General features: G+C 72.5%; 43 protein-coding genes. 30 read left to right on the top strand and 13 right to left on the bottom strand.

The features are described from left to right. Positions 1 to 47: 47 nt before the first annotated feature. The gene (locus tag ACWGN5_RS31205; RefSeq protein ID WP_453521375.1) at positions 48 to 2,291 is read right to left on the bottom strand and encodes a transglycosylase domain-containing protein; all 2,244 of its coding nucleotides are present in this window, start codon (positions 2,289 to 2,291) and stop codon (positions 48 to 50) included. Between the two features lie 416 nt (positions 2,292 to 2,707). Here ACWGN5_RS31205 and ACWGN5_RS31200 point away from each other — a divergent pair, with 416 nt between their 5' ends. Continuing rightward, the gene (locus tag ACWGN5_RS31200) at positions 2,708 to 3,052 is read left to right on the top strand and encodes a WhiB family transcriptional regulator (protein ID WP_015034550.1); all 345 of its coding nucleotides are present in this window, start codon (positions 2,708 to 2,710) and stop codon (positions 3,050 to 3,052) included. A 120-nt stretch (positions 3,053 to 3,172) separates the two neighbouring features. Here the strand turns inward: ACWGN5_RS31200 and ACWGN5_RS31195 are convergent, their stop codons facing one another. After that, positions 3,173 to 4,456, bottom strand: coding sequence for an ArsA family ATPase (locus tag ACWGN5_RS31195; protein WP_453521381.1), 1,284 nt, complete (start codon positions 4,454 to 4,456; stop codon positions 3,173 to 3,175). A 122-nt stretch (positions 4,457 to 4,578) separates the two neighbouring features. Further along, positions 4,579 to 5,541 (bottom strand): ArsA family ATPase, encoded by a 963-nt coding sequence (locus ACWGN5_RS31190; RefSeq protein ID WP_453521373.1) that lies wholly within the window; start codon positions 5,539 to 5,541, stop codon positions 4,579 to 4,581. A gap of 122 nt (positions 5,542 to 5,663) precedes the next feature. Between ACWGN5_RS31190 and ACWGN5_RS31185 the strand changes: the two genes are divergently transcribed. The 5 genes from ACWGN5_RS31185 (at position 5,664) to ACWGN5_RS31165 (ending at position 9,092) form a co-directional block, all read left to right on the top strand. Next, positions 5,664 to 5,822 (top strand): DUF4177 domain-containing protein, encoded by a 159-nt coding sequence (locus ACWGN5_RS31185; protein ID WP_015034547.1) that lies wholly within the window; start codon positions 5,664 to 5,666, stop codon positions 5,820 to 5,822. Further along, complete coding sequence (locus ACWGN5_RS31180; RefSeq protein WP_453521371.1) at positions 5,819 to 6,289, top strand: RidA family protein; 471 nt, start codon at positions 5,819 to 5,821, stop codon at positions 6,287 to 6,289. The genes ACWGN5_RS31185 and ACWGN5_RS31180 overlap by 4 nt, the downstream gene beginning before the upstream one ends. Before the next feature lie 104 nt (positions 6,290 to 6,393). Beyond that, positions 6,394 to 7,290 carry an NUDIX hydrolase gene (locus ACWGN5_RS31175; protein WP_453521368.1) on the top strand — a complete coding sequence of 299 codons (897 nt, stop codon included), beginning with the start codon at positions 6,394 to 6,396 and terminating at the stop codon, positions 7,288 to 7,290. Beyond that, on the top strand, positions 7,287 to 8,117 hold the full coding sequence (locus ACWGN5_RS31170) for an MBL fold metallo-hydrolase (protein WP_453521365.1): 831 nt from the start codon (positions 7,287 to 7,289) through the stop codon (positions 8,115 to 8,117). The genes ACWGN5_RS31175 and ACWGN5_RS31170 overlap by 4 nt, the downstream gene beginning before the upstream one ends. A 90-nt stretch (positions 8,118 to 8,207) precedes the next feature. Further along, a complete protein-coding gene (locus ACWGN5_RS31165; protein WP_453521363.1) occupies positions 8,208 to 9,092 on the top strand; it encodes a prohibitin family protein in 885 nt (294 codons plus the stop codon). Between the two features lie 75 nt (positions 9,093 to 9,167). Here the strand turns inward: ACWGN5_RS31165 and ACWGN5_RS31160 are convergent, their stop codons facing one another. Beyond that, the gene (locus ACWGN5_RS31160; protein ID WP_015034542.1) at positions 9,168 to 9,842 is read right to left on the bottom strand and encodes a Crp/Fnr family transcriptional regulator; all 675 of its coding nucleotides are present in this window, start codon (positions 9,840 to 9,842) and stop codon (positions 9,168 to 9,170) included. Positions 9,843 to 10,096: 254 nt separating this feature from the next. Here ACWGN5_RS31160 and nth point away from each other — a divergent pair, with 254 nt between their 5' ends. From nth to ACWGN5_RS31145, 3 genes are all read left to right on the top strand, one after another. Next, positions 10,097 to 11,137 carry an endonuclease III gene (gene nth / locus ACWGN5_RS31155; RefSeq protein ID WP_453521359.1) on the top strand — a complete coding sequence of 347 codons (1,041 nt, stop codon included), beginning with the start codon at positions 10,097 to 10,099 and terminating at the stop codon, positions 11,135 to 11,137. Positions 11,138 to 11,269: 132 nt separating this feature from the next. Continuing rightward, complete coding sequence (locus ACWGN5_RS31150) at positions 11,270 to 11,974, top strand: NUDIX hydrolase (protein WP_453521356.1); 705 nt, start codon at positions 11,270 to 11,272, stop codon at positions 11,972 to 11,974. A gap of 79 nt (positions 11,975 to 12,053) precedes the next feature. Beyond that, positions 12,054 to 13,253 (top strand): MarP family serine protease, encoded by a 1,200-nt coding sequence (locus ACWGN5_RS31145; RefSeq protein ID WP_453521353.1) that lies wholly within the window; start codon positions 12,054 to 12,056, stop codon positions 13,251 to 13,253. 52 nt (positions 13,254 to 13,305) lie between these two features. Here ACWGN5_RS31145 and ACWGN5_RS31140 read toward each other — a convergent pair whose 3' ends face one another. The 6 genes from ACWGN5_RS31140 to ACWGN5_RS31115 all read right to left on the bottom strand — a co-directional run bounded on the left by ACWGN5_RS31140 (position 13,306) and on the right by ACWGN5_RS31115 (position 21,339). Next, positions 13,306 to 13,497 carry a hypothetical protein gene (locus ACWGN5_RS31140; RefSeq protein ID WP_453521351.1) on the bottom strand — a complete coding sequence of 64 codons (192 nt, stop codon included), beginning with the start codon at positions 13,495 to 13,497 and terminating at the stop codon, positions 13,306 to 13,308. Between the two features lie 120 nt (positions 13,498 to 13,617). Beyond that, positions 13,618 to 14,553, bottom strand: a complete 936-nt coding sequence (locus ACWGN5_RS31135) for an alpha/beta fold hydrolase (RefSeq protein WP_453521349.1) — start codon at positions 14,551 to 14,553, stop codon at positions 13,618 to 13,620. Further along, on the bottom strand, positions 14,550 to 15,035 hold the full coding sequence (locus ACWGN5_RS31130; protein WP_453521347.1) for a phage holin family protein: 486 nt from the start codon (positions 15,033 to 15,035) through the stop codon (positions 14,550 to 14,552). Before ACWGN5_RS31130 ends, ACWGN5_RS31135 begins: the two co-directional genes overlap by 4 nt. 75 nt (positions 15,036 to 15,110) lie before the next feature. Further along, positions 15,111 to 16,541, bottom strand: coding sequence for a Na+/H+ antiporter NhaA (nhaA, locus tag ACWGN5_RS31125; protein WP_453521344.1), 1,431 nt, complete (start codon positions 16,539 to 16,541; stop codon positions 15,111 to 15,113). Positions 16,542 to 16,736: 195 nt separating this feature from the next. Next, entirely contained in the window at positions 16,737 to 18,692 is a 1,956-nt protein-coding gene (gene acs / locus ACWGN5_RS31120) for an acetate--CoA ligase (RefSeq protein WP_453521342.1), read from the bottom strand. Positions 18,693 to 18,885: 193 nt separating this feature from the next. Continuing rightward, a complete protein-coding gene (locus ACWGN5_RS31115; protein WP_453521340.1) occupies positions 18,886 to 21,339 on the bottom strand; it encodes a SulP family inorganic anion transporter in 2,454 nt (817 codons plus the stop codon). A gap of 314 nt (positions 21,340 to 21,653) precedes the next feature. Here ACWGN5_RS31115 and ACWGN5_RS31110 point away from each other — a divergent pair, with 314 nt between their 5' ends. Continuing rightward, positions 21,654 to 22,961: a hypothetical protein gene (locus ACWGN5_RS31110; protein WP_453521338.1), complete on the top strand. Its 1,308-nt coding sequence runs from the start codon at positions 21,654 to 21,656 to the stop codon at positions 22,959 to 22,961. Between the two features lie 135 nt (positions 22,962 to 23,096). Here ACWGN5_RS31110 and ACWGN5_RS31105 read toward each other — a convergent pair whose 3' ends face one another. After that, the gene (locus tag ACWGN5_RS31105; protein ID WP_453521335.1) at positions 23,097 to 24,083 is read right to left on the bottom strand and encodes an ATP-binding protein; all 987 of its coding nucleotides are present in this window, start codon (positions 24,081 to 24,083) and stop codon (positions 23,097 to 23,099) included. A 102-nt stretch (positions 24,084 to 24,185) separates the two neighbouring features. On the opposite strand from ACWGN5_RS31105, the gene ACWGN5_RS31100 reads away from it, so the two are divergent. Further along, positions 24,186 to 25,028 (top strand): oxidoreductase, encoded by an 843-nt coding sequence (locus ACWGN5_RS31100; RefSeq protein WP_453521333.1) that lies wholly within the window; start codon positions 24,186 to 24,188, stop codon positions 25,026 to 25,028. A 465-nt stretch (positions 25,029 to 25,493) separates the two neighbouring features. Here ACWGN5_RS31100 and ACWGN5_RS31095 read toward each other — a convergent pair whose 3' ends face one another. Next, positions 25,494 to 26,360 carry an HAD family hydrolase gene (locus ACWGN5_RS31095; RefSeq protein WP_453521332.1) on the bottom strand — a complete coding sequence of 289 codons (867 nt, stop codon included), beginning with the start codon at positions 26,358 to 26,360 and terminating at the stop codon, positions 25,494 to 25,496. A gap of 603 nt (positions 26,361 to 26,963) precedes the next feature. On the opposite strand from ACWGN5_RS31095, the gene ssd reads away from it, so the two are divergent. The 7 genes from ssd (at position 26,964) to ACWGN5_RS31060 (ending at position 32,029) form a co-directional block, all read left to right on the top strand. After that, positions 26,964 to 28,007, top strand: coding sequence for a septum site-determining protein Ssd (ssd, locus tag ACWGN5_RS31090; RefSeq protein ID WP_453521379.1), 1,044 nt, complete (start codon positions 26,964 to 26,966; stop codon positions 28,005 to 28,007). Further along, positions 28,004 to 29,191, top strand: a complete 1,188-nt coding sequence (locus ACWGN5_RS31085; protein ID WP_453521331.1) for a TadA family conjugal transfer-associated ATPase — start codon at positions 28,004 to 28,006, stop codon at positions 29,189 to 29,191. The genes ssd and ACWGN5_RS31085 overlap by 4 nt, the downstream gene beginning before the upstream one ends. Then, positions 29,188 to 30,066 (top strand): type II secretion system F family protein, encoded by an 879-nt coding sequence (locus ACWGN5_RS31080; RefSeq protein ID WP_453521327.1) that lies wholly within the window; start codon positions 29,188 to 29,190, stop codon positions 30,064 to 30,066. The genes ACWGN5_RS31085 and ACWGN5_RS31080 overlap by 4 nt, the downstream gene beginning before the upstream one ends. Further along, positions 30,063 to 30,830 carry a type II secretion system F family protein gene (locus ACWGN5_RS31075; protein WP_453521324.1) on the top strand — a complete coding sequence of 256 codons (768 nt, stop codon included), beginning with the start codon at positions 30,063 to 30,065 and terminating at the stop codon, positions 30,828 to 30,830. Before ACWGN5_RS31080 ends, ACWGN5_RS31075 begins: the two co-directional genes overlap by 4 nt. A 257-nt stretch (positions 30,831 to 31,087) precedes the next feature. Further along, positions 31,088 to 31,276, top strand: a complete 189-nt coding sequence (locus ACWGN5_RS31070) for a DUF4244 domain-containing protein (protein WP_453521378.1) — start codon at positions 31,088 to 31,090, stop codon at positions 31,274 to 31,276. Positions 31,277 to 31,286: 10 nt separating this feature from the next. Then, entirely contained in the window at positions 31,287 to 31,619 is a 333-nt protein-coding gene (locus ACWGN5_RS31065) for a TadE family type IV pilus minor pilin (RefSeq protein WP_453521321.1), read from the top strand. Next, positions 31,616 to 32,029, top strand: coding sequence for an Rv3654c family TadE-like protein (locus tag ACWGN5_RS31060; RefSeq protein WP_453521320.1), 414 nt, complete (start codon positions 31,616 to 31,618; stop codon positions 32,027 to 32,029). Before ACWGN5_RS31065 ends, ACWGN5_RS31060 begins: the two co-directional genes overlap by 4 nt. Here the strand turns inward: ACWGN5_RS31060 and ACWGN5_RS31055 are convergent. Further along, positions 32,005 to 34,554, bottom strand: a complete 2,550-nt coding sequence (locus tag ACWGN5_RS31055) for a DEAD/DEAH box helicase (protein ID WP_453521317.1) — start codon at positions 34,552 to 34,554, stop codon at positions 32,005 to 32,007. The two genes, ACWGN5_RS31060 and ACWGN5_RS31055, sit on opposite strands and share 25 nt — an antisense overlap. Before the next feature lie 80 nt (positions 34,555 to 34,634). On the opposite strand from ACWGN5_RS31055, the gene ACWGN5_RS31050 reads away from it, so the two are divergent. From ACWGN5_RS31050 to tmk, 12 genes are all read left to right on the top strand, one after another. Continuing rightward, positions 34,635 to 34,988 carry an STAS domain-containing protein gene (locus ACWGN5_RS31050; RefSeq protein ID WP_015034520.1) on the top strand — a complete coding sequence of 118 codons (354 nt, stop codon included), beginning with the start codon at positions 34,635 to 34,637 and terminating at the stop codon, positions 34,986 to 34,988. 15 nt (positions 34,989 to 35,003) lie between these two features. Continuing rightward, the gene (locus ACWGN5_RS31045) at positions 35,004 to 35,462 is read left to right on the top strand and encodes an ATP-binding protein (RefSeq protein WP_453521314.1); all 459 of its coding nucleotides are present in this window, start codon (positions 35,004 to 35,006) and stop codon (positions 35,460 to 35,462) included. Between the two features lie 150 nt (positions 35,463 to 35,612). Beyond that, a complete protein-coding gene (locus ACWGN5_RS31040; RefSeq protein WP_453521311.1) occupies positions 35,613 to 37,937 on the top strand; it encodes a sodium-translocating pyrophosphatase in 2,325 nt (774 codons plus the stop codon). Between the two features lie 161 nt (positions 37,938 to 38,098). Beyond that, positions 38,099 to 38,767 carry a small secreted protein gene (locus ACWGN5_RS31035; RefSeq protein WP_453521309.1) on the top strand — a complete coding sequence of 223 codons (669 nt, stop codon included), beginning with the start codon at positions 38,099 to 38,101 and terminating at the stop codon, positions 38,765 to 38,767. 169 nt (positions 38,768 to 38,936) lie between these two features. After that, positions 38,937 to 40,499: a DUF7059 domain-containing protein gene (locus ACWGN5_RS31030; RefSeq protein ID WP_453521306.1), complete on the top strand. Its 1,563-nt coding sequence runs from the start codon at positions 38,937 to 38,939 to the stop codon at positions 40,497 to 40,499. Beyond that, positions 40,496 to 41,500, top strand: a complete 1,005-nt coding sequence (locus tag ACWGN5_RS31025; protein WP_453521304.1) for an ArsR/SmtB family transcription factor — start codon at positions 40,496 to 40,498, stop codon at positions 41,498 to 41,500. The genes ACWGN5_RS31030 and ACWGN5_RS31025 overlap by 4 nt, the downstream gene beginning before the upstream one ends. Positions 41,501 to 41,560: 60 nt before the next feature. Further along, complete coding sequence (locus ACWGN5_RS31020; protein ID WP_453521303.1) at positions 41,561 to 42,580, top strand: ATP-binding cassette domain-containing protein; 1,020 nt, start codon at positions 41,561 to 41,563, stop codon at positions 42,578 to 42,580. Next, on the top strand, positions 42,577 to 43,434 hold the full coding sequence (locus ACWGN5_RS31015) for an ABC transporter permease (RefSeq protein WP_453521300.1): 858 nt from the start codon (positions 42,577 to 42,579) through the stop codon (positions 43,432 to 43,434). Before ACWGN5_RS31020 ends, ACWGN5_RS31015 begins: the two co-directional genes overlap by 4 nt. 14 nt (positions 43,435 to 43,448) lie before the next feature. After that, entirely contained in the window at positions 43,449 to 44,267 is an 819-nt protein-coding gene (locus ACWGN5_RS31010; RefSeq protein WP_453521297.1) for an ABC transporter permease, read from the top strand. 141 nt (positions 44,268 to 44,408) lie between these two features. Continuing rightward, complete coding sequence (locus ACWGN5_RS31005) at positions 44,409 to 44,606, top strand: hypothetical protein (RefSeq protein ID WP_453521296.1); 198 nt, start codon at positions 44,409 to 44,411, stop codon at positions 44,604 to 44,606. Between the two features lie 316 nt (positions 44,607 to 44,922). After that, on the top strand, positions 44,923 to 47,766 hold the full coding sequence (gene topA, locus ACWGN5_RS31000; protein ID WP_453521293.1) for a type I DNA topoisomerase: 2,844 nt from the start codon (positions 44,923 to 44,925) through the stop codon (positions 47,764 to 47,766). Between the two features lie 103 nt (positions 47,767 to 47,869). Beyond that, a partial coding sequence (gene tmk / locus ACWGN5_RS30995) for a dTMP kinase (RefSeq protein ID WP_453521291.1) occupies positions 47,870 to 50,535 on the top strand: 2,666 nt, incomplete at its 3' end.

Below are 50,535 nucleotides of genomic sequence, written 5' to 3'. Positions count from 1 at the left end.
GCGCCCCACCGGTCAGGTGGGGCGCCCTCTCTCGTGTCACTCGTGCGTCAGCGGGTGGGCTTGCGGCCGCCGCGCCCGTCCCCGCCGCCGAGCAGGTCCGTCGGGAAGGTGATCCCGGGGATCGGGCTCGTCGTGTCGGTGCCGCCGGGCTTGCCGTCGCCGGGCTTACGGGGCTTGTTCGGGCCCTCGTCGCCCTCCTTCTCCGGGTCCTTGGGCTTCTCGGCCCGCGGCACGGAGACCGGGACGAAGCTCGGGGTCTGGCCGGCGTCCAGGGCGCCCGTCATCGCGATCTTCCAGATCGGGCCGGGGAGGCAGCCACCACAGACCTTGTCGTAGTACTCGCCGCCGATGGTGATGTCGTACATCGACTTCTTCTCGCCGACGTCGTCACCGACCCAGACGGCGGTGGACAGGTTCGGGGTGTAGCCGACGAACCAGGCGTCCTTGCGGTCGTTGGTCGTACCCGTCTTGCCCGCGTTGTCACGGTCGCTGAGACCGGCCCGCGTACCGGTGCCGTCCTCGACGACGCCCTTCAGCATCTGGTTGATGGTGTCGGCGGTCCGGTCGGTCATGGCGCGCGTGCACTTGGTCTGCGGCACGTTCAGCTTGTCGCCGTTGGCGGCCTTGATCGACTCGATGGCGATCGGGGTGCAGTAGATGCCGCGGTTGGCGAAGGTCGCGTAGACGGACGCCATGTCGAGCGGGGTGCTCTCGATACTGCCGAGGGTGACGGAGGGGCTCTGCTTGATGGGCTTGCCCAGCTCGCGCTCGTAGCCGACGTTCTTCGCCATCGTCAGCGTCTCGCAGAGGCCGGCCATCTGCTCCAGCTTGGCGAAGTAGGTGTTGATGGACTTGCCGAGGGCGCTGGTCATGTCGAAGACGCCCTTCTCCGACTTCATCTCATTGTTCACCTCCCAGTTCGCGTAGCCCGCGGGCTTGCCGTCGCAGCGGGTGTAGTCGCTCTCGGAGATGTTGATCTGCGCCGGGTCGTTGAAGCTCGTCGCCGGGCTGATGCCCTTCTCGAGCGCCGCGGCGGCCGTGATCGGCTTGAAGGTCGAGCCGACCTGGAAGCCGTACGTCGTGCCGCCCATCTTGCTGCCGACGGCGAGGTTGAGCGTCGTCTGGTGCTGCTTCTGGTCCAGGCCGTACGGGCGGGACTGGCCCATCGACAGGATGCGGCCGGTCTTGGGCTGGACCTGCACCACGGAGGCGGCGACCGGGTCGTCCTTGTTGACCTTCGCGATCGCGGCCTCGTTGGCGGCGGCCTGCGCGCGCGGGTCGAGCGTGGTCCTGATGGTGAGGCCACCCAGGTTCCACAGCTTCGTCCGCTCCTCGGCCGTCTTGCCGAAGGTCGGGTCGTTGAGGATCGTCTTGCGGACGTAGTCGCAGAAGAAGCCGGCGCCGCTGACGGCGGTGATGCAGCCGTTCTTCGGCGTCTTCACCTTCAGCTTGATCGGCTTGGCCTTGGCGGCGTCCGCCTCGGCCTGGCTGATGTCCTTCACGTCGGCCATCCGCTGGAGGACCGTGTTGCGGCGCTTGGTCGCTTCCTGGATGTCGTTGATCGGGTCGTAGCGGCTCGGCGACTGGACGAGACCGGCCATCATCGCCGCCTCGCCCAGGTCCAGGTCGGCGGCGTGCTTGGAGAAGTACCGCTGGGAGGCGGCCTCGATGCCGTACGCCTGCTGCCCGAAGAACGTGATGTTGAGGTAGTTCTCCAGGATCTTCTTCTTGCCCAGCTCCTCCTCGACCTGGATCGCGAACTTCAGCTCGCGGACCTTGCGGCCGATGGTCTGCTGGGTGGCCTGCGCGACCTTCTCGGGGTCGTCACCGGCCTCCTCGACGAAGACGTTCTTCACGTACTGCTGGGTCAGCGTGGACGCGCCCTGCGCGACCCCGCCCGACTGCGCGTTCCGGTTGATGGCACGCAGCACGCCCTTGAGGTCGATCGCCCCGTGCTCGTAGAACCGGCCGTCCTCGATCGCGACGATCGCCTTCTGCATGTACGGGGAGATCTTGTCGATCGGCACGACCTTCCGGTCCCGCGAGTACACCGTGGCGATGAGACCGCCCTCGGCGTCCAGGATCGTGGTGCGCTGACTCAGCGGTGGGGTCTTCAGGTTGGACGGGATCTCGTCGAACCCCTCCACCGTCCCCTTCGCGGCCAGCCCGAGTGCACCGGCCGCGGGCAGGGCGATGCCCGCCAGCACGGCTCCGGCGAGCACACTGACACCGAGGAACTTGGCGGCCTGCTGGGTCCCGGTCAGACCACCGCCCGAGCGCTTCTTTGCCATGGGGGCAGCCTACGTTCTCATTCGCCGGACACACGTATATGCCTTGGCCTAAGCTGCTCCCAACTGTCACAGCAGTGTGGTCTCGCATCAAGACCCGTGCGTGACATCGGTATGAATTCCCGTGACCCCGAAACACGGGAAGCTCGTGTCCGATTCCGGCTCATGCGTCACACGGTGCCCCAAGTGGCCCCGCCGAAGAAGGGCATATCCGCGGGGTATGTCCGCTATGACACGCATGTCCTTCGATCACTCCCCTGGGTGATCTGACGCGCACGCATAGTCCGTTCGGACCATTCAAGATTGGGCCCGAAGGGGGTGTTGCGCTGTGCCTGCCTTCCGTAACGTCCCAACTGGCAGCGGTGAATATGCCGCTGCCGCCGTGGGGGAGCCTCGATTCGGGAGAGGACGGCGCCGGTATGGGCTGGGTAGCTGACTGGAGTGCGCAGGCGGCCTGCCGCACTACCGATCCGGATGAACTTTTCGTGCAGGGAGCGGCGCAGAACAGGGCAAAGGCGGTGTGCACCGGATGCCCGGTGCGGACCGAGTGCCTCGCCGACGCCCTCGACAACCGCGTGGAGTTCGGTGTGTGGGGCGGCATGACGGAGCGCGAGCGCCGTGCACTGCTGCGCCGGAGGCCGACCGTCACCTCGTGGCGCCGGCTCCTGGAGACCGCGCGCACCGAGTACGAGCGGGGAGCGGGCCTGCTGCCCGTGGCGATCGAGGACGACGCGACGTACGAGGCGTACGCAGCGGTCGGCTAGCCCCGACCCGTACGGCGATCCGTACGACGACTCGTACGACACGGGTGACGCGACACGGGTACGAGTACGGATACGGGTACTCGTACGCGAGGACGTGAGTCCGTGAGTACGCGAGACGGCTCAGGCCGAGGGCGTCCGCCCCGCCGTGAGCCGGTCACCGATGGCCCGCAGCCCGGCGAGGTCGTGCACATCGCCGGGCAGGGCGGCCACTTCGGCCACCGCCACCTCTGGGTGGAGCGCGGTGAAGCGGTCGCGCGTGCGCTGCTCACGCGCGAGCACCCGCATGCGCTCGGCATGCAGGCGCAGAAGTCCCGCGGTGAGATGACGTACGTCTGATTCCTGTGCCGGATCGGCTGTGGGGGCAGCCTCGGGTACGGGATGTGCGGCGGCGGTGGCGAGATCGTTCGGCTCGTGCTCGGGTTCGGGCTCGGTGGCCGGGGAGCCACGCAGTCCAGCCTTCCCGCCCCCCTGATCCACAATGCGCCCCTCGTCAAGATTTTCCGCGGCCGCCCGCGCCCGCTCGGCCGACAGCCGGGCGGCGCCGCTGCCGTGGACACGGTTGAGGACGAGGCCCGCGAGCGGCATCTCCTCGGCCGCCAGCCGCTCCACGAAGTACGCGGCCTCGCGCAGCGCGTCCCGCTCCGGCGTCGCGACCACGAGGAAGGCCGTCCCCGGGGCCTGGAGCAGCTTGTACGTGGCGTCCGCGCGGGTCCGAAAACCGCCGAACATCGTGTCCATCGCCGCCACGAACGTCTGCACGTCCTTGAGGAACTGACCCCCGAGCAGCTTGCCCAGGGTCCCCGTCATCATCGACATGCCGACGTTGAGGAACTTCATCCCGGCCCGGCCGCCCACCTTCGCCGGGGCCATGAGCAGCTTGATGAACTTCCCGTCGAGGAACGACCCGAGCCGCTTCGGCGCGTCCAGGAAGTCCAGCGCGGACCGGGACGGCGGGGTGTCGACGACGATCAGGTCCCACTCGTCGCGGGCCCGGAGCTGCCCCAGCTTCTCCATCGCCATGTACTCCTGCGTACCGGCGAACCCGGCCGACAGGGACTGGTAGAAGGGGTTCTCCAGGATCGCCCGCGCCCGCTCGGGATCCGCGTGCGCCTCGACGATCTCGTCGAAGGTCCGCTTCATGTCCAGCATCATCGCGTGTAGTTCGCCGCCGTCGGAGCCCTTGATCCCGTCGACCTTCCGGGGCGTGTTGTCGAGGGAGTCGATGCCCATGGACTGGGCGAGCCGGCGCGCCGGGTCGATCGTGAGCACGACCACCCGCCGGCCGCGCTCCGCCGCCCGCACACCGAGCGCCGCCGCCGTGGTCGTCTTGCCGACCCCGCCCGCGCCACAGCAGACGATGATCCGGGTCCCCCGGTCGTCGATCAGCGGGTCGAGCTCCAGCACGGGGACCCGGTCGAGCCCGGGCTCGGAGTCGGCCTCGGCGACACCGGTCGCGCCGGATCCAGCGGCACCGGCCGCTCCCGCCTCCGTCTCCCCGGCCTCCGGCTCGGCGCCTGCTTTCTCCGTCACGCGCCCACCCCTTGCCTCCGCAGTTCCTTCGCCAGCCGGTAGAGCCCGGCGATGTCCGCCCCGTCCCCGAGGAAGGGCAGTTCGTACGAGGGGACGCCGACGCCGTCCAGGACCGCGCGCTGCGCCCGCTCCAGCTCCACCCGCCGCGCGTGCTCGGCCGCCTGGTCGAGGAGCGGCTCGACCAGGCGCGTGCCGCCCGTGACGCCCACGGACGCCAGGGTCCGCGCGATCGCGTCCCGGTGGTCGCCGGAGGCGGCCCGTACCGCCGCCTCGTCCAGGACGTGCGGGCGGACCATGTTCACCACGACCCTGCCCACCGGCAGTTCGGCGGCTCTGAGCTCGGCGATGCCGTCGGCGGTCTCCTGGACCGGCATCTCCTCCAGGAGGGTCACCAGATGCACCGCCGTCTCGGGGGACTTGAGGACCCGCATGACGGCCTGCGCCTGGTTGTGTATCGGGCCGATCCTGGCCAAGCCCGCCACCTCGTCGTTCACGTTGAGGAAGCGGGTGATGCGGCCGGTGGGCGGCGCGTCCATGACCACGTGGTCGTAGACGGGACGCCCGTCCTTCTCCCGCCGCCGCACCGCCTCGCACGCCTTGCCGGTCAGCAGCACGTCCCGCACGCCCGGCGCTATCGTCGTCGCGAAGTCGATCGCGCCGAGCTTCTTCAGGGCCCGCCCCGCACTGCCCAGCTTGTAGAACATCTGGAGGTAGTCGAGGAGCGCGCGCTCGGCGTCGATCGCCAGCGCGTACACCTCGCCGCCGCCCGGCGCGACGGCGATCTTGCGCTCCTCGTACGGAAGGGCTTCCGCCTCGAAGAGCTGTGCGATGCCCTGTCTGCCTTCGACCTCGACGAGGAGGGTCCGCTTCCCCTCCGTCGCGAGGGCGAGGGCGAGGGCGGCGGCGACCGTCGTCTTACCGGTACCGCCCTTGCCGCTGACGACCTGGAGCCTGCTCACGCAGTCGAGCCTAACCACTGGCGGCCGCGCGCAATCAGGAGGCCGCCCCGGAGAAGTCCCCTAGGGGGCCTCTGGGGGCCGCCTCGGAGAGGAGCCCCGCGGCAGCGGATACAGTCGGGCCCATGACCAAGTGGGAGTACGTCACGGTGCCGCTTCTGGTGCACGCGACCAAGCAGATTCTGGACACCTGGGGCGAGGACGGCTGGGAGCTCGTCCAGGTCGTGCCCGGGCCGAACAACCCCGAGCAGCTCGTGGCCTACCTGAAGCGGGCCAAGTCGTGAGCGGGGCCGTCGAGGCGCGGATCGCCGAACTCGGCCTGACCCTGCCCGAGGTCGTGCCGCCGATCGCGTCCTACCAGCCGGCCGTGCAGTCCGGCGTGTACGTCTACACCTCGGGCCAGCTCCCGATGGTGGCCGGCAAGCTTCCGGTGACCGGCAAGGTCGGCGCCGAGGTCACGCCCGAGGAGGCCAAGCAGCTCGCCGCCACCTGCGCGCTCAACGCCCTCGCGGCCGTGAAGTCGGTCGCCGGTGACCTCGACCGCATCAAGCGCGTCGTGAAGGTCGTCGGCTTCGTCGCCTCCGCCGCCGACTTCACCGGTCAGCCCGCCGTCATCAACGGCGCCAGCGAGCTGCTCGGCGAGATCCTCGGCGAGAAGGGCGTGCACGCCCGCAGCGCCGTCGGCGTCACCGTGCTGCCGCTCGACGCGCCGGTCGAGGTCGAGGTCCAGGTCGAGCTCGTCGAGGCCTGACACCGAAGGCATCCGTAACACCGAAGGCATCCGCAGAGCCGGTTTTCCACAGCCAGGGGAAACCGGCTCTCGTGCATTCCGATGCTTGCGCATAGCATCCGGCCATGTCGAATGGTCAGCCGAAGCAGACGAAGCAGTCGAACGGCCAGTGGTACCCGCCGGAGTGGCCCGAGCGCATCCGCGCCCTCGCCGCCGGTGAGCTCACCCCGGTGACGCCCCGGCGCGCCGCCACCGTCCTGCTGCTGCGGGACGGGGCGACCGGGCCCGACGTCCACATGCTGCGCCGCCGCACCTCGATGGCCTTCGCGGGCGGCGCGTACGCCTACCCGGGCGGCGGTGTCGACCCGCGCGACGAGCAGCCGGTGCGCTGGGCGGGCCCCTCCCTGGAGACGTGGGCGGCCCGGCTCGGCCTCGACGACCCGGCCCAGGCCCAGGCCGTGGTCTGCGCCGCCGTGCGCGAGACGTTCGAGGAGGCGGGCGTCCTGCTCGCCGGGGAGACCGAGGACGGCGTCGTCGGCGACACGACCGGCGAGGACTGGGAGCGGGACCGGGAGGCGCTCGTCGCCCGGGAGCTGTCCTTCGCCGACTTCCTGGACCGGCGCGGCCTCGTCCTGCGCTCGGACCTGCTCGGCGCGTGGGCCCGCTGGATCACCCCGGAGTTCGAGCAGCGGCGGTACGACACCTGGTTCTTCGTGGCGGCCCTCCCGGCCGGCCAGCGCACCCGGGACGTCTCCGGGGAGGCGGACCGCACGGTGTGGATCCGCCCGGCGGACGCCGCGGCCGGCTACGACCGGGGCGAGCTGACGATGATGCCGCCGACGATCTCGACCCTGCGCACCCTGGAGCCGTACGGGACGGCCGCCGAGGCGCTGGTCGCGGCGGCGGAGCAGAACATGGCCCCGGTGCTCGCGCAGGCGCGCCTGGAGGGCGACGAGCTGGTCCTCAGCTGGCCGGGGCACGAGGAGTTCACCAAGATCATCTCTGTCGGGGGTGAGCGATGAGCGACGCCGCCGCCCTGCCCGGCCAGCCGCGCGGCCTCGTGGTCTCCGGTCCCGCGACCGACCGCGCGGTGAACGTCCTGGCGCCCAACCCGTCCGCGATGACGCTCGACGGCACCAACACCTGGCTGCTCTCCGAGCCGGGCTCCGGCCTCGCCGTCGTCGTCGACCCGGGGCCGCTCGACGAGGCCCATCTGCGCCATGTGATCGACACCGCGGAGAAGCTCGGCAAGCGGGTCGCGCTGACCCTGCTGACCCACGGCCACCCGGACCACGCGGAGGGTGCGGGCCGCTTCGCGGAGCTGACCGGGACGGCCGTGCGGGCCCTTGATCCGGCGCTGCGTCTGGGCGACGAGGGGCTGGGCGCGGGGGACGTGGTGACGGTCGGCGGCCTGGAGCTGCGGGTCGTCCCGACGCCCGGGCACACCTCGGACTCGCTCTCCTTCCACCTGCCGGCGGACCGGGCGGTGCTGACGGGCGACACGATCCTGGGGCGCGGGACGACGATGGTCGCGCACCCGGACGGGCGGCTCGGGGACTACCTGGACTCGCTGCGGCGGCTGCGCTCGCTGACCGTCGACGACGGGGTGCACACGGTTCTGCCGGGGCACGGGCCGGTCCTGGAGGACGCGCAGGGGGCCGTGGAGTTCTACCTGGCGCACCGGGCGAACCGGCTCGCCCAGGTCGAGACGGCGGTCGAGGCCGGGCACCGGACGGCGGCGGAGGTCGTCGCCCATGTGTACGCGGACGTGGACCGCTCCCTGTGGCCGGCGGCCGAGCTCTCGGTGCGGGCGCAGCTGGAGTACCTGAGGGAGCGCGGCCTGGTCTGAGCGTCCGCTGAAGGGACCCGGAACCGACGGGCCCTCCCCCCGTGTCTTACGCTCCGCTTACATCTGGCCGTAGCTCTCGGGGGGAAGCCCGTGTTCGTCATCGCCATCCTGCTGGTCATAGCCGCAGTGGTGCTCTTTCTCGTCGGCCGCTCCAACGACTCCAAGGGCCTGAAGTTCGGCGCCCTCGGCGCGCTCCTGGCCGGCCTCTTCTCGCTGGTCGCGAGCATGACGTACGTGATCAGCGCGTACGAGGTCGGTGTACCGGTCGCCTTCGGCAAGGTCGGCTCGCCGATGACCTCGGGCATGCACGTGAAGTCGCCGTTCACCGACGTCACGACCTTCTCCACCCGCCCGGTCGACCTCAACCTCTCCGACAAGGACGTGGTCGAGGTCCGCTCCTCGCAGGGCGGCGTCATGTACGCCGAGGTCACGGTGAAGTGGTCCGTCGACCAGGCCAAGGCCGTCGAGCTGTACAAGCTCGCGGGCAGCGAGGACGCCATCCAGCAGCGGCTGGTCTACCCGGACAGCCGTGAGATCGTCCGCAACGTCTTCGCCCGCCACACCAGCGAGCAGGGGTACGCCTCCGACCGCGAGGGGATCAGCGCCGAGATCAACGCCCTGATCAAGGAGCGCCTGGCCCCGCGCGGCATCAACGTGACCACGGTCAACCTGCGGAACGTGAAGCCCTCGGACGCCCTCCAGGGCCAGATCGACCGCAAGATCCAGCAGCAGCAGGCCACGGAGCGGGCCACCGAGGCCTCCCGTACCGCCAAGGCCGAGGCCGACCGGCGCCGCATCGAGGCGGAGGGCATCGCCCGCGCCAACAAGATCCTCAACGACTCGCTGACGGACAAGGTCCTGATGAACCAGTGCATCGACGCGTACAAGGAGGCCGCGGCGAAGAACCCGGTCTACGCGGTGCCCTGCGGGAGCGGCGGCTCCGCCCCGGTGATCGTGGACGGCTCGAAGCGCTGACCGTCCCGTAGGACGCGGAAGGCCGCCCCGGTCGTCGGACCGGGGCGGCCTTTCCGTGTACGCGTGCGGTGGTGCTCAGCGCGAGCGCTTCGCGAGGCGCTCCACGTCCAGCAGGATCACGGCGCGGGCCTCCAGGCGCAGCCAGCCGCGCTGGGCGAAGTCGGCGAGCGCCTTGTTGACCGTCTCGCGGGAGGCGCCGACCAGCTGGGCCAGCTCCTCCTGGGTGAGGTCGTGGACGACGTGGATGCCCTCCTCCGACTGCACGCCGAAGCGGCGGGACAGGTCGAGGAGCGCGCGGGCGACACGGCCCGGGACGTCGGAGAAGACCAGGTCGGACATCTGGTCGTTGGTCTTGCGCAGCCGGCGGGCGACGGCGCGGAGCAGCGCGGTGGCCACCTCGGGGCGGGCGTTCAGCCAGGGCTGGAGGTCGCCGTGGCCCAGGCCGAGCAGCTTGACCTCGGTCAGCGCGGTCGCGGTGGCGGTGCGCGGGCCCGGGTCGAAGAGGGACAGCTCGCCGATGAGCTCGCCGGGGCCGAGGACGGCCAGCATGTTCTCGCGGCCGTCGGGGGAGGTGCGGTGCAGCTTCACCTTGCCCTCGGTCACCACGTACAGGCGGTCGCCGGGGTCGCCCTCGTGGAAGAGCGCGTCGCCACGGGCGAGCGTCGCCTCACTCATCGAGGCGCGCAGCTCGGCAGCCTGCTCGTCATCGAGCGCCGCGAAGAGCGGGGCGCGCCGCAGAACGTCGTCCACGAGTTCTCTCCTACTGTCGACCTGCTCAAAGGACCTGGGTCCCATGATGCCGGACGCACAAAACAGTGCGATCAATCACAACAAGTTTGACGTACCGAGCCGCCCGTCCGTACGTCAGGGGCCCGATTGGGCTCCGATCGGCCACGCCCGGGGCGGATGTCGGCGGCGGCGCCTAGGCTGGCCGGGTGTCCAACTCGCCGGTGAGAGCGCAGGCCAAGGGGGCTGAAAGAGTGTCGGCCGAAGGTAATTCCGCTGTGGGCGAACGCGGCGTGTCGAAACGGGCAAAAGGTGCAAAAGGGAAGCCCGTGAAGCCCGCCGAGGCCACCGAGGCTGCTGCGACCGTGAAGTCCGTGAAGTCCGCTAAGTCGGCCGCCGCCGTGACGTCCGTGAAGCCCGCGAAGTCGGCCACCGCCGCGAAGCCCGCCAAGCCGGCCGCCGTGAAGCCCGCCGCCGTGAAGCCCGCCAAGCCGGCCGCCGCGAAGCCCGCCGCCGCCGTGAAGTCCGCGAAGCCCGCCGCCGGCGCCAAGCCCGAGTCGCGGCTCGCGATGGTGCGCCGGGCGCGCCGGATCAATCGCGAGCTCGCCGAGGTCTACCCGTACGCCCATCCGGAGCTCGACTTCCGCAACCCCTTCGAGCTGCTCGTCGCCACGGTCCTCTCGGCCCAGACCACCGACCTGCGGGTCAACCAGACCACCCCCGCCCTCTTCGCGAAGTACCCGACGCCCGAGGACCTCGCCGCGGCCGTGCCCGAGGAGGTCGAGGAGCTGATCCGGCCGACCGGCTTCTTCCGCGCCAAGACCAAGTCGATCATGGGCCTCGCCACCGCCCTCAGGGACGACTTCGGCGGCGAGGTCCCCGGCCGCCTGGAGGATCTCGTCAAGCTCCCCGGCGTCGGCCGCAAGACCGCCTTCGTCGTCCTCGGCAACGCCTTCGGGGTCCCCGGCATCACCGTCGACACCCACTTCATGCGCCTCGCCCGCCGCTGGCGGTGGACCGAGTCCGACGACCCGGTGAAGATCGAGGCCGAGGTCGCGACGATCTTCCCGAAGAGCGAGTGGACGATGCTCTCGCACCGGGTGATCTTCCACGGCCGCCGGATCTGCCATGCCCGCAAGCCCGCCTGCGGCGCCTGCCCGATCACCCACCTCTGCCCCTCGTACGGAGAGGGCGAGACCGACCCCGAGAAGGCCCGGAAGCTGCTCAAGTACGAGATGGGCGGCCTCCCCGGCCAGCGGCTCAACCCGCCGGCCGGCTACCCGGGCCGCCCGGCGCCCCCGCTGGGCGGCGACGCTTGAGCCCGGCCGCGCGGCGCGTGAACCCGCCCGCGGGAGCCCGCGGCGCCGCGGCCTGCCCGGCGGAGCCCGCGGCGGCGGGACCGCCGGGAACGAACCCGTCCACCGATCGCGTTGTGAATCACGGGGGTGCCAATGACGCGCACTGACGAAGAGATCCACGGACCCGGCACGGCCGGCCTGCTCAGCCGGGACGGACTGCCCGACTGGCTCGGGCCCGTCGACCGGGTCGCCCGCACGGTCCGGCCCGAGCAGCTGAGCCGCTTCCTGCCGCCCGAGAGCGGCGCCGGCCGCCAGTCCGCGGTCCTCGTCCTCTTCGGCGAGGGCGAGCGCGGACCCGAGCTGCTGCTCATGGAGCGCTCCGGCAGCCTCCGCTCGCACGCCGGACAGCTCTCCTTCCCCGGCGGCGCCCTCGACCCCGAGGACGGCGACCCCGAGGACGGCGGGCTGCTGCGCGCCGCCCTGCGCGAGGCCCGCGAGGAGACCGGCCTCGACCCGCGGGGCGTCCAGCTCTTCGGTGTCCTGCCCCGGCTCTACATCCCGGTCAGCGGCTTCGTCGTCACCCCCGTCCTCGGCTGGTGGCGCGAGCCGAGCCCGGTCGGCGTCGTCGACCCCGGCGAGACCGCCCGCGTCTTCACCGTCCCCGTGGCGGATCTCACGGACCCCGCCAACCGCGCGACCGCCGTCCACCCGAGCGGCCACCAGGGCCCCGGGTTCCTCGTCGCGTCCGCCCTGGTCTGGGGTTTTACGGCCGGCGTCATCGACCGGCTGCTCCACTACGCCGACTGGGAGCGCCCCTGGGACCGGTCCAAGCAGGTCCCGCTCGACTGGCGCTCATGACAGGCTGACCTCCGGGCGGGCCGGCCTTCGGGCCGACCGGCCCCGCGCGACCGGAAACGAATCTGCGAGGCTATTGACGGTGAACGTGCTGGACATCTTGTTGCTGCTCGCCGCCGTGTGGTTCGCGATCATCGGTTACCGCCAGGGATTCGTGGTCGGCATCCTCTCGGTGATCGGCTTCCTCGGCGGCGGTCTCGTCGCCGTTCTGCTGCTCCCGATCCTCTGGGACCAGCTGACCGACAACAGCGAGGTATCGACCACCGCCACCGTCGTCTTCGTGATGGTGGTCATCGTCTGCGCCTCCGTCGGACAGGCCTTCACCACCCACCTGGGCAACAAGCTGCGCCGCCACATCACCTGGTCGCCGGCCCGCGCGCTCGACGCCACCGGCGGCGCCCTCGTCAACGTCGTCGCGATGCTGCTCGTGGCGTGGCTGATCGGCTCCGCCCTCGCCCGTACCTCGCTGCCCACCCTGGGCAAGGAGGTGCGGAACTCCAAGGTGCTGCTCGGCGTCGAGCAGGTGATGCCGGATCAGGCCTCCGGCTGGTTCGACGACTTCAGCTCCACCCTGGCCCGCAGCGGCTTCCCGCAGGTCTTCAGCCCCTTCGCGAACGAGCCGATCACCCGGGTCGCCCCGCCCGACCCGGCGCTCGCCGGCAGCCCGGTCGCCGCCCGCGCGCAGCGCTCCATCGTGAAGGTCGTCGGCACCGCGCAGAGCTGCGGCAAGGTCCTCGAAGGCACCGGATTCGTCTTCGCCGACCGCCGGATCATGACCAACGCCCATGTCGTCGGCGGCGTCGACGAGCCGACCGTCCAGATAGGCGGCGAGGGCAAGCTCTACGACGCCAAGGTCGTCCTCTACGACTGGCAGCGTGACATCGCCGTCCTGGACGTCCCGGACCTGAAGGCGACCCCGCTGGCCTTCACCGACGAGGACGCCCGCAGCGGCGACGACGCGATCGTCGCCGGATTCCCGGAGAACGGCTCGTACGACGTGCGCTCCGCCCGCGTGCGGGGCCGCATCAGCGCCAAGGGCCCCGACATCTACCACCGCGACGAGGTGCGCAGGGACGTGTACTCGCTGTACGCGACGGTCCGCCAGGGCAACTCCGGCGGTCCGCTCCTCACCGAGGACGGCGAGGTGTACGGCGTGATCTTCGCCCGCTCCCTCGACGACGCGAACACCGGATACGCCCTGACGGTCGACGAGATCCGTGAGGACATCGAGCACGGCCGGACCGCCGACCAGCAGGTCGACACCCAGGCCTGCGCCCTCTGATTCCGGGCCCGGGGCCCGCCCGGCGGATCACCGCCGGACAGGCCCGCGCGGCCTAGGCGGTGTCTCTGGGATGCCGGAGCCGGGCCGAGACCCAGCGGGCCCGGCGGCGCAGGATGCGCGAGATCCCCACCCCTTGCGCCGCGGGGCCCTGGTCCGGCGGGCCACCCCTCTCGCGGGAGGCCGGCCCCGTGGCCGTGCGGCGGTCGCGTGCTGTCGTGTCACCGTAGTCGTGCGTCCAGCCCATACCTCGACGTCTGCCCGGGGGCCAAGGTCGGTAACCGCCCCGGGGCCCGCCAATTGGAGTATGCGCGGGGCACATGGCCGTTCGAAGGACGCCTGTACGCAGAACGGAGCTGACGGCGGCTCAGCGGTCGGGCTCGGGGTCCTTCAGCCAGTTGACGAGCTCCGTGGTGAAGGCCACCGGGTCCTCCTCGTGCGGGAAGTGCCCGAGGCCGTCGAAGAGCCGCCAGCGGTACGGCGCCTCCACGTACTCGCCGGACCCCGCGGCGCTGCGGGTCCGCATCACCGGGTCCAGGGAGCCGTGCAGATGGAGCGTCGGCACCCGCACCGGCCGCTTCATGCGCCGGTTGAACTGGATGCCGTCCGGGCGGGCCAGGGACCGCACCATCCAGCGGTACGGCTCGATGGAGCAGTGCGCCGTCGACGGGACGCACATCGCCCGCCGGTAGACCTCGACGGCCTCCTCGTCGAGCGGCTTCGGGCCCGACCAGTCCCGGATCAGCTCGCCCACGAGCGCCCCGTCGTCCGCGACGAGCTGACGCTCCGGCAGCCACGGCCGCTGGAAGCCCCAGATGCGCGAGCCGGCCCGCGACTGGGCGAAGTCGGAGAGCATCGCCGAGCGCCAGCGGCGCGGGTGCGGCATCGAGGAGACCACGAGCCGGCGCACCAGCTTCGGCCGCATCACGGCGGCCGTCCAGGCGAGGTAGCCGCCCAGGTCGTGCCCGACGAGCGCCGCGTCCGGCTCGCCGAGCGAGCGGACGACGCCGGTGATGTCGAGGGCCAGGTTGGCGGGGTCGTAACCCCGTGGCGTGCGGTCGCTGCCGCCCACCCCGCGCAGGTCCATCGCGACCGCCCGGAACCCGGCATCGGCCAGGGCGGGCAGCTGGTGGCGCCAGGTCCACCAGAACTGCGGGAAGCCGTGCAGGAGCAGCACCAGCGGGCCGTCGCCCATCTCGGCGATGTGGAAGCGGGCGCCGTTGGCGGCCACGTCGCGGTGGGTCCACGGCCCGTCGAGCCGTACGGGCCCGCCGTTGCCGCTGCTGCTGTCGGGGAGGGTCATACGGACGAGCGTCCCACAGCGGAGGCCTTCTCCAGGGCCGGACGCTGCTCCGGACGGGGGTGCGGCTTCGCGTTCTGCATGATGGCCGCCGTCTGCTTGGCGGAGGCGATGGACTTCTCCGGCGGCTTGACCTTCTTGAACTTGGCGACGGCGATCAGCCCGAGGAGGACCGCGAGCAGCACGTTGAAGGCGAAGGACAGCAGGAAGCACCAGACGAGGTTCCAGCCCCCGTTCCCGTTGTGCCCGCCGGTCCAGGTGTTGATGGCGTACGCGAGCGCGAAGCTCAGCATCGGCAGCGAGAACAGCAGCACCACGAGGGCGCCGATTCCCATGATGCTGCCGAGCGCACCGCGCTTCACGTCCTGCCGCAGTTCGGCCTTGGCCAGGGCGATCTCGTCGTGCACCAGCGCGGACATCTCGGCGGTCGCCGAGGCGACCAGCTGGCCGAGGCTGCGCTCGGTTCCGTCGAACGGGTCGCTCATCGCTGCTCCCTCTTCTCTTCTGCGGTCCGAGGTCCTCTTCTACGGTGCGAGTCCTCTTCTACGGTCCGCATCAGATCATGCCGGACGGTCGGCCCCGTCGCGCGATGCCCCCGCCAGTCGGGCGCGCTCCCGGTGTTCCGCGGCCTTCCTCTCGTAGATCTCGGCCATCCGCAGGTGGTACTCCGGGTTGTCCTGCTCGTAGATGTCGGGGATGCCGTCCTCGTCGTCGTCGCGCTCCTCGTCGGAGACCAGGATCTGGTACTTCCGGACCCGCAGCTTCAGCAGGACGGAGGCGAGGACGGCCGCGATCAGCGAGCCGATCAGGACGGCGGCCTTCACCTCGTCGGTGAGGACGGCGTCCCCGGCGAAGGCGAGTTCGCCGATGAGGAGCGACACGGTGAAGCCGATCCCGGCGAGGGTGGCGACGGCGAACACGTCGGGCCAGGCCAGGTCCGGGTTGAGCTCCGCACGGGTGAAGCGGGCGGCGAGCCAGGTGCCGCCGAAGATGCCGATCGCCTTGCCGACGACGAGGCCGAGGACCACGCCGAGGGTGACCGGCTGGGTGAAGACGTCGTGGATCGCGCCGCCGGAGACGCTGACACCGGCGGAGAACAGCGCGAAGAGGGGCACGGCGAGCCCGGCCGAGACCGGCCGGACCAGGTGCTCGATGTGCTCGCCGGGGGAGTGCTGCTCGCCGTCCCGGGTGGTGCAGCGGAGCATCAGGCCCATGGCGACGCCGGCGATGGTGGCGTGGACGCCGCTGTTGTACATCAGGCCCCAGATGACCAGGGCCAGCGGCACGTACACGTACCAGCCGCGGACGCCCTTGCGGAGCAGTACCCAGAAGACGGCGAGGCCGGCGACGGCGCCGCCGAGCGCGGCGAAGTTCAGGTCGCTGGTGAAGAAGATCGCGATGATCAGGATCGCGAACAGGTCGTCGACGACGGCCAGGGTGAGCAGGAAGGCGCGCAGCGCGGAGGGCAGCGAGGTGCCGATGACGGCGAGGACGGCGAGCGCGAAGGCGATGTCGGTCGCGGTGGGCACGGCCCAGCCGGCCATCGAGCCGTCGCCGACGGCGTTGACCAGGGTGTAGACGAGGGCGGGGGCCGCCATGCCGCAGAGCGCGGCGACGACGGGGAGGACGGCGGCCTTGGGGTCGCGCAGCTCGCCCGCGACGAGCTCGCGCTTGAGCTCGATGCCGGCGACGAAGAAGAAGATGGCGAGGAGGCCGTCGGCGGCCCAGTGCTGGATCGAGAGGTCGAGGCCGAGGGCGGCGGGGCCTATGTGGAAGTCGCTGACGGTCTCGTAGCTCGCGCTCAGCGGGGAGTTCGCCCAGACGAGGGCGGCGACGGCGGCGAGGAGCAGCAGGACGCCACCGACGGTCTCGGTGCGCAGGGCGTCGGCGATGTACCGCCGCTCGGGCAGCGAGAGCCGGCCGAGGAACTTGCGGTCGGTGGGCACGGACACGGGGGGAGACCTCCGTCGGGTAGGCAGGGCGAAGCACATGCCGACCAGACTTCCCGGCTCACCTAGGTCTTTCTGTCGCGTTCCTGACGCGATCCTTACTTTACCTAACGAGCCCGAGTTGTGTCCGGCGAGATTCACTTTAGGGAGATTTGTACGGTTCGTCCCGTCGGGGTGGGGCACGGGAAACGCCCGCCCCGAGGTCTCCGGGGCGGGCGTTCGGGCCGTACGGGTCGGTCAGTCCTCGCTGGACGTGGCCGGCAGCTGGGTCTGGATGAGCGACATGACCGAGGAGTCGGTCAGGGTGGTGACGTCACCCAGCTCACGGTTCTCCGCGACGTCGCGCAGCAGACGGCGCATGATCTTGCCCGAGCGGGTCTTCGGCAGCTCCGCGACCGGCAGGATCCGCTTCGGCTTGGCGATCGGGCCGAGGGTGGCGCCGACGTGGTTGCGCAGGTCGGCGACGAGGCCTTCGTCCTCGCTCGCCGTGCCGCGCAGGATGACGAAGGCGACGATCGCCTGGCCGGTCGTCTCGTCGGCGGCGCCGACGACGGCCGCCTCGGCGACGGACGGGTGCGAGACGAGGGCCGACTCGACCTCGGTCGTCGAGATGTTGTGGCCCGAGACGAGCATGACGTCGTCGACCCGGCCGAGCAGCCAGATGTCGCCGTCCTCGTCCTTCTTGGCGCCGTCACCGGCGAAGTACTTGCCCTCGAAGCGGGACCAGTACGTGTCGATGTAGCGCTGGTCGTCGCCCCAGATGGTGCGGAGCATCGACGGCCACGGCTCGGTGAGGACCAGGTAGCCACCGCCGCCGTTCGGGACCTCGTTCGCCTCGTCGTCGACGACGGTGGCGGAGATGCCCGGCAGCGGGCGCTGGGCGGAGCCCGGCTTGGTCTCGGTGACGCCCGGCAGCGGCGAGATCATCATCGCGCCGGTCTCGGTCTGCCACCAGGTGTCCACGATCGGGGTCTTGTTCGCGCCGATGTGCTCGCGGTACCAGACCCAGGCCTCGGGGTTGATCGGCTCGCCGACCGAGCCGAGGACGCGGAGGCTGGACAGGTCGAACTTCGCGGGGATGTCGTCTCCCCACTTCATGAACGTGCGGATCGCGGTCGGCGCCGTGTAGAGGATCGTGACGCCGTACTTCTGCACGATCTCCCAGAACCGGCCCTGGTGCGGGGTGTCCGGGGTGCCCTCGTACATGACCTGCGTCGCGCCGTTGGCCAGCGGGCCGTAGACGATGTACGAGTGCCCGGTGACCCAGCCGATGTCGGCGGTGCACCAGTAGACGTCGCTCTCCGGCTTGAGGTCGAAGACGGCGTGGTGGGTGTACGCGGCCTGGGTGAGGTAGCCGCCGGAGGTGTGCAGGATGCCCTTCGGCTTCCCCGTCGTCCCCGAGGTGTAGAGGATGAAGAGCGGGTGCTCCGCCGGGAAGGCCTCCGGGGTGTGCTCGGTGGACTGGCGGGTGACGATGTCGTCCCACCAGACGTCCCGGCCCTCGGTGAAGGCGGTGTCCTGGCCCGTACGGCGGACCACGAGGACGTGCTCGACCTGCGGGCACTTGGCGACGGCCTCGTCGATGGCCGGCTTGAGGGCGCTCGGCTTGCCGCGGCGGTAGCCGCCGTCGGCGGTGACGACCACCTTGGCGTCGGCGTCCTGGATGCGGGAGGCGACGGCGTCGGCCGAGAAGCCGCCGAAGACCACCGAGTGGGCGGCGCCGACACGGGCGCAGGCCAGCATCGTGATGGCCGCCTCGGGGATCATCGGCAGGTAGACCGCGACCCGGTCGCCCTTGCGGACACCCAGCTCCGTCAGGGCGTTGGCGGCCTTGGAGACCTCGTCCTTGAGCTCGGCGTAGGTGATCGCGCGGCTGTCGCCGGGCTCGCCCTCGAAGTGGATGGCGACCCGGTTCCCGAGACCGGCCTCGACGTGCCGGTCGACGCAGTTGTACGCCACGTTCAGCTCGCCGTCGGCGAACCACTTGGCGAACGGCGGGTTCGACCAGTCGAGGGTCTCGGTCGGCTCGGTGGCCCAGCTGAGGCGCTTGGCCTGCTCGGCCCAGAAGCCCAGCCTGTCCGCCTTGGCCTGCTCGTACGCCTCCGCCGTCACATTGGCGTCCGCGGCCAGCTCGGTGGGCGGCGCGAACCGCCGCTCTTCCTTGAGCAGGTTGGCCAAGGATTCGTTGCTCACGACATCTCCCTTTCCCAGGGCGTCCTCTGTGCGTATGTGTCCCGCGTCATAGCTCACCAGCCGGAAGCCCGGGTGACAAGAGCCTCCAGGGAATTGGTTTAGACCTGTGAGTGGCTTGACGTGCGGTGGCCCCTTCGTCCCGAGCGGTGGGAGAAGGGGCCACACAGTCTCACGGCCGGGGCGGCCGGAAGGTTCAGGACGCGCGCGCCACCCCGGCGAGGCGGCCGGTCGGCATGACCTGGTGGTTCGCCGGTGCGACCGGGTGCTCCGCCGGCATGACCCGGGTGAAGACGTCGTCGTAGCTGTGCACCTCGTCCGTCCCCGAGAGGAGGTACGCCTGCGCCTCGCCCACGTGGAAGTACACGCCGTGCAGCGAGAGCGTGCCCTCGGCCAGCCGGCGCGCCACCGGCTCGTACGCCCGCAGGTGCTCCAGCTGCTGGACCACGTTCGTCAGACAGAGCTGCTCGACCGCGTCCGCCGGAAGCCGCCCGGAGATCCGGGCCCAGGCGTGCCGCCGGCTCGCCATCCGCTCCAGGCTGGGTCTGCCGTGCCGCAGCCAGCGGCGCAGCGGGGTCGGCGGGTCGTCCGGGCTGCCGTTGAGCAGGGCCTGCATCGCCCCGCAGCCCGAGTGCCCGCAGACGGTGATCGACGAGACCCGCAGCACCTCCACCGCGTACTCGATCGCCGCCGCCACCGAGTCGTCCCCGCTCTCCTCGCCGGGGAGCGGGACGAGGTTGCCGACGTTCCGCACGGTGAAGAGGTCACCGGGGCCGCTGGAAGTGATCATGCTGGTGACGAGACGGGAGTCGGCGCAGGTCAGGAAGAGCTGGGAGGGACGCTGCCCCTCCCGGGCGAGCCGTGCGAGCTCGTCCCGTACGAGCGGGGCGGTGTTCCGCTGGAACTTGCCGATGCCGCTCGCCAGGTGCAGTCCCGTGGCCCGTACGGGTTCGGTGCTGGTGGTGCCGCTGTCGCCGGTGGTCCCGGTGGTGTCTGTTGTCTCGGGGGTCCCTGGGGTCCCTGGGGGCTGTTCACCGCACTGGTGGTTGTGCCAGGGAGTCCACGGGCGGCAGCAGGGGTGCGCGGCGGAGGCGGTGACCGGGGCGGGCTCGGCGATCCGGATCCCTGAGGGCCCGGTCGTCTCGACCGTCCCGCCGTGGGCGAGGTGCCCGGCGGTCCAGTCGCTCAGCGTCTCGTACGCGGCGTGGTCCATGAAGGAGCCGTCGAGCTCGACCACCACGTCGGAACCCTGCGGCAGCTGGTGCAGGGCCCGGCTGAGCCGGGGCACGGCCAGGAAGGTCAGCTGGCCCCGGACGCGGAGCAGCTGCCGACCGTCCCGCTCCTCGCGGGTGATCCTGGTGCGGGCGAGCCGGTGCAGGGCGACCGCGATGGCCACGGCGATCCCGAGGGCGACGCCCTCCAGGATGCCGACGAGGACGACGCCGGTCAGGGTCACCACGTAGACGACGACCTCGCGGTGGCGCGTGACCGTACGGATGTGGGTGATGCTCACCATCTGGATGCCGACCACCATGACGAGGGCGGCGAGCGCGGCCAGCGGGATCAGGTCGAGCGCGGGCACGAGCAGTAGGGCCGCGAGCACGATCCACAGGCCGTGCAGCATGGTCGAGGCGCGACTCACCGCGCCCGCCGAGACGTTGGCGACGCTGCGGACCGCGACCCCCGCGACCGGGAGGCCGCCGAGCGCCCCGGAGATCACGTTGGCCGCGCCCTGTCCGGCGAGCTCGCGGTCGAGGTCGGAGCGGGGGACGCCCCGGCCGTGGTCCGCGCGGGAGGCGACCAGCTTGTCGACCGCGACGGCCGAGAGCAGCGACTGCACGCTGGTGACGAGGGTGATCGTGAGGACACCGGCCGCGATCCCGAGGACCGGGCCCTCGGGCAGGCCGGGCAGCGCGTGGCTGCTCCAGGACGGCAGGTCCACGCGGGGCACGGCCAGTCCGGCGAGGGCGGCCAGGGCCGTCGCCCCGGCCACCGCGGCGAGCGCGGCCGGGACCTTCCGCGCGAGCCGCCCGGCCCGGCCCGGCAGCCGGGACCAGCAGAGCAGTACGGCCACGGTGAGGGCGCTGATGGTGAGCGCGGCCGGATGGGCGTGCGCCAACTGGGCCGGAAGGCCGAGGACGTTGTCGACGGCGGAGCTCTGCGGGGTGCCGCCGAGCACGATGTGGAGCTGGGCGAGGGCGATGGTGACGCCGATGCCGGCCAGCATGCCGTGCACGATCGCGGGTGAGACGGCGAGCGCCGAACGGGCCACGCGCAGGGCCGACAGGGCGAGTTGGGCGAGACCGGCGAGGACGGTGATGGCGCAGGTGGTGCGCCAGCCGTATTGCTGGATGAGCTCGGCGGTCACGACGGTGAGTCCGGCGGCGGGGCCGCTCACCTGGAGCGGGGAGCCGCCGAAGCGGCCGGCGACGAGGCCGCCGACGGCGGCGGCCACCAGGCCGGCCTGGAGCGGGGCTCCGGTGGCGAGCGCGATGCCGAGCGAGAGCGGCAGCGCGATCAGGAAGACGGCGACGGACGCGGAGAGGTCCGCGCCGGCGAGGCGGAAGCGGCGTCGGGGCCCGTCCGGCGGGCTGTGAGGCCGCTGGATCCGGGGCCGGTTGGTCGTGCGGGCAGGGGTGCAGAGGGTCATGGTCCCGTCTCCTCCGGGGCAGCGCGGTCGCGGCTCGTGCGGGGTGCAGCGGCGGGATGGCGGCGCGAGCCTCCGGAGTGTCCGCAAGTCGCGTTCGCATGGAGGATCAACGCTCAGTAAATGGATCGTAATGGAAAGTAAAGACTGCGGCATTATTTTCGGGGCAAACGGGGCAAGGGTTCACCGGTTCCGGTGACAGAACGTGCGCACGCCGCTTGTCGTTGACGCTCCCCGGTCCCCGTGGTGCGACCTTGACGCCGCTTGTACGGAAATCCCTTGTACGGAAATCCGAGGATCTGAGGAGAGGTGCGCGGATGTCAGCCGCCCGCAGAACGACCACTGTCCGGAGGAAGGCGCTCACCGTCGGCGCCCTCACCCTCGCTCTCGCCACCGGCCTCGCCGGCTGCTCGGGCTCCGACGGCACCAGCACGAAGGGCGCTCCGGGCGGCACGGGCGCCGGCGCCAAGAAGGGCCCGGCCGCGGCCCCGCAGGCCCCCCGGCTGATCGGCGACGGCTCGACCGCCTTCACCGGCGCCCAGCCCCACCAGCCGGTCTGGCACAAGCTCAAGCCGGGCGAGACGCCGCCGCAGTTCGTGGTCTTCTCGTGGGACGGCGCGGGCGAGGACAGCCAGAAGCTGTTCTCCCACTTCCGCGCGGTGGGCAAGAAGTACGACGCCACCATGACGTACTTCCTCAGCGGCGTGTACCTGCTGCCGGAGGAGAAGAGGGAGCTCTACGACCCGCCGCAGCACAGCGCGGGCCGCTCCGACATCGGCTTCAACGACGTCGAGGGCATCCGCGCCACCGTCCGCGAACTGCGCGGCGCCTGGCAGGAGGGCAACGAGATCGGCACCCACTTCAACGGCCACTTCTGCGGCGCCGACGGCGGCGTCGGGAACTGGTCCGTCGAGGAGTGGAAGAGCGAGATCAACCAGGCCAAGTCCTTCGTCAAGAACTGGAAGACCAACGCCGGCCTGCGTGCCGAGCAGCCGCTGCCCTTCGACTACGACAAGGAGCTCGTCGGCGCCCGCACCCCCTGCCTGGAGGGCCGGAAGAACTTCGTCAGGGCGGCGGCGCAGATGGGCTTCCGCTACGACACCAGCGGCGTCAACGACCAGATCTGGCCCAAGAAGGACCTGGGCCTGTGGGACCTGTCGATGCAGCTCGTGCCCGTCCCGGGCCGCGCCTTCCAGACGCTCTCCATGGACTACAACTTCCTGGTGAACCAGTCCCCCGGCACGACCCAGGGCGACCCGTCCCGGCGCGAGTACTGGGGCAACCAGATGCGCGACGGCCTGGTGCAGGCCTTCGAGCGCTCCTACCGGGGCAACCGGGCGCCGCTGATCATCGGCAACCACTTCGAGTCCTGGAACGGCGGCACGTACATGCGCGCCATCGAGGACACCATCGCCACGGTCTGCGTGCAGAAGGACGTCGAGTGCGTCTCCTTCCGCCAGCTCGCCGACTGGCTCGACGCCCAGGACCCCGACGTCATCGCCAAGATGCGCACCCTGAAGGTGGGCGAGGCGCCGCAGGGCGGCTGGCAGACCTTCCTCTCGGCCCAGCCGCCCGCCGCCCCGGCAGGCGCCCCCGCCACCAAGCCGGCTGCTGCAGGGCACTGAAGCAGCCGGCAGCCACTGAGCCGGCTGCTGTACGGCACTGAAGCAGCCGTCAGTCACTGAGCCGGCTGTACGGCACTGAAGCAGCCGGCAGTCACCAAACCGGCTGCTGCTCGGCACTGAAGCAGCCTTCAGCCACTAAGCCGGCTGTACGGCACTGAGCCCTTCGTCCAGTACGAACCCGGGGTCGACCTGCGCCGCCAGGTCGGCCCCGGTCTTGGCGTTGCCCCAGCTCTCCGCGTTGCGCAGGTGGAAGTGGACCATCTGGCGCGTGTAGCGCTCCCAGTCGCGGTGGGCGTACGAGTCGTCCGCCGCGTCCTGGAGGGCCTGCAGCGACATGCGGTTCTCCGCCTCCAGGAGCTCGAAGCGTGGCGGGCGGCCCTTCTCCATCGCGCGCACCCAGTCCGAGTGCCCCACCGTCACCAGCAGGTCCTCGCCGACCTCCTCGCGCAGGAAGTCGAGGTCGTCCTGGCCCTGCACCTTGTTGCCGACGACCTTGAGCGCCACGCCGAAGTCCCGCGCGTACTCCTTGTACTGGCGGTAGACCGAGACGCCCTTGCGGGTCGGCTCGGCGACCAGGAACGTCATGTCGAAGCGCGTGAAGAGACCGGAGGCGAACGAGTCCGAACCCGCCGTCATGTCGACGACCACGTACTCGTCGGCCCCGTCGACCAGGTGGTTGAGGCAGAGCTCCACCGCCCCGACCTTCGAGTGGTAGCAGGAGACCCCGAGGTCCGACTCTGTGAACGGCCCGGTCGCCATCAGCCGGATCTCCCCGTCGTCGAGCCGCACCGCCCGCGCGCACGCCTCGTACACCGGGTTGTCCTCGCGGACCCGCAGCAGCCGCGAACCCTCCCCGGGCGGCGTGGTCTTGATCATCGTGTCGGCGGAGGCGATCCGCGGGTTGCTGCCCCGCAGGTACTCCTTGATGAGCGGCAGGTGCGCGCCCATCGCGGGCAGCGCGGCGGCCTCCGCCTCGGGCAGGCCGAGCGCGGCGCCCAGGTGCTGGTTGATGTCGGCGTCGACGGCGACGACCGGCGCTTCGTTGGCGGCGAGGTGGCGGATGAAGAGCGAGGACAGCGTGGTCTTGCCGCTGCCGCCCTTCCCCACGAAAGCGATCTTCATGTTCACCTAGGGTAGCGGCACGATCGCGGCCCGTGGTCAAGCTCCGTGAAGAAGACCACTCCATCGTGGGGAGGGCCGCCGAGGCGCGTAGCCTCCCTACTTATGAGTACGCACGCCTCTGACCCCTTGGCCGCCCTCGGCTCCCTGCCGGGCGTCGCCGAAGCGGTGGACTCCGTACGCAAGGCCGTCGACCGGGTCTACGGCCACCGCGTGATGCGCCGCCGCAGCAACGAGATCTCCTCCGAGGCGGCCCTGCGCGGCGCGCGCGGCTCGGCCGCCCTGTCCGGGGCCGACTGGGCCCTGGAGGAGGTCCGCAGGCGCACCGACTTCAGCGCCGACGCCGAGGCCCGCACGGTCGGCGCCGCCCTGCGCCTGGGTGCCGAGGCCGGGCAGCTGCTCTCCATCTGGCGCCAGTCGCCGCTGCGCGTGCTCGCCCGGCTGCACCTGGTCGCCTCCGGCGACGCGGGCGTCGCGGACGCTGCCGGCGTCGCCGACTCCGTGGGCCGGCCCCGGCTTGACGGCGAGACGGTCGACGAACCGCTGATCAACGCCCCGCTCCCGACGCCCGCCGAGGTCGCCGGGCGGCTCGACGGCCTCGCCGAACTGATCGTCGCGGGCAGTGAGGCCCCGGCGCTCGTGACGGCCGCCGTGGTCCACGGCGAACTGCTCGCGCTGCGCCCCTTCACCTCGTACAACGGCCTCGTCGCCCGGGCGGCGGAGCGGATCGCGCTGGTCGGCAGCGGCCTCGACCCCAAGGCGATCTGCCCGGCCGAGGTCGGCCACGCGGAACAGGGCCGAGCCGCCTACCTCGTTGCCTTCGAGGGCTACCTCTCGGGCACCCCGGAGGGCGTGGGTGCCTGGATCGCCCACTGCGGCCGCTCGGTAGAGCTGGGAGTCCGCGAATCCACGGCGGTCTGCGAGGCCCTCCAGCGCGGCGCGGCGTGACGGACTGCTCTCCGGCGGATGAGCCCGGGGCCCGGCTCTCGACGAGGCCTGACCCCTGGTAGCTGCCGGGGCCCAGTGCGGGGCCTGGCTCTTCGGGGGGTGCGGCCGGGGCCGACCGGTGGCCGGGGCCCAGTGCGAGGCCTGACTCTTCGGGGGGTGCGGCCCGGGGCCGGAAATGGGTTGCGGCGGCACCAGTCCTGGTACCGCCGCTGGCACGTCCACCCAGTTACCAAGCGTCCTCGATATGTGCCCATCAGGCCGGGAACTTTGCCCGAGGCCTGGTGCGGCTGGCCCGTAATCGACGGGTCGACGTCGCGTGGGTGCCCGGTTTCGGTGCTAGGTCCGTGGGGCCTTCATGCTCAACAGGTGATCCTCTCGGATGTCCTCGGTCTCGCGGGCCTGATTCCTTTCTACTCCTGTCCGGGGGGAAGCGAAAGTGCTGGCTCCCCTTCGCGGGCCGATTGCTCAAATCCGGGCAAAGTCACCGGCGAGCCGTTGGGCGAGGGCGGCCTGCCGGCGCCGCGCCGCGTACCAGACGAGCCCGGCCCCGACGGCTGCCGCTCCCACCGCCGCCGCGGCGACGAGGGTGGGGCGGGGCGGCATCCGGAATTCGGGCAGCCGCTGCTTGAGCCGCACCGGCTTGTCGAAGGCGAGCACCGGCCATTCCCGAGCGACCGCCTCGCGGCGCAGCGTCCGGTCCGGATTGACCGCGTACGGGTGGCCGACGGCCTCCAGCATGGGGATGTCGGTCGCCGAGTCGCTGTACGCGTAGCAGCGCGAGAGGTCGTAGCCCTCCGACTCCGCGAGCTCCCGTACGGCCTCGGCCTTCGTCGGCCCATAGGCGTAGTACTCCACCTCCCCCGTGAAGCAGCCGTCCTCCCCGACCACCATCCGGGTGGCGACGACCCGGTCGGCGCCGAGCATCTCGCCGATCGGCTCGACCACCTCGGCGCCGGAGGTCGAGACGATCACGACGTCGCGGCCGGCGGCGTGGTGCTCCTCGATGAGAGAAGCCGCTTCGTCGTAGATGATCGGGTCGATCAGATCGTGAAGAGTCTCGGCGACGAGCTCCTTCACCTGGGCGACGTTCCAGCCTTTGCAGAGCGCGGAAAGATATTCACGCATCCGCTCCATCTGGTCGTGATCTGCTCCGCCGACCAGGAAGACGAACTGGATGTAGGCCGTCCGCAGGGCGGCGCGGCGGCTGATCAGTCCGCCCCGGTAGAAGGACTTGCTGAAGGTCAGCGTCGATGACTTCGCAATGACCGTCTTGTCCAGGTCAAAGAAGGCGGCTGTGCGCGGCAAGGAGTGGTTTTCCACAAGCCCGAGCATAGGTGCCCGCCATTCGGCGTACGCTCGGGCGCGTGGGTTTGCCTGAGAAGGCTCTCGGGTACACCATGGAAGTCACGGATCGTTCGCGACCGTGCTAACCCGGTCCGGCTCCTCCCCCCCCGAGTCGGCCGGAGAGACGACCCCCGCTCTCCCCCCCGGCGGGGGTCGTCGCATGTCCGGAGCCATTTCGGCCCTGAGTGCCATCGCTCGCTCCCTTCCTTCCGTTCTTCGATCGTGAGCGGACCGGGGCCCCGCCCGACCCTCGATCCATCACTCACAGTAATCGTGGGGCTGCGTTCCGGACAGTCCCCGGAGGGGTGGCGAAGTTATTCACAGCCCCTCGCTTATCCACAGTTTTTCGGCAAGATCGGCACGATTTCCTGGACGGCCCCACGGTGATTCCTGTCGCGAAGTTCGCGGACGGCAGGAATCACGAGAGGGGTGTGTGTCGTGGAGGCATCCAGGACTTCCGGGGCCAGGGGTGGGGCACGCGGTTCGGTGCCGTGGGGGCGGGATCCGTGGGGTCCGGACTCGCGGGGAGCGGGAGCGGGAGCGCCGGCAGCGGTCGGGCCGGCGGGGGAAGGGGCGCGCCGGGCCGGGCCGCTGATCGTCACCGAGGACCTCGGGCTGCTCGACGACCTCCTGCGGCTGTGCGCCGCCGCCGGGGTCGAGCCCGAGGTGCATCACCGGGTGCCGGAGCGGCGGGCGAGCTGGACCGACCCGCCGCTCGTCCTGGTCGGCGACGACGCCGCGGCCCGCTGTCGGGGAGCGGTGCGCCGGCCGGGGACCCTCCTCGTCGGCCGTGACCAGGACGATCCGGGGCTGTGGCGGCTGGCGGTGGAGATCGGCGCGGAGAGCGTGCTGAGCCTGCCGGGCGCCGAGAGCCTCCTCGTCGACCGTCTCGCCGACGCGGCCGAGGGAGTGGGCAGGGCGGCGCTGACCGTGGGCGTCGTCGGCGGCCGGGGCGGTGCGGGGGCCTCCACGCTGGCCTGCGGCCTCGCGCTGGCCGCCGCGAGGGCCGGGCGGCGGACGCTGCTCGTCGACGGCGACCCGCTGGGCGGAGGACTCGACGTGTTGCTCGGCGGCGAGCGCGAGGAGGGCAGACGATGGCCCGACTTCGCCGCCTCCAAGGGCCGTCTCGCCGGCGGCGCCCTGGAGGAGTCCCTGCCGTCGGTGCGTGGGGTCCGGGTGCTCAGCTGGGGCCGGGACGCGACGGCGCCGGTGCCGCCCGAGGCCGTGCGGTCCGTGCTGGCCGCCGCGCGGCGCCGGGGCGGGGCCGTCGTGGTCGACCTGCCGCGCGGGACCGACCCGTCGGTCACGGAGGCGCTGGCCCAGCTGGACCTCGGGCTGCTCGTCGTCCCCGCGGAGCTGAGGGCGGTCGCGGCCGCCCACCGGATGGTCGCGGCGATCGGCCCGGCCGTGCGCGACCTGCGGGCCGTGGTCCGCGGACCGTACGCGGTGGGGCTCGACGAGCGGTGGGTCGCGGACGCGCTCCGGCTGCCGCTCGCCGGTGAACTCCCTTACGACCCGGGGATCGTGGCCGACCAGGACGCGGGAGTGCCGCCCGGTGCGGAGCCCCGCGGGCCCCTCGGCCGGTTCTGCACCGCCTTCTGGGAGCGCGCTCTGCTGCCCGGAGGTGCGGCATGACCGGGGCGAGGCTGACGGTACGGGGGGCCGGAGACGGCACGGGGCTCCTCGACGCCGTGCGGCAGCGGCTCGCCGCGAGCGGGGCCGAACCCACCCCGGCGCGCGTGGCGGCGGCGCTGCGAGCCCAGGGGAGACTGCTCGGCGACGCGGAAGTACTCGGCGCGGCCGAGGCGTTGAGGTGCGAACTGATCGGCACCGGCCCGCTGGAGCCGCTCCTCTCCGACCCGGCGGTCACCGACGTCCTGGTCGCCGCTCCCGACCGGGTGTGGGTGGACCGGGGCACCGGGCTCGAGCGGGCCCCGGTGTCCTTCCCCGACGCCGCCGCCGTCCGCCGCCTCGCGCAACGGCTCGCGGCGGTGGCCGGGCGCCGGCTCGACGACGCCCGGCCCTGGGTCGACGCGCGGCTTCCCGACGGCACCCGGATGCACGCGGTGCTGCCGCCGGTCGCGGTCGGCTCGACCTGCCTGTCGCTGCGGGTGGTCCGTCCCCGCGCCTTCTCCCTGGAGGAGCTGGTCGCGGCGGGCACCGTGCCGCCGGGCGGCGCCCCGATCCTGCGGGCCCTGATCGACGCCCGCGTGTCCTACCTCGTCAGCGGCGGCACGGGCACGGGCAAGACCACGCTCCTCGCCTCGCTCCTGGGTCTTGTGGGGGAGCGGGAGCGGATCGTGATCGCCGAGGACTCGGCGGAGCTGCGGCCCGACCACCCGCACGTGGTGCGTCTGGAGGCGCGGCCCGCGAACCAGGAGGGCGCCGGGCTCGTCACGCTGCGGGACCTGGTCCGCCAGGCGCTGCGGATGCGCCCCGACCGGCTGGTGGTCGGCGAGGTCAGAGGCGGCGAGGCGGTCGACCTCCTCGCCGCCCTCAACACGGGCCATGAAGGCGGCTGCGGGACGGTCCATGCCAACACGGCGGCGGACGTCCCGGCACGGCTCGAAGCCCTGGGGACGGCGGCCGGGCTCGACCGGGCCGCCCTGCACAGCCAGTTGGGGGCGGGCCTGTCGGTCGTGCTGCACGTCGTACGGGACCGGGACGGGCGGCGGCGGATCGCCGAGGCGCACGTCCTGGAGCGGGACCGGGACGGTCTGGTCCGGACGGTGCCGGCGCTGCGGTGGGGCGCGGGCGGGTTCGAGCGGGAGCGGGGCTGGGAGCGGCTCAGCGCGCTGATCGGAGGGGGATCGCGGTGACGGTGGAACTGGTGCCGGTGCGGGGCGCGGCACAGGGCGCGGCGGCGCTCTGCGCGCTGCTCGCGCTGTGGTGGGCGGTCGAGCGGAGGCGCGGTGCGGGCCGGGCACGGGCGGTGCTCGCGGGCGGTATCCCCGACGGGCGCGGCGGCTGGGAGTGGCCTGAGGTGGCCGCGCGGTGGTGGGCCGTGCTGCGGGGCCGGCGCGCGTGGCTGTGCCTGCCTGTGGCGGGAGCCGTCGCCCTCCTCGGCGAGTCACCGCTGCCGCTGGTCGCCGGGGCGCTCGCGGTGCCCCTGGTGGGGCGGCGGTTGCGGGCCGCCGGGCGCCGGAAGGAACGGGAGGCGCGGGCCGAGCGGGTGGTGGCCCTGTGTGCCGCGGTCGTCGGCGAGTTGAGGGCCGGATGGCAGCCCGCGCAGGCCCTGTCCTTCGCGGCCCGGGAGACGGGAGCCCTTGGGGAGGCGGAGGCGCCGGTGCTCGCGGCGGCCCGGTTCGGCGGGGACGTGCCGGAGGCGCTGCGGTGGGCGGCCCGGCAGGACGGCGCCGACGGGCTCGCGGGCATGGCGGCCTGCTGGCAGGTGGCCGTGGACGGCGGTGCGGGCCTGGCCGCCGGGCTCGACCGGCTGGAGGCCGCCCTCCGCGACCAGCGCGAGCAGTGTGAGCGGCTGCGGGCCGAACTGGCCGGCGCCTGGGCCACGGTGACGGTCCTCGCGCTGCTCCCGGCGGCCGGACTCGCCCTCGGTGCCGCCCTGGGGGCCGACCCGCTGCGGGTGCTGCTGCACACACCGGCCGGCCTGGGCTGCCTGCTCGTGGGCGGAGCGCTGGAGGCGGCCGGACTGTGGTGGGCCGCGCGGATCGTACGGGGAGGTGAGCGGGCATGACACCGGACGTCGTTCGGGCGGCGGGCCTCCTGGCCCTGGCGGTGGCCCTCTGCGCGCAGGGCGTCCTGGAGGTGCTGCGCGGACTGCGGGCGCGCCGGACTCGGTGGCGGGCGGGGACCTTCCTCCCCGGCCCGGAGCCGCGCCCCCGGAAGGCCCGCGGCGCACTGCCCTCGTGGGTGGGGCGCGGGCTGCCGCCCCTGGTGGGCGTCGGTGTCGGCTGGGTGCTGTTCGGCGCGGTCGGCGGCTTCTGCGTCGGGGCCCTGGTGGCGGCCGGGGTGCGGAGGAGGGCCGCGAGGAGCCCCGTTCCTGCGGCCGGCGACGAGGAGATGGCGCGTCACCTGCCGCTCGCCGCCGATCTGTTGGCGGCCTGCGCCGCCTCCGGAGCCGGGCCCGGTGAGGCGGCGGAGGCGGTGGGCCGGTCGCTCGGCGGCCCGCTCGGCGAGCGCCTGACGCGTACGGCTGCGGAGCTGCGGCTCGGTGGTGAACCGGCCGAGGTGTGGGGGAGGTTCGGCGCGATACCGGGCGCCGAAGGACTGGCCCGCTGCATGGAGCGGGCCGGTTCCTCGGGAGCGCCGGCGGCGGAGGCGGTCGCCCGGCACGCGGCTGCGCTGCGCGCCGGCCGCGCCCGCGCGGCGGCGGCCGGGGCACGACGGGCCCAGGTGCTGATCAGCGCCCCGGTGGGGCTCTGCTTCCTGCCCGCCTTCCTGGCGGTGGGGGTGGCTCCGGTGGTGATCGGCCTCGCGACGGGACTGCTGGACGGATGAACACGACGACACGACGACACGACGAGAAACGAATGAGGAGCGACGACATGGCACAGCACGACAAGGCACGCACCGGCGAGGCGCGCACCGACAAGGAACGAATCGACAAGGAACGAATCGACAAGGCACGAACTGGCGAGGCACGAACTGGCGAGGCGCGTACCGACAAGGCGCGCACTGGCGAGGCACGCACCGGCGAGGCACGTCACGACGGGGCGGGACGGGGCGAGGAGGCCGGCACGACGGTCAGGGAGCGGCTGCGTGGCCGGTGGCGGGCAGGTCGGGCGGCGGCGCGCCGTGACGACGGAATGACCACGTCGGAGTACGCGGTGGGGACGATCGCCGCGGCGGCGTTCGCCGCGGTGCTCTACAAGATCGTGACCAGCGGGGCGGTCTCGGGGGCGCTGGAGTCGGTGATCGGGAAGGCCCTCGATGCGCCGTTCTGACCGGGGTTTCGTGACCGTCGAAGCGGCGCTGGTCCTTCCCGTCCTCGCGCTGTTCACGGTGACCCTGCTCTGGGCGCTGGCCGCGGCCGCCGCGCAGATCCGGTGTGTGGACGCGGCACGGGCGGGGGCGAGGGCGGCGGCCCGCTCGGAACCGGTGGCCTCCGCCGAGGCGGCCGCCCGGGCCGCCGCGCCCGAGGGGGCCCGGGTCTCGGTGGCGAGGGAGGGCGAGCTGTGGCGGGTGACGGTGGAGGCGGCGGCCCCGGGCCCCGGGGGCATGGGACTCACCCTCCGGGCCGGCGCGGCGGCCCTCGCGGAGGACGCCGTCGGTGGGGGAGCGGCATGAAGAGCGCCGAGGCCCGGGCCGGCCGGGGCGGTGATCGCGGGGCGGCGACCGTGTGGGTCGCGTTCGCGGCGTGTGCCTTGTGCGTGGTGTTCGGGGTGGTGCTCGCGCTCGGGCAGGCGGTGGCCGCCCGGCACCGGGCCGGCGGGGCGGCCGACCTGGCAGCCCTCGCCGCTGCCGACCGGGCCCTGTGGGGCGAGGCCGAGGCCTGCGCCGCCGCCTCGCGGGTGGCCGTCGCGCAGGGCGCCGAGCTGGCGCGCTGCGCGGTCCGGGACGGGATCTCGGACGTGACCGCCCGCGTCGTGCGCGGCCCGTACCGCCCGGAGGTCAGGTCGCGCGCGGGCCCCCCGGGGCAGGCCCCGCTCCCGGACGGGGCTCCTGAGCCGGCTCAGGCTCCGGGCGAGGCCTCCTGAGACGGTTCAGCGCCCGGAGTGGGCTCCCGGGGTGGTTCCGCTTCAGTCGAGGGTTCCGCCGCGGGTTCCTGGGCGGGTTCCGGGGCCGCGCGGAGGAGTTCCGTGAGGAGGCGGACGGCTCCTCGTTTGTGGAGGGGGTCGTTGCCGTTGCCGCACTTCGGGGACTGGATGCAGGACGGGCAGCCCGCCTCGCACTCGCAGGAGGCGATGGCCTCACGGGTGGCCGTCAGCCAGGCGCGGGCGGTGTGGAAGGCGCGCTCGGCGAAGCCCGCGCCGCCCGGGTGCCCGTCGTACACGAAGACGGTGGGCAGCAGCGTGTCGGGATGGAGCGGTACGGAGACGCCGCCGATGTCCCAGCGGTCGCAGGTGGCGAAGAGCGGCAGCATGCCGATGGAGGCGTGCTCGGCGGCGTGCAGGGCGCCGCCGAGGATCTCCGGGTTGATCCGGGCGGCGTCGAGCTGGTCCTCGGTGACGGTCCACCACACGGCTCGGGTGCGCAGGGTGCGGGGCGGCAGGTCGAGCTTGGTCTCGCCGAGCACCTCGCCGGTGATCAGCCGGCGGCGGAGGAAGGAGACGACCTGGTTGGTGACCTCGACGGAGCCGTAGCAGAGGCGGCCGGCTCCCCAGGGGATCTCGGTGTCGGTTTCGAGGACGGTGATGGAGGTGGTGTCGCGGGCGGTGGTGGAGTACGGGGGGACGGCCTCCTCGACGAGGGCCACGGAGTCCTTGAGGTCGAGCTCCCGCACGAGATAGGTGCGGCCCTGGTGGAGGTGGACGGCGCCCTCGTGGACGGCGGTGTGGGAGGCGGCCTCGTCGACCGTGCCGAGGAGGCGGCCGGTGCCGGCCTCCACGATCCGGACGGGGCTGCCGCCGCCGCCCCGGATGTCGGCCAGGTCGGCGGCCCGCTCGCGGCGGGTCCAGTACCAGCCGGTGGCGCGGCGGCGCAGCAGGCCGGCGCCCTCCAGCTGGGGCATCAGGTCGGGCGCGGCGGGGCCGAAGAGGGCCAGGTCGGGTTCGGTCAGCGGGAGCTCCGCGGCCGCGGCGCACAGATGGGGGGCGAGGACGTAGGGGTTGTCGGGGTCCAGGACGGTCGTCTCGACCGGCTGTTCGAAGATCGCCTCGGGGTGGTGGACGAGGAAGGTGTCCAGCGGGTCGTCCCGGGCGACGAGGATCGCGAGGGCGCCCTCGCCCGAACGGCCGGCGCGGCCCGCCTGCTGCCACAGGGAGGCCCGGGTGCCCGGGTAGCCGGCGATCACGACGGCGTCCAGGCCCGAGACGTCCACGCCGAGCTCCAGGGCGGTCGTGGCGGCCAGGCCGAGGAGCTCGCCGGAGTGCAGGGCCCGTTCCAGGGCGCGGCGCTCCTCGGGCAGGTAGCCGCCCCGGTAGGCGGCGACGCGGCGGGCGAGCGCGCGGTCGGTCTCGGCCAGCCGTTCCTGGGCGATCACCGAGATCAGCTCGGCGCCGCGCCGGGAGCGGACGAAGGCGACCGAGCGGACGCCCTGCCGGGTCAGGTCGGTCAGCAGGTCCGCGGTCTCGGCCGTGGCGGTGCGGCGTACGGGCGCGCCGCGCTCGCCGTGGAGCTCGGTCAGCGGCGGCTCCCAGAGGGCGAAGACCAGTTCGCCGCGCGGGGAGGCGTCGTCCGAGACCTCGGTGACCGGCAGGCCGGTGAGGCGGCCGGCGGCCAGGGCCGGCTGGGCGGAGGTGGCCGAGGCGAGGAGGAAGACCGGTTCGGAGCCGTACCGGGCGCAGATCCGGCGCAGACGGCGCAGCACCTGGGCGACGTGGGAGCCGAAGACGCCCCGGTAGGTGTGGCACTCGTCGATCACGACGTAGCGCAGGGAGCGCAGGAAGGAGGACCACCTGGGGTGGGAGGGGAGTATGCCCATGTGGAGCATGTCGGGGTTGGTCAGCACGTAGTTCGCGTACTGCCGGACCCACTCGCGCTCCTCGACCGGCGTGTCGCCGTCGTAGACGGCGGGGCGGATCCGGTTGCCGAGCGGGGCGGCCAGTTCCCGCACGGCGCGCCGCTGGTCTGCGGCGAGGGCCTTGGTGGGCGCCAGGTAGAGGGCGGTGGTGCCGCGGCCGTTCGGGGCCTCCGAGCCGTCCAGGAGGGTGCTGAGGACCGGGGCGAGGTAGGCGAGCGACTTGCCCGAGGCGGTGCCCGTGGCGATCACCACGGACTCGCCGTCCAGGGCGTGCTCGGCGGCCTCCGCCTGGTGGGCCCAGGGGTGCTCGATGCCGGCCGCCTGGATCGCCGCGATCACCTCCGGTCGGATGCGGTGCGGCCAGACGGCATGGCGGCCCTCCCGGGCGGGCATGTGCTCCGTATGAGTGATGCGCGCGGCCCGGCTCTCGCCCGAGGAGAGCCGGTCGAGGACCATGCCGGGAGAGGGGCGGCTGCCCGTTTCCCCGGCCGGACGACGGGGGCGGTGATTCTTGGCCATCGGCACCGAGTGTGTCACTGCCATGACGGACAATGCTTCCAAGGCGTCGTGCATGGCTGCTGGTAAGTGATTGAATGCCATCGCGGCTGGCGTTCCGTTCCTCGGCTCCGCCCCGGAGACCCGAGGGGACGATCGCCCGATAGCAAGGTGCTGGAGGATCCGTGGACCTGTCCCTGTCGACTCGCAATGTGTCCGGCGCTGGTGGTGACCGTACGGTCGTCGAGGTCGGTGGCGAGATTGATGTGTATACCGCGCCCAAGCTGCGCGAGCAGTTGGTCGAGTTGGTGAACGACGGCAGCTACCACCTGGTCGTCGACATGGAGGGCGTGGACTTCCTCGACTCCACCGGCCTCGGTGTGCTCGTCGGCGGCCTGAAGCGCGTTCGCGCGCACGAGGGCTCGCTGCGTCTCGTCTGCAACCAGGAGCGCATTCTCAAGATTTTCCGGATCACGGGTCTCACCAAGGTGTTCCCGATCCACACCTCGGTCGACGAGGCCGTCAACGCCGTCGACTGAGCCCAGGGGGTTCGCATGGCCACCGTTGAACTCCGCTTCAGTGCTCAGCCGGAGCACGTCCGCACCGCCCGTCTGGTGGCGGCCGCGGTCGCGCGCCGGGCGGGTGTGGACGAGGCGGTCCTCGACGAGGTGCGTCTCGCTGTCGGTGAGGCCTGTTCCCGCGCGGTCGGGCTGCACCGGAGCAACGACGTCACGACCCCCATCCGGGTCGTCCTGACCGAGGAGGAGAAGACGTTCTCCATCGAGGTCGGCGACGAGGTGCCGGGCGCGGGGGTGGCGGCGGCCGATGCCGTCGGTGTCCCCGGCGCGCGGGCCGCGGCCCCGGCCGAGGACTTCGACGACGCCGACGGCGAGGACGAGATGGGGCTCGCGGTGATCCGCGGCCTCGTCGACGACGTCGAGGTCAGCGCCGGCGAGGACGGCGGAACCATCAGGATGAGCTGGCCGGTGAGCTCGGCGGACGTCCTGCCCTGAGCGGTACCCGTACACGTACGAAGCGATGAGGCCCTGCACCGCAGGGCCTCATCGCCTTTTCCGGGTGTGCCCCGAACCGCCCCCGGCGTCCTCGCCCACGAATTGGTGCATCCCGGTCTGTACTGGTTCGTCTCCCTATGATCCGTCCCCATGTACCCCACAACTCTCGCCGCGGCGGTGCTCACGAGCGGGAACCGGACGATCGTGGTCGTCGTCGCGGCCGTCGCCCTCGCCGCGCTGATCGTCGCCCGGCTCATCGTCCGCCAGGTGCTCGCGGCCGGTGAGGGCACCGAGAGGATGAAGGAGATCGCCGCGGCCGTGCAGGAGGGCGCCAACGCCTACCTCGCGCGCCAGCTGCGGACCCTCGCCGTCTTCGCGGCCGCCGTGTTCTTCCTGTTGCTGCTGCTGCCCGCCGACGACTGGTCGCAGCGTGCCGGACGTTCCCTGTTCTTCCTGGTCGGAGCACTGTTCTCGGCGGTCACCGGCTACCTCGGCATGCGGCTCGCCGTACGGGCCAACGTGCGGGTCGCCGCCGCGGCCCGGGAGGCCACCCCGGCGCCGGGCGAACCCGCGAAGGACCTGAACGAGGTCGCCCACCGGGCCATGCGGATCGCGTTCCGTACGGGCGGGGTCGTCGGCATGTGCACGGTCGGCCTCGGACTGCTCGGGGCCTCCTGCGTCGTCCTCGTCTACGCCGCCGACGCGCCCAAGGTCCTGGAGGGATTCGGGCTCGGCGCGGCGCTCATCGCCATGTTCATGAGGGTGGGCGGCGGCATCTTCACCAAGGCCGCCGACGTCGGCGCCGACCTCGTCGGCAAGGTCGAGCAGGGCATCCCCGAGGACGACCCGCGCAACGCCGCCACCATCGCCGACAACGTGGGCGACAACGTCGGAGACTGCGCCGGCATGGCGGCCGACCTCTTCGAGTCGTACGCCGTGACCCTGGTCGCCGCGCTCATCCTCGGCAAGGCCGCCTTCGGCGACCACGGCCTCGCGTTCCCCCTGATGGTGCCCGCGATCGGCGTGGTCACCGCCGTGATCGGCATCCTCGCGGTCGCCCCGCGGCGCGCCGACCGCGGCGGGATGAGCGCGATCAACCGCGGGTTCCTGGTCTCGGCGGTGATCTCGCTGGCGCTCGTCGCCGTCGCCGCCTTCGCGTACCTGCCGTCCTCGTACGCCGAGCTCGCGGGCGTCACCGAGCCCGGCATCCGCGGCCACGGCGGCGATCCGCGGGTCCTCGCCCTGGTCGCGGTCGCCCTCGGCATCGTCCTCGCCGCGCTCATCCAGCAGCTCACCGGCTACTTCACGGAGACGAGCCGGCGGCCGGTCAGGGACATCGGCAAGTCCTCGCTCACCGGCCCCGCCACCGTCGTCCTCGCGGGCGTGGCGCTCGGCATGGAGTCCGCCGTCTACACGGCCCTGCTGATCGGGCTCACCGTCTACGGGGCGTTCCTGCTCGGCGGCACCTCGATCATGCTGGCGCTGTTCGCGGTGGCCCTCGCCGGGACGGGACTGCTCACCACCGTCGGCGTGATCGTCGCCATGGACACCTTCGGCCCGGTCGCCGACAACGCCCAGGGCATCGCGGAGATGTCCGGGGACGTCACCGGGTCCGGCGCGCAGGTCCTCACCGACCTCGACGCCGTCGGCAACACCACGAAGGCCATCACCAAGGGCATCGCCATCGCCACCGCCGTCCTGGCGGCGTCGGCGCTCTTCGGCTCGTACCGGGACGCCATCGCGACGGCGATCGCCGACGTCGGGGAGTCCGGGAAGGCCGGGGTGCTCGGCGAGGTGACACTCTCCATGGACATCTCCCAGCCCAACAACCTCTTCGGGCTGATCCTCGGCGCCGCGGTCGTCTTCCTCTTCTCCGGGCTCGCGATCAACGCCGTGTCCCGGTCCGCCGGATCGGTCGTCTACGAAGTCCGGCGGCAGTTCCTCGAACACCCCGGGATCATGAACTTCACCGAGAAGCCGGAGTACGGGCGGGTCGTCGACATCTGCACCAAGGACGCGCTGCGCGAGCTCGCCACGCCCGGACTGCTCGCCGTGATGGCCCCGATCGCCGTCGGCTTCACGCTCGGCGTCGGCCCGCTCGGCGCGTACCTCGCCGGGGCGATCGGGGCGGGCGCGCTGATGGCGGTCTTCCTCGCCAACTCCGGTGGCGCCTGGGACAACGCGAAGAAGCTGGTCGAGGACGGGAACCACGGCGGCAAGGGCAGTGAGGCGCACGCGGCGACGGTCATCGGGGACACGGTCGGCGATCCGTTCAAGGACACGGCGGGCCCGGCGATCAACCCGCTCCTGAAGGTGATGAACCTGGTCGCGCTGCTGATCGCCCCGGCCGTCGTGCGCTTCAGTTACGGCAGTGACGCGAGCGCCGGGCTGCGGGCCGCGGTCGCGGCGGTCGCGCTCCTCGTCGTGATCGGCGCGGTCCGCGCCTCCAAGAGGCGTTCGGTGACCGTCTCCTGACGTGGCGTCCGTCTCATTTCCGGTTGTTTACGGGGTGCACGTGAGGCTCATCCCTTGGTTCAAAAGGCTGCAATGTGGGACGAATGTGTCGCACGAAAGGTGGAAGTAGCCCGTTCGGCGTGTATGTTCCGGGGCCGAGAGCCTTGGAAGGGACCGATCCGTTGAACAAGAAGCTTGCGGCCGCACTGTCCGGCGGCGCGGTACTGGTGCTCGCGCTGTCCGGTTGCAGCAGTGACGAGGGCGACAAGGTGGGTGACTGGGCGAAGAGCTTCTGCGACCAGGCGAAGCCCCAGATCCAGAAGCGGGCCGACGCCCACCAGATCATCATCTCGACCGCCGCCGACAGCAAGCCGGCCGAGATCCAGGCCGCCGACTCGAAGGCGTTCCAGGACATCGCGGACGCCGACCGTGCCCTCGCCAAGGCCGTCGAGGCCGCCGGGGCCCCGCCCGTCGAGAACGGCGAGAAGGTCAAGCAGGACGCGATCAAGGAGCTCAACGCCACCGCGGTGGCCTACGAGGGGCTCAAGAAGCAGGTCGACGCGCTGGACCCGACGAACCAGCAGAAGTTCGCGGACGGCCTCCAGGGCGTCGCCGACGGCCTGACCAAGATCGAGAAGATGGACCAGAACGCCCTGGCCAAGCTGGAGGACGGCGAGCTGGGCCAGGCGATGGCCAAGCAGCCCGGCTGCCAGAAGCCGACGGCCTCGGTCCCGCCGAAGACCTCCGCCTCCCCGAACGCCGGCGCCACCTCCGACCCCACCAAGGGCGCGGACTCCGGTTCCTCGGACCCGAAGAAGAAGCCGTCCGCCACGCCGAGCAAGAAGGCCTAGGCGAGCAAGAGGCCTAGGCGAGCGAGAGGCGTAGGCGGGCCAGAAGGCCCAGGCGAGCAAGAAGGCCCAGGCGAGCGAGAAGGCGCAGTCGGCCCGGCGGTGGTGGCGATCGGCCGCGCTCCGCCGGGTCGGCCGCCCGGATGTCGGTGGCGGCCGTCACAATGGAGCGGTGAGTACGACCCTGTCTTCCCGCCTCCCGGTGCCCGCGCACGCCACCCGTCTGCGCGAGGCACTGCTCGCCGCCGACTTCACCGCCGACGGCCTGCTCGACCTGCTCGGCGCCCCGGCCTACGCGGCGCTCGCCCGCAGCGAGACCGTGCCCGCCCTGCGCGCCACCCGCGGCGGCTCCCCGCTGGAGACCCTCGTCAGGCTCTTCCTGCTCCAGGAGCCCGTCGCCGTCGACCGGGCCGCCGCCGCGCTCCCGCTCGACGAGGCCCTCGCCGACGGCTGGGTGGTCAGCGAGGACGGCACCGTGCTCGCCACGGTCGACGTCCGGCCGTACGGCGGACCGGACGGCGAGGACTGGTTCATCGTCTCCGACCTGGGCTGCGCCGTCGGCGGCGCCGGGGGCATCGGGAAGAAGGACGAAGGTGTCGTCCTCGGCGTCGGCGGTGCCTCCACCACCCTCGCCGGCATCACGGTCCGTACGCCGGTCTCCTCCGCGCTCGACCTCGGCACCGGCTCCGGCATCCAGGCGCTGCACGCCGCCCAGCACGCCACCCTGGTCACCGCCACCGACCTCAACCCTCGCGCCCTGGACTTCACCCGGCTCACCCTCGCCCTCTCCGGGGCCCGGGAGGCCGAGCTGCTGACCGGTTCGCTCTTCGAGCCCGTCGACGGCGACACGTACGACCTGATCGTCTCCAACCCGCCGTTCGTGATCTCCCCCGGCGCCGGACTCACCTACCGGGACGGCGGGATGAGCGGCGACGACCTGTGCCGCACGCTCGTCCAGCAGGCCGGGGAGCGGCTCAACGACGGCGGATACGCCCAGTTCCTCGCCAACTGGCAGCACGTCGACGGCGAGGAGTGGCAGGAGCGCCTCCGGTCCTGGGTGCCCCGCGGCTGCGACGCCTGGATCGTGCAGCGCGAGGTCCAGGACATCACCCAGTACACCGAGCTGTGGCTGCGGGACAGCGGAGACCACCGCGGCGACCCGGAGGCCTACCGGGCGGCGTACGACCGCTGGCTCGACGAGTTCGAGGCGAGCAAGACCCGCGCGGTCGGCTTCGGCTGGATCACGATCCGGCGGAGCGAGGCCGTGGCCTCCGGCGCCGTCGAGCCCTCGATCGTCATCGAGGAGTGGCCGCACCCCGTCGAGCAGCCCCTCGGCCCCACCGTCCGCGCCCACTTCGAGCGCCAGGACTACCTGCGCGGCCACGACGACGCCGCGCTTCTCTCCGACAGCTTCACCCTCGCCCCCGAGGTGGTGCAGGAGCAGGTCGGGCTGCCGGGCGCCGAGGACCCCGAGCACGTGGTGCTCCGGCAGAACCGGGGCATGCGCCGCGCCACCAAGGTCGACCACGTCGGCGCCGGGTTCGCCGGGGTGTGCGACGGCACGCTCAGCGCGGGCCGCATCCTCGACGCGATCGGGCAGCTGATGGGCGAGGACCCGGTCATGCTGCGGGACCGCACCCCGCAGGCGATCCGCCTCCTTGTCGAGGAGGGCTTCCTGATCCCCGGCTCCCTGCTGGGGACGGAGCCGTCCGGGACCGAAGGGGGCGGCGCTTGATACGGATCGAGCTGGACGAGGCCTCGCTGGGGGCGACCCGGATCGCGATCAGCCCGCTCCGTGACGCGTTCTGCGCGATGCACCTCGCGCTGCCCCACCGCCATCCCTCCTGGCCGTACCTGGAGTGGGTCGGGCAGGCGCGCGAGGTGTGGAGCGAGGACGACCGGCTCCGCCCCCTGTGGGAGCTGTTCGGGGTGGGGCGGCGCGAGAACTCGGACTTCCTGCTGCCCCGGCCGTTCGGCACGGTCCACGTCCACGAGGAGCTCGCCGCGCTGCGGACCACCGACCCGGCGTTCGTCCGCGAGCAGGCGGCCGTCTGCTACCCCGGCATGGAGGACGCGCCGTTCCTCCAGCCGTACCTGAAGGACCCGGAGGCCGCCTGCGCGGCGCTCGCCGACGCCTACGCCGCCTACTGGGAGGGCGCGATCGAGCCGTACTGGCCGACGATGCGCCGGCTCGTCGAGGACGAAGTGCTCGTCCGGGCCAGGACGTTCGCGACCGAGGGCGTCGACGCGCTGTTCGCGGGCCTGGAGGCCCGGGGGAGCTGGCGGCCGCCCGTACTCGAACTGACCAAGTACATCGACGCCGAGTACGCGCCCGGGGAGCGGCGGCTCGTCCTCGTGCCCCTGGTCTTCGCCGAGGGCTGCCGGCTCTACTCCACGGACGACCCCGAGGTCTTCGCACTCAGCTTCCAGGCCCGGGGCGCCGCCGCCCTGCGCGAACCGGCCGAGCCCCTCGCCGAGGACCGGCTCGGGCTGATGCTCGGCCGCGGCCGGGCGGCCGTCCTGCGCGAACTGGGCGGGCCCCTGACCACGGCCGGACTCGCCGACCGGCTCGGCCTCGCCGCCAGCACGGTCTCCGAGCACCTGTCGGTCCTCGCGGAAGCCGGGGTCGTGACCCGCCACCGCGTCGGACGCTCGGTGTACTACCAGCTAACGGACACGGGCCGGTCGCTGCTCGCGCTGCTCGCCGGGGAGGACGTCCTGCGCGCGGTCGCCTGACGATTCGGGGCCTCCCGAATCGATGGCCCGGCCCTCCCACCTGCTCCTATCGTCCGGCGCATGCTCGCAATCGAGGCGGACGCGCTGCGCCGCACCTACACCAGCAGGACCGGGTGGCCGCGGTCCCGGCGGACCGAGACCGAGGCCGTCCGCGGGGTCACCTTCGAGGTGGCGCCGGGGGAGCTGTTCGGCCTGCTCGGGCCCAACGGCGCCGGCAAGACCACCACCATCAAGATGCTCAACACCCTGCTCCTGCCGACCTCCGGCACGGCCCGGGTGTTCGGCCACGACGTGGCCCGCGACCCCGTCGCCGTACGCCGCAGGATCGGGTACGTCTTCGGCGGCGACCGGGGCCTGTACGACCGGCTGTCCGCGCTCGACAACCTCCGCTACTTCGCCGAGCTGTACGGCGTCCCCGCCCGCGACCAGAAGCGGCGCATCGCCGAACTCCTCGACCTCGTCGGCCTGCTGGGCCGGGAGAAGGAGCGCGTCGAGGGGTACTCGCGCGGCATGCGGCAGCGCCTCCACATCGCCCGCGGACTGCTCCACGGCCCCGACGTCCTCTTCCTCGACGAACCGTCCATCGGCGTCGACCCCGTCGCCGCCCGCGACCTGCGCCGCACCGTCGCCGACCTGGCCGCCGCCGGCACGACCGTCCTCCTCACCACCCACTACATGGCCGAGGCCGACGAGCTCTGCGACCGGATCGCCGTCATCGCGGGCGGCCGGATCCGCGCCCTCGGCACCCCCGACAGCCTCAAGTCCCGCGTCGGGGACCGGGACGTCCTCGACATCGAGGCGTACGGGGCGGGCGAGGAGGTCCTCGACCGGGTACGGCGGGTGCCCGGCGTACGGGGAGTGTCCGCCGAGGACCGGGGCACGGTCCAGACCGTGAGCGTCCAGACGGACCGGGGCGCCGAGCTGCACGCGCCGGTCCTGGCCGCCCTCGACGGCGTCCGCATCGGGCGGGTCGTCAGCCGTGAACCGTCCCTGGAGGACGCCTACATCGCGATCGTGGAGGAGGCGACGGGGTCCACAAGGGTGCCCGCCGCCACCGAGCCGGACGGGGTGCCCGCGTGAACCGCCCGACCGGCACGACCGGCTCGACCGGCCCGACCGGCACGATCCGCCCGACCAGCTCGACCGGCCCGATCCGCGTCCTGCGTCTGATCGCTGTCGGGGTCCGCACGCACGTCTCGTACATGTCGCGCTCCCCGATCGAGATCACCTTCGCCGTCCTCGTCCCGCTCGTCTACGCGACCCTCGCCGTCTACCTGTTCCGCGCCGCAGGCGACCCCGACCGGCTGCTCACCGCCTCCGTCGGCGCCGGACTCATGGGCATCTGGGGCTCGGTCCTCTTCGGCTCGGGCGGCGCCGTGCAGAACCAGCGCTGGCTCGGCACCCTGGAGACCCTCGTCGTGGCGCCGACCCCGCTCGCGCTGGTCCTCCTGCCGATCACCCTCGCGACCGCCGTCATCGGCACGTACGCGATGGGCGCGACCGTCCTGTGGGGCGTCCTCCTCTACGGAGTGCCGCTCGACTTCGCCCACCCGCTGCTCTTCCTCCTCGCCGTCCCGGTGTGCGTCCTCGCGCTCGGCATGATGGGGCTGCTGCTCGCCGCGACCTTCGTCCTGCTGCGCAACGCCAACGCCCTCGCCAACCCCCTCGACACGCCCGTCTGGCTGCTGTCCGGGCTGCTCGTCCCCGTCACCGTGCTGCCCGCCTGGACCCACCCGATCTCCTGGGCGCTGCCCACCACCTGGGGCGCGCGGGCCGTGCACGCCGCGACCTCCGGCGGGCCCTCCGCCGGGGAGGTCCTCACCCCCCTCCTCGTCGCCCTCGCGCTCGGCGCCGGCTACGCCCTCGCCGCCGTCCTCGTCCTCGGCCGGGTGGAGCGCCGGGCCCGCGCCGCCGCCACCCTCGCCCTCGCCTGAAAGGCCACCGTCGGATGTTCCGCTTCCGCAGCCGACTGCTCGGCTTCCGCTTCCACTCCACGTCCCGGCTGCTCGTGGTCGGCGGGGCGATCTCGTACCGCGCCCTGTTCAACTGGACGACCCCGCCCATGTTCATCGGAACGCTGCTGGTCGGACCGCTCCTCCAGGTCTTCTTCTTCGTCTTCCTCGGCAGGGAACTCGGCGTCGCCGACGATCGTTTCCACCTCGTGGGCAACGCCGTCCTCGCAGCTTCCACCTCCTGCGTGTACGGCGGCACGATGGCCGTCGCCAACGAGCGCCGGTACGGCACCCTCGGGGCCGTGCTGCTCTCGCCCCGCCGCCGGGTTCCGCTCTGGCTCGGACGAGCTCTCCCGTACGTCCTCAACGGGCTGTTCGTCAGTGCCTTCGTGCTCACCGTCGCCGCGTTCGTCCTCGGGCTGCCCGTGCCCGCAGGGGCGCTGCCCGGGCTCGGTCTGGTGCTGCTCACCGCGGCGGCCGCCTGCTCCGCCTTCGGGCTCGCGCTCGGGGCGCTCGGGCTGCGCTTCCGCGATGTGTTCCTGGTGTCGAACGTGGCCAGTTCGGTGCTGCTGCTCCTGACCGGCGCCGCCGTGCCGCGCGAGACGCTGCCCGAGTGGATGCGGGTCGCCGGCGAGCTGCTGCCGCTCACGCACGCGGCGGACGCGGCGCGCGCCCTGACCGCCGGCGGCGGTCTGGACGGGCACCTGCTCGGTGCCGAGCTCGCGGTCGGCGCGGGCTGGGGGCTGCTCGCCGTCGTCCTCCTCGCGGTCTTCGAGCGGGGCAGCCGGCGCCGCGCCACGCTCGACACGATGTGACCGGACGACTACCGGCCATCTTCGTGAACCCGTGCGCGTCGGCCCACGCCGTTCACCCGGAGTTCGCGCCCCCGATGCCCGGAGGTGCCAGCCTCGCCCGGGAGAGGCGAACACCGCAGGTGAACGGAACGGGGTACGGGCATGGAGAGCGGGCCGGCGATCTTCGCGGGGGCGGCGTTCACGCTGTTCGGAGGCGCGCTGCTGCTGTGGACCACCGTGCGGACGCTGCACCGTGAGCCCGTGGCGCACGGGGTCGCCCCGCGCACCGCGGTCGCGCTGACGAGCCTCTCCGGTGCCGCCTTCCTGGGCCTCGGCCTCTGGTGCTTCGGTCAGATCTGAATCCGGTTCCGCTTCGGCGTCCGATCCCCTTCCGATCCGCTTCCGATCTTTTTCCGATCCCCCTCCGATCCCGCTCCGATCTCTTTCCGATCTTTCCGGCTCGCACCCCCCGCCCCGCCGGTCCGGGAGTCCGGGCGGCAGGAATGCCAGGACTCGGGTTACCGTTCGAGTGGCCGTTGCGGGCTTTTGCCGTTTGACACGGGGGCGGGTTGTACCGTCACACTCCGCAGCGACGGGAGCGTCACCGTCCGTGCCGCTGTCGTACGTGCCAGTGCCGTACGTGCCAGAGAGTGTCGATCCGGAGAGAAGAGCGAAGTTGTCCCCGACCAGCGAGACCGCACACGGCGGCCGCCGACTCGTCATCGTCGAGTCGCCTGCCAAGGCGAAGACGATCAAGGGCTACCTCGGCCCCGGCTACGTCGTCGAGGCGAGCGTCGGGCACATCCGCGACCTCCCCTCCGGCGCCGCCGAGGTGCCGGAGAAGTACACCGGCGAGGTGCGCCGCCTCGGGGTCGACGTCGAGCACGACTTCCAGCCCATCTACGTCGTCAACGCCGACAAGAAGGCGCAGGTCAGGAAGCTCAAGGAGCTCCTCGCCGAGTCCGACGAACTCTTCCTCGCCACCGATGAGGACCGCGAGGGCGAGGCCATCGCGTGGCACCTCCAGGAAGTCCTGAAGCCCAAGGTCCCGGTCCACCGGATGGTCTTCCACGAGATCACCAAGGACGCGATCCGCGAGGCCGTCGCCAACCCGCGCGAGCTGAACCAGCGCATGGTCGACGCCCAGGAGACCCGCCGCATCCTCGACCGGCTGTACGGCTACGAGGTCTCGCCGGTCCTGTGGAAGAAGGTCATGCCGCGGCTCTCCGCCGGCCGTGTGCAGTCCGTCGCCACCCGTCTCGTCGTCGAGCGGGAGCGCGAGCGCATCGCGTTCCGTTCCGCCGAGTACTGGGACCTCACCGGCACCTTCGGCACCGGCCGCACCGGTGACGCCTCCGACCCGTCCTCCCTGGTCGCCCGGCTGAACACGGTCGACGGCAAGCGCGTCGCGCAGGGCCGTGACTTCGGCGCCGACGGCCGGCTGAAGACCGAGAACGTGCTCCACCTGAACGAGGAGAACGCCCGGGCGCTCGCCGCCGCGCTCGCCGAGACCTCGTTCTCGGTGCGCTCGGTCGAGTCGAAGCCGTACCGCCGCTCCCCGTACGCCCCCTTCCGGACCACCACCCTCCAGCAGGAGGCGAGCCGCAAGCTGGGCTTCGGTGCGAAGGCGACCATGCAGGTGGCGCAGAAGCTGTACGAGAACGGCTTCATCACCTACATGCGTACGGACTCCACGATCCTCTCCGACACCGCCGTCGCGGCGGCGCGGGCGCAGGTCACGCAGCTGTACGGCGCGGACTACCTGCCGGAGAAGCCGCGCGTCTACGCGGGCAAGGTCAAGAACGCGCAGGAGGCGCACGAGGCGATCCGGCCTTCGGGTGATCGTTTCCGCACCCCGGCGGAGACCGGCCTCACCGGCGACCAGTTCAAGCTGTACGAGCTGATCTGGAAGCGGACCGTCGCCTCCCAGATGAAGGACGCGACCGGCAACTCGGTCACCGTGAAGATCGGCGGTCGGGCAGCCGACGGCCGTGACGCCGAGTTCAGCGCGTCCGGCAAGACGATCACCTTCCACGGCTTCATGAAGGCGTACGTGGAGGGGGCCGACGACCCGAACGCGGAGCTCGACGACCGCGAGCGGCGGCTGCCGCAGGTCGCCGAGGGCGACGCGCTGACCGCCGAGCAGATCACGGCGGACGGCCACGCGACCAAGCCGCCGGCCCGCTACACCGAGGCCTCGCTGGTCAAGGAGCTGGAAGAGCGCGAGATCGGCCGCCCGTCGACGTACGCCTCGATCATCGGCACCATCCTCGACCGCGGCTACGTCTTCAAGAAGGGCACGGCGCTCGTCCCGTCCTTCCTGAGCTTCGCCGTCGTCAACCTCCTGGAGAAGCACTTCGGGCGGCTCGTCGACTACGACTTCACCGCCAAGATGGAGGACGACCTCGACCGCATCGCCCGCGGTGAGGCCCAGTCCGTGCCGTGGCTGAAGCGCTTCTACTTCGGCGAGGGCGAGTCCGGCGGAGCGGGCGGCGCGGCGGACGCCGGGAACGGCGACGGCGACCACCTCGGCGGCCTCAAGGAGCTCGTCACCGACCTCGGCGCGATCGACGCGCGCGAGATCTCCTCCTTCCCCGTCGGCAACGGCATCGTGCTCCGCGTCGGCCGCTACGGCCCCTACGTCGAGCGCGGCGAGAAGGAGCAGGAGGGCCACCAGCGGGCCGACGTGCCCGACGACCTGGCGCCCGACGAGCTGACCGTCGAGCACGCCGAGGAGCTGCTCGCCAAGCCGAGCGGTGACTTCGAGCTGGGTACCGACCCGGTCAGCGGCCACGAGATCGTCGCCAAGGCCGGCCGCTACGGCCCGTACGTGACGGAGATCCTGCCCGAGGGCACCCCGAAGACCGGCAAGAACGCGGTGAAGCCGCGCACGGCCTCCCTCTTCAAGTCGATGGCCCTCGACACCGTCACCCTGGAGGACGCGCTCCGGCTGATGTCCCTGCCGCGGGTCGTCGGCACCGACGCCGAGGGCGTGGAGATCACCGCGCAGAACGGCCGCTACGGCCCGTACCTGAAGAAGGGCACGGACTCGCGGTCGCTGACGGACGAGGAGCAGCTCTTCACGATCACCCTCGAAGAGGCGCTCGCGATCTACGCCCAGCCCAAGCAGCGGGGCCGGGCCGCGGCCAAGCCGCCGCTGAAGGAGCTGGGCACCGACCCGGTCAGCGAGAAGCCCGTGGTCGTCAAGGACGGGCGCTTCGGCCCGTACGTGACGGACGGCGAGACCAACGCCACCCTGCGCACCGGCGACAGCGTGGAGACGATCACGCCCGAGCGCGGCTACGAGCTGCTCGCCGAGAAGCGGGCCAAGGGTCCGGCGAAGAAGGCCGCCAAGAAGGCCCCGGCGAAGAAGGCCGCGGCGAAGAAGACGGCCACGAAGACGGCGGCGAAGAAGACCACGGCCGCCAAGAAGACCGCCGCGAAGAAGACGACGACGGCCAAGACGGCCACGGCGAAGAAGACCGCCGCCAAGAAGACGGCGGCGGCCAAGCCGGAGTAGTCCCACGGTGTACGCGTAGGAGGGCGGGAGCGGTGCTCCCGCCCTCCTACGTTTGTTCGGGCGCGGGCCGCGGGGAGCAAGGCCGTCCGGATAGGGTGGACGGATGACGCGAGCAGAGCAGCCAGACCGCCTGGGCGATTCCGACGCCGCACTCGTCGCGGATTCCCGGGAGCGCGCCGTACGCGCCCTCTTGCGCCACCAGCCGCTGCGCCGGCTGTGGAGCGCCCATCTGGTCGGCAGCACCGGCGACGCCCTCGCCGTTCTCGTCCTCGTCCTCCTGGGCCTCCAGGCGGCCGTCACCGAGGGCGCGCTCGGGGGCGGCTACCGGGGAGCCGCGTTCGCCGTGGCGACGGTCGTCGGCGCCCGCCTGCTCGCCGCTGTCCTCTTCGGGGCCGTCCTCCTCGGGCCGCTGACCGCGCTCACCGGGCCGTCCGGCCCGCTGGACCGGCGCTGGACCATGATCGGCGCCGACGGGCTGCGGATCGCGCTGCTGATCATCGCCCCGCTGTGGATCGACTGGCTCCCGGGCAGTGCCCTCTGGTACCTGCTCGGCACCGTCTTCGTCACCGGTGCGGCCGAGCGGCTGTGGACCATCTGCCGCGAGGGCGCCGCGCCCGCGCTGCTGCCCGCCCCGCCACTGGAGGGCGCCGCCGTACGGCCGCTGCCCGACCACCTCGGCGCGCTGCGCCGGCTGTCCCTGCGGACCGGCTTCCTCGCCGTCCCCGCCGCGGCCGCCGTGCTGCTCGTCGCCACCCTCGTCGGGAACCTGCTGGGCGTCGGACTCGACTGGTTCTCGCTGCACCAGGCGGCCCTCGGCTCGTACGTCGCGGCCGGCCTGTTCGCCGCCTCCGTCACCGTCCTGTACGCGATGGCGCTGCCCGGCGAGGAGACGCCCCGGCCCCGCTCGCCGCTGGAGGGCCTGCGCCGGCCGACCCCGAAGGCCGGCGAGGGCGAAGGGAAGGGCCGCACCGGCGCCCTGCCGCTGCTCGTCCTCGCATCCGCCACCGTCGCCGGGGCGATCGCCGCGGCCGCGTCGGTCGCCGTGCTCCACGCCTTCGACCTGGGCGGCGGGCCCGTCACGTACGCCCTCCTGATCCTGGCGCTCGCCGGCGGCACCGCCGTCGGCATCCGCACCGCGGGCTCGGTCCTGCCGGTGCTGTCCCGGCGCCGGCTGCTCGCCCTCGCCACCACCGTCACCGGCGTCGCCCTGATCGCGATGGGCCTGGTCCCGGACACGGCGACCGTGCTGTTCCTCGCCGTCCTCGCCGGGTACGCCGCCGGGGTCGCCGCGAACACCGGCCACACCCTCATCGACCAGGAGACCGAGGAGCCCCGCCGGGCCCGGACCACCGAGCACCTCCAGGCCACCGCGCGCCTCGCCATGGGCCTCGGGGCGCTCGCCGCGCCGCTGCTCGCCGCCGCGATCGGGCCGCACCGGCTCGCCTCCGGGGACTTCGTCTTCGCGCACGGCGGCGCCGCCTTCACGCTCGTCCTCGTCGGCGCGCTGCTGCTCCCGGTCGCCGCGCTGCTCCTCGCGAAGACCGACGACCGTGCGGGCGTCCCGCTCCGCCGCGACCTGCGCGACGCGCTGCGCGGCTCCGACCCGGTCCAGGCGCCGTCCCCGACCGGTTTCTTCATCGCCCTGGAGGGCGGCGACGGGGCCGGGAAGTCCACGCAGGTCCAGGCGCTCGCCGAGTGGATCCGCGCCAAGGGCCACGAGGTCGTCGTCACCCGCGAGCCGGGTGCCACGCCGATCGGCAAGCGGCTCCGCTCGATCCTCCTCGACGTGTCGTCGGCGGGGCTGTCGAACCGCGCCGAGGCCCTGCTGTACGCGGCGGACCGCGCCGAGCACGTCGACTCCCTCGTCCGGCCGGCCCTGGAGCGGGGCGCGATCGTCCTCTCTGACCGGTACATCGACTCGTCCGTGGCCTACCAGGGCGCGGGCCGCGACCTGTCCCCGACCGAGATCGCCCGCATCTCGCGCTGGGCGACCGACGGTCTCGTACCGAACCTGACTGTCGTCCTCGACGTCTCCCCGGAGACCGCGCGGGAACGGTTCACCGAGGCGCCCGACCGGCTGGAGTCCGAGCCGCCGGAGTTCCACGCGCGCGTACGGGCCGGTTTCCTCGCTCTCGCCGCCGCCGACCCCAGCCGCTACCTCGTCGTCGACGCCGGCCAGGAGCCCGAGGCCGTCACCACCGTCGTACGCCACCGGCTCGACCGGATGCTGCCGCTCTCCGAGGCCGAGGTGAAGGCCGCCGAGGAGGCCCGCCGGAAGGCCGAGGAGGAGGCCCGGCGCCTCGCCGAGGAAGAGGCCGCCCGCAAGGCCGAGGAGGAGCGTCTGGAGCGCGAGCGCCAGGAGCAGCTCGCCAAGCTCCGCGCCGAGGAGGAGGAGCGCAAGCGGCGCGAGGAGGAAGAGGCGCGCCGCCTGGAGGCCGAACGGCAGGCGGAGGAGGCCCGTCGCAGGGCCGAGGAGGCACGCCTCGCCGCCGAGGAGGAGGCCCGTCGCCTCGCCGCCGAGGAGAAGGCCCGCCAGGAGGAGCAGGAGCGGCTCCGCAAGGAGGCCGAGGAGGAGGCCCGGCTGCGGGCCGAGGCCGAGGAGCGCCGCCTGGAGAAGCAGCGCAAGGCCGAGGAGGCCCTGCTGCGGGCCGAGGAGGCCCGCCGGATGGCCGAGGCCGCCGCGGCCGCGAAGGCCGCGGAGGAGGCAGCGGCGAAGGCCGCCGCGGACAAGCTCGCCGCCGAGGCCGCCGCGAAGGCGGCGGCGGAGCG

The sequence above is a fragment of the Streptomyces sp. NPDC055815 genome (assembly GCF_053616475.1).
The sequence above is the reverse complement of the archived record's forward strand: the minus strand, read 5'-3'. Positions and strand labels throughout refer to the sequence as shown.

Coding starts and splice junctions, on each gene's coding strand:
- ACWGN5_RS31205 (WP_453521375.1), bottom strand. CDS start 2,291: ATGGCAAAGAAGCGCTCGGGCGGTGGTCTGACCGGGACCCAGCAGGCC.
- ACWGN5_RS31200 (WP_015034550.1), top strand. CDS start 2,708: ATGGGCTGGGTAGCTGACTGGAGTGCGCAGGCGGCCTGCCGCACTACC.
- ACWGN5_RS31185 (WP_015034547.1), top strand. CDS start 5,664: ATGACCAAGTGGGAGTACGTCACGGTGCCGCTTCTGGTGCACGCGACC.
- ACWGN5_RS31175 (WP_453521368.1), top strand. CDS start 6,394: ATGTCGAATGGTCAGCCGAAGCAGACGAAGCAGTCGAACGGCCAGTGG.
- ACWGN5_RS31170 (WP_453521365.1), top strand. CDS start 7,287: ATGAGCGACGCCGCCGCCCTGCCCGGCCAGCCGCGCGGCCTCGTGGTC.
- ACWGN5_RS31150 (WP_453521356.1), top strand. CDS start 11,270: ATGACGCGCACTGACGAAGAGATCCACGGACCCGGCACGGCCGGCCTG.
- ACWGN5_RS31140 (WP_453521351.1), bottom strand. CDS start 13,497: ATGGGCTGGACGCACGACTACGGTGACACGACAGCACGCGACCGCCGC.
- ACWGN5_RS31135 (WP_453521349.1), bottom strand. CDS start 14,553: ATGACCCTCCCCGACAGCAGCAGCGGCAACGGCGGGCCCGTACGGCTC.
- ACWGN5_RS31130 (WP_453521347.1), bottom strand. CDS start 15,035: ATGAGCGACCCGTTCGACGGAACCGAGCGCAGCCTCGGCCAGCTGGTC.
- nhaA (WP_453521344.1), bottom strand. CDS start 16,541: ATGTGCTTCGCCCTGCCTACCCGACGGAGGTCTCCCCCCGTGTCCGTG.
- ACWGN5_RS31115 (WP_453521340.1), bottom strand. CDS start 21,339: ATGACCCTCTGCACCCCTGCCCGCACGACCAACCGGCCCCGGATCCAG.
- ACWGN5_RS31110 (WP_453521338.1), top strand. CDS start 21,654: ATGTCAGCCGCCCGCAGAACGACCACTGTCCGGAGGAAGGCGCTCACC.
- ACWGN5_RS31105 (WP_453521335.1), bottom strand. CDS start 24,083: ATGAAGATCGCTTTCGTGGGGAAGGGCGGCAGCGGCAAGACCACGCTG.
- ACWGN5_RS31100 (WP_453521333.1), top strand. CDS start 24,186: ATGAGTACGCACGCCTCTGACCCCTTGGCCGCCCTCGGCTCCCTGCCG.
- ACWGN5_RS31095 (WP_453521332.1), bottom strand. CDS start 26,360: ATGCTCGGGCTTGTGGAAAACCACTCCTTGCCGCGCACAGCCGCCTTC.
- ACWGN5_RS31085 (WP_453521331.1), top strand. CDS start 28,004: ATGACCGGGGCGAGGCTGACGGTACGGGGGGCCGGAGACGGCACGGGG.
- ACWGN5_RS31075 (WP_453521324.1), top strand. CDS start 30,063: ATGACACCGGACGTCGTTCGGGCGGCGGGCCTCCTGGCCCTGGCGGTG.
- ACWGN5_RS31060 (WP_453521320.1), top strand. CDS start 31,616: ATGAAGAGCGCCGAGGCCCGGGCCGGCCGGGGCGGTGATCGCGGGGCG.
- ACWGN5_RS31055 (WP_453521317.1), bottom strand. CDS start 34,554: ATGGCATTCAATCACTTACCAGCAGCCATGCACGACGCCTTGGAAGCA.
- ACWGN5_RS31045 (WP_453521314.1), top strand. CDS start 35,004: ATGGCCACCGTTGAACTCCGCTTCAGTGCTCAGCCGGAGCACGTCCGC.
- ACWGN5_RS31040 (WP_453521311.1), top strand. CDS start 35,613: ATGTACCCCACAACTCTCGCCGCGGCGGTGCTCACGAGCGGGAACCGG.
- ACWGN5_RS31020 (WP_453521303.1), top strand. CDS start 41,561: ATGCTCGCAATCGAGGCGGACGCGCTGCGCCGCACCTACACCAGCAGG.
- ACWGN5_RS31010 (WP_453521297.1), top strand. CDS start 43,449: ATGTTCCGCTTCCGCAGCCGACTGCTCGGCTTCCGCTTCCACTCCACG.
- ACWGN5_RS31005 (WP_453521296.1), top strand. CDS start 44,409: ATGGAGAGCGGGCCGGCGATCTTCGCGGGGGCGGCGTTCACGCTGTTC.